This is a genomic window from Bradyrhizobium manausense (assembly GCF_018130615.1).
Classification (GTDB): domain Bacteria; phylum Pseudomonadota; class Alphaproteobacteria; order Rhizobiales; family Xanthobacteraceae; genus Bradyrhizobium; species Bradyrhizobium manausense_A.
Map to the genome: position 1 here is coordinate 53,196 of NZ_JAFCKB010000015.1, position 57,671 is coordinate 110,866.

General features: G+C 64.0%; 46 protein-coding genes (2 of these 46 cut by a window edge). 17 read left to right on the plus strand and 29 right to left on the minus strand.

Features of this window, described 5'->3' with window-relative positions; translation table 11 throughout:
* Positions 1-413 carry the 5' end (the start) of an energy-dependent translational throttle protein EttA gene (gene ettA, locus JQ587_RS25010; protein ID WP_212298991.1) on the minus strand. 1,237 nt of this gene lie to the left of the window's left edge, so 413 of the gene's 1,650 nt are visible here — the first part of the coding sequence; the start codon lies at positions 411-413; its stop codon lies beyond the left edge, outside the window.
* Positions 414-645: 232 nt separating this feature from the next.
* On the opposite strand from ettA, the gene JQ587_RS25015 reads away from it, so the two are divergent.
* The gene (locus JQ587_RS25015; protein WP_212298992.1) at positions 646-861 is read left to right on the plus strand and encodes a hypothetical protein; all 216 of its coding nucleotides are present in this window, start codon (positions 646-648) and stop codon (positions 859-861) included.
* A 134-nt stretch (positions 862-995) separates the two neighbouring features.
* Positions 996-1,958, plus strand: coding sequence for a D-2-hydroxyacid dehydrogenase family protein (locus JQ587_RS25020; protein ID WP_212427044.1), 963 nt, complete (start codon positions 996-998; stop codon positions 1,956-1,958).
* Between the two features lie 57 nt (positions 1,959-2,015).
* Here the strand turns inward: JQ587_RS25020 and JQ587_RS25025 are convergent, their stop codons facing one another.
* Positions 2,016-3,206 carry a L,D-transpeptidase gene (locus tag JQ587_RS25025; RefSeq protein WP_212427045.1) on the minus strand — a complete coding sequence of 397 codons (1,191 nt, stop codon included), beginning with the start codon at positions 3,204-3,206 and terminating at the stop codon, positions 2,016-2,018.
* A 367-nt stretch (positions 3,207-3,573) separates the two neighbouring features.
* Between JQ587_RS25025 and JQ587_RS25030 the strand changes: the two genes are divergently transcribed.
* Positions 3,574-4,317 carry a hypothetical protein gene (locus JQ587_RS25030; protein WP_212427046.1) on the plus strand — a complete coding sequence of 248 codons (744 nt, stop codon included), beginning with the start codon at positions 3,574-3,576 and terminating at the stop codon, positions 4,315-4,317.
* Positions 4,318-4,504: 187 nt separating this feature from the next.
* Here the strand turns inward: JQ587_RS25030 and sseA are convergent, their stop codons facing one another.
* The 3 genes from sseA to JQ587_RS25045 form a co-directional block, all read right to left on the minus strand.
* On the minus strand, positions 4,505-5,359 hold the full coding sequence (gene sseA, locus JQ587_RS25035) for a 3-mercaptopyruvate sulfurtransferase (protein WP_212427047.1): 855 nt from the start codon (positions 5,357-5,359) through the stop codon (positions 4,505-4,507).
* Between the two features lie 143 nt (positions 5,360-5,502).
* Entirely contained in the window at positions 5,503-5,916 is a 414-nt protein-coding gene (locus tag JQ587_RS25040; RefSeq protein WP_212427048.1) for a rhodanese-like domain-containing protein, read from the minus strand.
* Positions 5,917-6,018: 102 nt separating this feature from the next.
* Positions 6,019-7,194: a vWA domain-containing protein gene (locus JQ587_RS25045; protein WP_212427049.1), complete on the minus strand. Its 1,176-nt coding sequence runs from the start codon at positions 7,192-7,194 to the stop codon at positions 6,019-6,021.
* Between the two features lie 123 nt (positions 7,195-7,317).
* On the opposite strand from JQ587_RS25045, the gene JQ587_RS25050 reads away from it, so the two are divergent.
* Positions 7,318-7,563 carry a GlsB/YeaQ/YmgE family stress response membrane protein gene (locus JQ587_RS25050; RefSeq protein WP_212298997.1) on the plus strand — a complete coding sequence of 82 codons (246 nt, stop codon included), beginning with the start codon at positions 7,318-7,320 and terminating at the stop codon, positions 7,561-7,563.
* A gap of 105 nt (positions 7,564-7,668) precedes the next feature.
* On the plus strand, positions 7,669-8,511 hold the full coding sequence (locus JQ587_RS25055; RefSeq protein WP_128950190.1) for an AAA family ATPase: 843 nt from the start codon (positions 7,669-7,671) through the stop codon (positions 8,509-8,511).
* Between the two features lie 407 nt (positions 8,512-8,918).
* Here JQ587_RS25055 and JQ587_RS25060 read toward each other — a convergent pair whose 3' ends face one another.
* The 5 genes from JQ587_RS25060 to JQ587_RS25080 all read right to left on the minus strand — a co-directional run bounded on the left by JQ587_RS25060 (position 8,919) and on the right by JQ587_RS25080 (position 13,903).
* Positions 8,919-10,565 carry a GMC family oxidoreductase gene (locus JQ587_RS25060; protein WP_212427050.1) on the minus strand — a complete coding sequence of 549 codons (1,647 nt, stop codon included), beginning with the start codon at positions 10,563-10,565 and terminating at the stop codon, positions 8,919-8,921.
* Between the two features lie 16 nt (positions 10,566-10,581).
* Positions 10,582-11,175 (minus strand): GNAT family N-acetyltransferase, encoded by a 594-nt coding sequence (locus JQ587_RS25065; protein WP_212298999.1) that lies wholly within the window; start codon positions 11,173-11,175, stop codon positions 10,582-10,584.
* A 158-nt stretch (positions 11,176-11,333) separates the two neighbouring features.
* A complete protein-coding gene (locus JQ587_RS25070; RefSeq protein ID WP_212427051.1) occupies positions 11,334-12,272 on the minus strand; it encodes an SMP-30/gluconolactonase/LRE family protein in 939 nt (312 codons plus the stop codon).
* Between the two features lie 244 nt (positions 12,273-12,516).
* Positions 12,517-13,362 (minus strand): AraC family transcriptional regulator, encoded by an 846-nt coding sequence (locus JQ587_RS25075; RefSeq protein ID WP_212427052.1) that lies wholly within the window; start codon positions 13,360-13,362, stop codon positions 12,517-12,519.
* 193 nt (positions 13,363-13,555) lie between these two features.
* On the minus strand, positions 13,556-13,903 hold the full coding sequence (locus tag JQ587_RS25080; RefSeq protein ID WP_249154510.1) for a coiled-coil domain-containing protein: 348 nt from the start codon (positions 13,901-13,903) through the stop codon (positions 13,556-13,558).
* Between the two features lie 183 nt (positions 13,904-14,086).
* Here JQ587_RS25080 and JQ587_RS25085 point away from each other — a divergent pair, with 183 nt between their 5' ends.
* Positions 14,087-14,311 (plus strand): hypothetical protein, encoded by a 225-nt coding sequence (locus tag JQ587_RS25085; protein WP_212427053.1) that lies wholly within the window; start codon positions 14,087-14,089, stop codon positions 14,309-14,311.
* 280 nt (positions 14,312-14,591) lie between these two features.
* Here the strand turns inward: JQ587_RS25085 and JQ587_RS25090 are convergent, their stop codons facing one another.
* On the minus strand, positions 14,592-15,248 hold the full coding sequence (locus JQ587_RS25090; RefSeq protein ID WP_212299004.1) for a glutathione S-transferase family protein: 657 nt from the start codon (positions 15,246-15,248) through the stop codon (positions 14,592-14,594).
* A gap of 122 nt (positions 15,249-15,370) precedes the next feature.
* Between JQ587_RS25090 and JQ587_RS25095 the strand changes: the two genes are divergently transcribed.
* A complete protein-coding gene (locus tag JQ587_RS25095) occupies positions 15,371-16,594 on the plus strand; it encodes a polyhydroxyalkanoate depolymerase (RefSeq protein WP_212427054.1) in 1,224 nt (407 codons plus the stop codon).
* 3 nt (positions 16,595-16,597) lie between these two features.
* Here the strand turns inward: JQ587_RS25095 and JQ587_RS25100 are convergent, their stop codons facing one another.
* The 8 genes from JQ587_RS25100 to JQ587_RS25135 form a co-directional block, all read right to left on the minus strand.
* A complete protein-coding gene (locus JQ587_RS25100) occupies positions 16,598-19,972 on the minus strand; it encodes an adenylate/guanylate cyclase domain-containing protein (protein WP_212427055.1) in 3,375 nt (1,124 codons plus the stop codon).
* 284 nt (positions 19,973-20,256) lie between these two features.
* Entirely contained in the window at positions 20,257-20,772 is a 516-nt protein-coding gene (locus JQ587_RS25105; protein WP_212427056.1) for a hypothetical protein, read from the minus strand.
* Between the two features lie 332 nt (positions 20,773-21,104).
* Positions 21,105-22,973, minus strand: a complete 1,869-nt coding sequence (locus tag JQ587_RS25110) for an ABC transporter ATP-binding protein (protein WP_212427057.1) — start codon at positions 22,971-22,973, stop codon at positions 21,105-21,107.
* Positions 22,974-23,156: 183 nt separating this feature from the next.
* Entirely contained in the window at positions 23,157-24,083 is a 927-nt protein-coding gene (locus JQ587_RS25115; protein WP_212427058.1) for a 2-hydroxyacid dehydrogenase, read from the minus strand.
* An 8-nt stretch (positions 24,084-24,091) separates the two neighbouring features.
* Entirely contained in the window at positions 24,092-25,420 is a 1,329-nt protein-coding gene (locus JQ587_RS25120; RefSeq protein WP_212427059.1) for an NAD(P)/FAD-dependent oxidoreductase, read from the minus strand.
* Between the two features lie 34 nt (positions 25,421-25,454).
* Entirely contained in the window at positions 25,455-26,330 is an 876-nt protein-coding gene (locus JQ587_RS25125) for an ABC transporter permease (protein WP_212427060.1), read from the minus strand.
* A gap of 3 nt (positions 26,331-26,333) precedes the next feature.
* Positions 26,334-27,284: an ABC transporter permease gene (locus JQ587_RS25130; protein WP_212427061.1), complete on the minus strand. Its 951-nt coding sequence runs from the start codon at positions 27,282-27,284 to the stop codon at positions 26,334-26,336.
* A gap of 27 nt (positions 27,285-27,311) precedes the next feature.
* Positions 27,312-29,003: a peptide ABC transporter substrate-binding protein gene (locus JQ587_RS25135; protein ID WP_212427062.1), complete on the minus strand. Its 1,692-nt coding sequence runs from the start codon at positions 29,001-29,003 to the stop codon at positions 27,312-27,314.
* Between the two features lie 218 nt (positions 29,004-29,221).
* Here JQ587_RS25135 and JQ587_RS25140 point away from each other — a divergent pair, with 218 nt between their 5' ends.
* Entirely contained in the window at positions 29,222-29,854 is a 633-nt protein-coding gene (locus tag JQ587_RS25140; RefSeq protein WP_212299014.1) for a helix-turn-helix domain-containing protein, read from the plus strand.
* A gap of 150 nt (positions 29,855-30,004) precedes the next feature.
* Positions 30,005-31,861 carry an ATP-binding protein gene (locus JQ587_RS25145; protein WP_212427063.1) on the plus strand — a complete coding sequence of 619 codons (1,857 nt, stop codon included), beginning with the start codon at positions 30,005-30,007 and terminating at the stop codon, positions 31,859-31,861.
* A gap of 110 nt (positions 31,862-31,971) precedes the next feature.
* On the opposite strand, the gene JQ587_RS25150 is transcribed toward JQ587_RS25145, so the two are convergent.
* Positions 31,972-32,997, minus strand: a complete 1,026-nt coding sequence (locus JQ587_RS25150) for an AraC family transcriptional regulator (RefSeq protein ID WP_212427064.1) — start codon at positions 32,995-32,997, stop codon at positions 31,972-31,974.
* Positions 32,998-33,180: 183 nt separating this feature from the next.
* On the opposite strand from JQ587_RS25150, the gene JQ587_RS25155 reads away from it, so the two are divergent.
* The 3 genes from JQ587_RS25155 to JQ587_RS25165 all read left to right on the plus strand — a co-directional run bounded on the left by JQ587_RS25155 (position 33,181) and on the right by JQ587_RS25165 (position 36,388).
* Positions 33,181-33,630 carry a cupin domain-containing protein gene (locus JQ587_RS25155; RefSeq protein WP_212427065.1) on the plus strand — a complete coding sequence of 150 codons (450 nt, stop codon included), beginning with the start codon at positions 33,181-33,183 and terminating at the stop codon, positions 33,628-33,630.
* A gap of 104 nt (positions 33,631-33,734) precedes the next feature.
* Entirely contained in the window at positions 33,735-35,225 is a 1,491-nt protein-coding gene (locus JQ587_RS25160) for a flavin-containing monooxygenase (RefSeq protein WP_212427066.1), read from the plus strand.
* 89 nt (positions 35,226-35,314) lie between these two features.
* A complete protein-coding gene (locus JQ587_RS25165) occupies positions 35,315-36,388 on the plus strand; it encodes a hypothetical protein (RefSeq protein ID WP_212427067.1) in 1,074 nt (357 codons plus the stop codon).
* On the opposite strand, the gene JQ587_RS25170 is transcribed toward JQ587_RS25165, so the two are convergent.
* The 4 genes from JQ587_RS25170 to JQ587_RS25185 form a co-directional block, all read right to left on the minus strand.
* Positions 36,385-37,728, minus strand: a complete 1,344-nt coding sequence (locus tag JQ587_RS25170; protein WP_212427068.1) for a cytochrome-c peroxidase — start codon at positions 37,726-37,728, stop codon at positions 36,385-36,387. The two genes, JQ587_RS25165 and JQ587_RS25170, sit on opposite strands and share 4 nt — an antisense overlap.
* Before the next feature lie 17 nt (positions 37,729-37,745).
* The gene (locus JQ587_RS25175; protein ID WP_212427069.1) at positions 37,746-39,455 is read right to left on the minus strand and encodes a phospholipase C; all 1,710 of its coding nucleotides are present in this window, start codon (positions 39,453-39,455) and stop codon (positions 37,746-37,748) included.
* Between the two features lie 259 nt (positions 39,456-39,714).
* Complete coding sequence (locus JQ587_RS25180) at positions 39,715-40,926, minus strand: alpha/beta hydrolase family protein (RefSeq protein WP_249154511.1); 1,212 nt, start codon at positions 40,924-40,926, stop codon at positions 39,715-39,717.
* 82 nt (positions 40,927-41,008) lie between these two features.
* On the minus strand, positions 41,009-41,800 hold the full coding sequence (locus JQ587_RS25185) for a transporter substrate-binding domain-containing protein (protein WP_212427071.1): 792 nt from the start codon (positions 41,798-41,800) through the stop codon (positions 41,009-41,011).
* A 258-nt stretch (positions 41,801-42,058) separates the two neighbouring features.
* On the opposite strand from JQ587_RS25185, the gene JQ587_RS25190 reads away from it, so the two are divergent.
* A complete protein-coding gene (locus tag JQ587_RS25190; protein WP_212299024.1) occupies positions 42,059-43,252 on the plus strand; it encodes an efflux RND transporter periplasmic adaptor subunit in 1,194 nt (397 codons plus the stop codon).
* A 10-nt stretch (positions 43,253-43,262) separates the two neighbouring features.
* Entirely contained in the window at positions 43,263-46,418 is a 3,156-nt protein-coding gene (locus JQ587_RS25195; protein WP_212427072.1) for an efflux RND transporter permease subunit, read from the plus strand.
* Positions 46,419-46,556: 138 nt separating this feature from the next.
* Here JQ587_RS25195 and JQ587_RS25200 read toward each other — a convergent pair whose 3' ends face one another.
* From JQ587_RS25200 to JQ587_RS25210, 3 genes are all read right to left on the minus strand, one after another.
* Positions 46,557-48,824 carry a cation:proton antiporter domain-containing protein gene (locus JQ587_RS25200; RefSeq protein WP_212427073.1) on the minus strand — a complete coding sequence of 756 codons (2,268 nt, stop codon included), beginning with the start codon at positions 48,822-48,824 and terminating at the stop codon, positions 46,557-46,559.
* Positions 48,825-49,344: 520 nt separating this feature from the next.
* Positions 49,345-49,830, minus strand: coding sequence for a hypothetical protein (locus JQ587_RS25205; protein WP_212299027.1), 486 nt, complete (start codon positions 49,828-49,830; stop codon positions 49,345-49,347).
* A gap of 274 nt (positions 49,831-50,104) precedes the next feature.
* Positions 50,105-51,799, minus strand: coding sequence for a methyl-accepting chemotaxis protein (locus JQ587_RS25210; protein ID WP_212299028.1), 1,695 nt, complete (start codon positions 51,797-51,799; stop codon positions 50,105-50,107).
* 395 nt (positions 51,800-52,194) lie between these two features.
* Here JQ587_RS25210 and JQ587_RS25215 point away from each other — a divergent pair, with 395 nt between their 5' ends.
* A complete protein-coding gene (locus JQ587_RS25215) occupies positions 52,195-53,049 on the plus strand; it encodes an SDR family NAD(P)-dependent oxidoreductase (RefSeq protein WP_249154512.1) in 855 nt (284 codons plus the stop codon).
* A 131-nt stretch (positions 53,050-53,180) separates the two neighbouring features.
* Here JQ587_RS25215 and JQ587_RS25220 read toward each other — a convergent pair whose 3' ends face one another.
* Positions 53,181-54,500: a dicarboxylate/amino acid:cation symporter gene (locus tag JQ587_RS25220; RefSeq protein WP_212427126.1), complete on the minus strand. Its 1,320-nt coding sequence runs from the start codon at positions 54,498-54,500 to the stop codon at positions 53,181-53,183.
* A 98-nt stretch (positions 54,501-54,598) separates the two neighbouring features.
* Entirely contained in the window at positions 54,599-56,032 is a 1,434-nt protein-coding gene (aspA, locus tag JQ587_RS25225) for an aspartate ammonia-lyase (RefSeq protein ID WP_349629532.1), read from the minus strand.
* 240 nt (positions 56,033-56,272) lie between these two features.
* Here aspA and JQ587_RS25230 point away from each other — a divergent pair, with 240 nt between their 5' ends.
* On the plus strand, positions 56,273-57,157 hold the full coding sequence (locus JQ587_RS25230) for a LysR family transcriptional regulator (protein ID WP_212299031.1): 885 nt from the start codon (positions 56,273-56,275) through the stop codon (positions 57,155-57,157).
* 79 nt (positions 57,158-57,236) lie between these two features.
* Positions 57,237-57,671 carry the 5' portion of a cysteate racemase gene (gene cuyB / locus JQ587_RS25235; protein ID WP_212427075.1) on the plus strand. 279 nt of this gene lie beyond the right edge of the window, so the window shows 435 of its 714 coding nt (coding positions 1-435); its start codon is at positions 57,237-57,239; its stop codon lies beyond the right edge, outside the window.

The window sequence follows — 57,671 nt, forward strand, 5'->3', positions numbered from 1 at the left end:
ACCTTGCTGTCGAGATCCCAGAGGCCCTGGGCCTCGATCTCGTCCTGCAGCTTGGTCATCTCGTCGGCGGTCTCGTCAGAATAGTTGACCGCTAGCTCGTTGTAGCGGTCGAGGATCGCCTTCTGCTTGGCGACGCCCTGCATGACGTTCTCGCGGACCGAAAGCGCAGCATCCAGCTGCGGCTCCTGCTCGAGATAGCCGACGCGGGCGCCCTCAGCGACCCAGGCCTCGCCCGTGTATTCCTTGTCCAGGCCCGCCATGATCTTGAGCAGGGTCGACTTACCGGAGCCGTTGACGCCGAGAACGCCGATCTTGGCGTCCGGGTAAAAGCTGAGGCGGATGTTGTCGAGCACCTTGCGGGTCGGGTAGCTCTTGGTCAGGCCGTCCATGAAGTAGACAAATTGGCGCGCCATCGGTCCCGTGAAACCTTCAATTTGAGGAGATTTGCTTGCCGCCGATGTAGCGATCCCGCCTCCAAAGGGCAATGTTTTCCCTCCGTTCACCACGGATGAATACTGGTCGGACACCATCCGGACCCTGTTCCGGACAATTGAAACCATCTTTTAATAAATCAGGCCAAAGCTCGGTTTCGCGCGGAAACAGCGCCACCCGCTCAGAATGATCGGGAGCACAGCGAGGCCCATCATGGCTCTGATCGAGACCACCTCTCACCCCGTTCCGGCAGAAGCCGGCCGCGCCTCCGCGCTCGTCTCGGAACTCAAGGGCTTCTGGAAGCGCTTCTTCACCACCGCCTTCAATCCCTACCGGCCCGAACTTCACTACATGCGCGGCCCCGGCCCGGCCTGGCGCGCCAAACATGGCATGGATGCACCGATCCGGCTGAAGCCCCGCGACCTCTGAACTGCCCTTCCCTATCGGACTTTTGAAGACCCAGACTGCTTGCGCGCTGGCGCGATTGCGCGCAACCATGGCCCGGTTCCGACGATGGCGCCCTTTCGTCTGGCGCCCTCACCTCTCGCCATGGATGAACGCTGATGACGCGGCTGCGCTGTGCAATTCTCGACGACTATTTCAACCTCGCCCTCGACGTCGCCGATTGGCCGAGACTGTCCGACCGTGTCGATCCCACCGTGTTCAGCCACCCCTTCGCCTCCGAGCAGGCCGCGGCCAGCGCGCTGGCCGATTTCGACGTCATCTGCGCGATGCGCGAGCGCACGGCGTTTCCCAAGAGCCTGTTCGACAAGCTGCCCAAGCTGAAGCTGCTGCTGACCTCCGGCATGCGCAACGCCGCGATCGACATGGAGGCGGCGAAGGCGAAGGGCGTCGCCCTCGGCGGCACGCAATATTCGCGTGACCCGACTGCACCGCTCACCATGGGCCTGATCCTGGAGCTGACCCGCGGCATCGGCCGCGAGAATGCGCGCATGCATGCCGGCGAGCCCTGGCAGACCTTTGCTGGCGTCGAGATCGAAGGCCTGACCCTCGGCATCGTTGGGCTCGGCAAGCTCGGCACCAAGATGGCCGGCATCGCGAAGGCCTTCGGCATGAACGTGATCGCCTGGAGCCCGAACCTGACGCCGGAGAAATGCGCAGGCGCCGGCGTCGGCTATGCCACCAAGGAGGAACTGTTCGCCAAGGCGGATATCGTCACCATCCATGTGGTGCTGAGCGAGCGCTCGCGCGGCCTGGTCGGCCGCGATGATCTCGCGCGGATGAAGCCGACCGCCTTCCTCGTCAACACCGCGCGCGGACCGATCGTGGACGAGCAGGCGCTGCTGGAGGCCCTGCAGCAGCGGAAGATCGCGGGCGCCGGCATCGACGTGTTCTCGGTCGAGCCGCTGCAGATCGACCATCCCTTCCGCAAGCTCGACAATCTCGTGCTGACGCCGCACCTCGGCTATGCGACCGAGGACGGCTTGCGCATCCATTACGGCCAGATGGTCGAGGCGATCGATGCCTTCACAAGAGGCAACGAGCTGCCGCGGAAGCTCGCCTGAAACGACGAAGGGCGTGCCGACGGCACGCCCTTCTCAATGCGACTTGTCTCTCGGCGCTTAGCGCACGGTGACCGGCGCAGGCAGCGGCGGCACCACCGTCGGCTGCGTGCCCGGGACCGGACCGGCCTGGGCGGCCATCGGCGCCGGACCTGCAGCACCTGGCGCGGGCGCGGCCGATGCGGTCGCGGTGCTCGACGGCGGATTGCCCGGCATCACGACAACGCGGGTGCCGACCTTCGTGCGCTGGAACAGATCCGAGACGTCCTCGTTCAGCATGCCGATACAGCCGGAGGAGACGAACTTGCCGATCGTCGAGGGCTGGTTGGTGCCGTGGATGCGATAGACGGTCGAGCCAAGATACATCGCCGCCGCGCCGAGCGGATTGCCCGGGCCGCCGGCCATGAAGCGCGGCAGATAGGGCTGGCGCTCGATCATTTCCGCCGGCGGATGCCAATCCGGCCATTCGGCCTTGCGGGTGATCTTCTGCACGCCGGTCCAGGTGAACCCGTCGCGGCCGACGCGGACGCCGTAGCGGATCGCGCGGCCATTGCCCAGGACGTAATACAGGTAAGTGTTCGGGGTATCGACGATGATCGTCCCGGCCGGCTCCTTGGTCGCCAGCGACACCTCCTGGCGGCGCAGGTTCGGCGGCAACTGCGCCGGTGCCGCGTCAGGCTGCTCCTCCGGCGGCAACGAGGCGACCGACATCGGCCGGCCATCGGCACCTGCGGCGGGCGGTTGCGAGACCGCTCCGGTCGCGGCCGGGCCACCGACGCCTTCCGGCGGCCGCATGCCGTCGCTGGCGGGCGCCTGGCCCGGACGGTCAGCATAAATTACTGCGGGCGGACCGGCGGGGCGGCCGTAACGGGGATCATCGGGCGACATCACCGGACCCTGCGGCGGGGCGGCCGAATAGACCGGCGGAGCGCCAGCAGGACGGCCATAACGCGGATCATCCGGCGACATCACCGGCCCCTGCGGCGGGGCAGCCGAATAGACCGGCGGGCCGGCCGGGCGGCCATAGCGCGGATCGTCGGCCGGACCAGGCGGCGGCAGCGACGCCTGCGGCGCCGCGTCGTCTTCATCGTCCAGCGAGTCGAAATTCGGGGTGCGGTCGCCGGGCCGGTATTCGGCGGGGGCCCCGTAGCTTGGTGCCTGCTGAATCGGATAGCTCTGGGCGTGTGCGAGCGAGGTTCCCGCCGCAGCGACTGTTGCGGCAGCGCATATCGTCAGAAAATGTTTGATCATCATCGCTCTTGTATAGACCCCCGGCCCCGTCCGAGCCGTTAACGGCCAGATGACCGAAGATCGCGGCACATTCAAGACATAACCGGCTGATTTGTGCCTGACACAGCGATTTGTGATGCAATCGCACATAGTTGCCCCGTTGCATCACGGGGCCGAAATCGTATCAGGCCGTAGATTGCCGGAGTCTTCCACCCCGATTTTTACGGAACGCCGCGGAGGCGTTGCGATATGGTCGAATCAGCCTGATTCGCCGTCGCTTTGAGCTCGAATCCCGCGTGGCGAACACGGCAAGCAGTACCGTCACCGCGTTCAGATGGCTCATGGGCCCCGGCCATACGCCGCCGGGGCGGAAATTCGTAACCCGTCGATGCTCCCCGGCCTTCGCTTCCTGCTTGCCGCGATCCTGCTGTCTACCTCCATCCTGGTGTTCGGCTTGGGAGCCGCCTCGCTGCTGCGGGCGAGCCACGAGCAGTATGTCAGCAACCCGTCCTGGCGAAATGGTCCCCAGGAGCAGGTGTTCGCCCAAGCCCCCGAGCCGGCCCAGCCGGTGCTCGCCGCGCTGCGCATCGAGCCGGCCGCCGATGAGGTGGTGCCGGCAATGCAGGACCAGATTCCGAGCATCGCCCTGCCCGCGGTCGAGATCGGTCCCGAGCAGATGGCCGCAGTGACGCTCAAGGCCGACGTCCAGCCCACACCTCAAATCGTTGCCGCCGCGCCGGCTGCAGAGGCTGCCGCCGAACCACCAGCCCCCGAGCCGGCCAGCGTCCAGGTTGCGGCGTCCGCGCCGACCGACACACTCACCCCGGCCGACACGACGGTTGCCATCGCCACGGCGACACCCGCACCGGCAGCGACCGAAGTGCCGCGCACCGCGACGCCGGCACTGGCATCGCGCGTGAGCGACATTGCCGCGGCCAGGGTGGCTGCGTTGAACGACCTCGCCCCCGCGAAGACCAAAGCTAACGGCGCGACACCCGACGGCAAGCCACGCGCGCACAAGAAGAAGCGCCACCGCATCGTGCGGCGCCCGCCGCCTCAGCAGCTCCAGCAATCGTATGATCCGTTCGGCCAGCAGCAGACGCTCGCCACGACTGCGACGCGTACGCGCTGACCTTCCTTAACCTCGCCCCGCTTGCTTGCGGGGAGAGGTCGGAATTCGCGCTGAAAGCGCGGATTCCGGGTGAGGGGGTACAGGCCCCTCGATGATCTCACCTGTGGAGAGAGGCCCCCACCCCGGCCCTCTCCCCGCAACAGCGGAACGAGGGAGCGCACCGTCGGCGCGGTTAGTCTCGAATGATTTACGCCGGCCCCGTCGCGATCGGCGGGCCCTTTTCCTGGCCCCATTCCGACCATGAGCCGTCATAGAGCGCGGTGTCGGTGACGCCCAGGCGATAGAGCGCGAGCGTCAGCACACCGGCCGAGACGCCGGAGCCGCAGCTGGTCACGATCGGCGCATCGAGCTTGACGCCGGCGTTCGTGAAGGCCGCACGGAGATCGTCGAGCGGCTTCATCGTGCCGGTCGCGGCATCGAACAGCTGGCTATAAGGCACGTTGCGCGCCCCGGGGATGTGACCGGAGCGGATGCCCGCGCGCGGCTCTGGTGCGCGACCTTCGAAACGGTCGGCAGCGCGGGCGTCGATCACCTGCTCCGCGCGGCTTTCGACGTTGGCGACGAGCTGCTGCATGCTGCGCACGCGCTTCGGATCGTAGCTCGCCTTGAAGGTCGCAGGCTTCGGCTTCACCTCGCCGCTCTCCACGGGGCGCCCCTCGGCGCGCCACTTCTTCAGGCCGCCATTGAGGATGCGCACATTGCTATGGCCGAAGGCCAGGAACATCCACCACGCGCGCGGCGCTGCGACCCAGCCGCCGGCATCATAGAACACGACCGTGTCGGTGTTGGAGATGCCGAGATGACCGACATCGCGGCCGAATTGCTCGGCGCTCGGATACATGTGCGGTAGCGGGTTGGAATGGTCCGACACCGCATCGACGTCGAAGAACGCAGCGCCCGGCAGATGCGCGGCGAGATAGTCATCCTTCGGCAGCGGCAGCACGCCAGGGAGATTGAAGCTGGCGTCGAGCACCTTGACGTTGGCGTCGTTGATGTGGGCGGCGAGCCATTCGGTGGAGACGAGGGGGTCGGTGGCGGTCATTGCAAGGTCTTTCTTGTCATTCCGGGGCGTGCGCAGCACGAACTTTGATGCTCAATTGCGCATCAGAGAATCCATCGTGCGGCAGAGTCAACGGATGAATGGATCCCGGGCTCGCGCTTCGCGCGCCCCGGGATGACGAGAGGTTACCCCTTCTTCTTCGGCTCCCACGGCTCCGTCGGACCGCCGGCATCGCGCCAAGCGGCGTAACCGCCGGCGATGTGGGCAACGGGCTTGAGGCCCATGTCCTTTGCGGTCTTGGCCGCGAGCGCGGAGCGCAGGCCGCCGGCGCAGTGGAAGACGAATTTCTTGTCCTCCTGGAAGATCGGCTTGGCGTAGGGGCTTTGCGGATCGATCCAGAATTCGAGCATGCCGCGCGTGCAGGAGAACGCGCCGGGGATGCGGCCGTCGCGCTCGATCTCGCGGGGATCGCGGATGTCGACGATGACGACGTCGCCGTTCTTGGAGATCTCGATGGCGTCCTTGGCGGAGAGTGTCTCGATCTCGGCATTCGCCTCGTCGATCAGCGCCTTGATGCCGCGGGTGATGTTTTGGGGCATGGGTCTTCCCTTCTCTTTCGTCATTCCGGGGCGGTCCGCAGGACCGAACCCGGAACCTCGAGATTCCGGGTTCGCGCTGCGCGCGCCCCGGAATGACAGCAATCAGTGCGTCAATTCCTTCATCGCACCTTCCAGCCCCTCGATCGTGATCGGGTACATGCGGTTGGCGAAGATGCGTTTGATGATGGTGGTCGATTCCGAATAGTCCCAGTGCTTCTGCGCAACCGGATTGAGCCACACCGTGTGCGGATAGGTGCGGATGATGCGGTCGAGCCAGACCGAGCCGGGCTCCTCGTTGACGTGCTCGACCGAGCCGCCGGGCACCATGATCTCGTAAGGCGACATCGAGGCGTCGCCGACGAACACGACCTTGTAGTCGTGCGGATATTTATGCAGCACGTCCCAGGTCGGCGTGCGATCGGTAAAGCGGCGCTTGTTCTGCTTCCACACGCCCTCATAGAGGCAGTTGTGGAAGTAGAAATACTCCATGTGCTTGAACTCGCTCTTTGCCGCCGAGAACAGCTCCTCGACCTGCTCGATATGCGAATCCATGGAGCCGCCGATGTCGAAGAACACCAGCAGCTTCACCGCATTGCGCCGCTCGGGTCGCATGTGAACGTCGAGATAGCCGTGATTGGCGGTCTCGCGAATCGTGGTGTCGAGATCGAGCTCATCCGGCGCGCCCGTGCGCGCGAATTTGCGCAGGCGGCGCAGCGCCACCTTGATGTTGCGGATGCCGAGCTCGACATTGCCGTCGAGGTCCTTGAACTCGCGCTTGTCCCACACCTTCACGGCGCGGTTGTTGCGGTTCTTCTCCTGGCCGATGCGGACGCCCTCGGGATTGTAGCCGTACGCGCCGAACGGCGAAGTGCCGGCAGTGCCGATCCATTTCGAGCCGCCCTGGTGGCGGCCCTTCTGCTCCTCGAGGCGCTTCTTCAGCGTCTCCATGAGCTTGTCCCAGCCCATGGACTCGATCTGCTTCTTCTCTTCCTCGCTGAGGTATTTTTCGGCGAGCTTCTTCAGCCACTCCTCGGGGATCTCCGCCTTCTCCATGGCGTCGAGCAGGCTTTCCAGCCCCTTGAACACCGTGCCAAAGACGCGGTCGAACTTGTCGAGGTTGCGCTCGTCCTTCACGAGGGAGGCGCGGGAGAGATAGTAGAAATTCTCGACCGAATAGTCCGACAGATCAGCGTCGAGCGCCTCCATCAGCGTGAGGTATTCGCGCAGCGTCACGGGGACCTGCGCATCGCGCAGAGACGTAAAGAATTGCAGGAACATGGGTGACAGATTGCCCGTCGGATGGCGAACGTCAAGGGGCGGAGACCGGCGCTCCGCGCTGGACCGGCAGGCTTTTTGCTCTAGAATTGGGGGCCTCAAGGGGTTGTTTTGGGGACGTTTGCAATGGGAATTATCGCAGCACTGATCATCGGCGCGGTCGCCGGCTGGCTGGCCGGCAAGATTGTCCACGGGGCGGGATTTGGGCTGATCGGCAACATCGTCGTTGGCATCATCGGTGCGCTGGTGGCGGGCTGGGTGCTGCCTCAGCTCGGCATCGCGCTCGCCACGGGTACGCTGGGCTCCATCATTGACGCCACGGTTGGCGCAGTGATTGTGCTCGTCATCCTTTCGCTGATAAAACGGGTCTGAAAGCCTGACCGAACCAGGAACGGCCGCCATGAGCGGCCGTTCCCATGTCGTGACCACGGCAATGCAATTGGCAATTGCTGGGACGACGACCAACAAGGACGCGCAATGAAATTTACCGGCACCAAGGACTATGTTGCGACCGAAGATCTCAAGGTCGCTGTCAATGCCTCGATCGTGCTGGAGCGCCCGCTGCTCATCAAGGGGGAGCCCGGCACCGGCAAGACGGTGCTGGCGGAGGAAGTGGCGAAGGCGCTGAACGCGCCGCTTTTGACCTGGCACATCAAGTCCACCACCAAGGCGCAGCAGGGCCTCTACGAATACGACGCAGTGTCGCGCTTGCGCGACAGCCAGCTCGGCGATGCGCGCGTGTCGGACATCAAGAACTACATCAAGCGCGGCAAGCTGTGGGAGGCCTTCACGGCCGAGCAGCGCCCGGTGCTGCTCATCGACGAGATCGACAAGGCCGACATCGAATTCCCCAACGATCTCCTGCTCGAGCTCGACCGCATGGAATTCCATGTCTACGAGACCGGCGAGACGATCAAGGCGAAGCAGCGCCCGATCATGATGATCACCTCCAACAACGAGAAGGAGCTGCCTGACGCCTTCCTGCGCCGCTGCTTCTTCCACTACATCAAGTTTCCCGACGCCGATACCATGGGCCGCATCGTCGACGTCCACTTCCCCGGCATCAAGAAGCGCCTCGTCGAAGAAGCGCTGCGCATCTTCTTCGAGGTGCGCGAGGTGCCTGGCCTGAAGAAGAAGCCGTCGACGTCGGAGCTGCTCGACTGGCTCAAGCTGCTGCTCAACGAGGACATGAGCGTCGAGCAACTGCGCGAGCGCGACCCGCGCAAGCTGATCCCGCCGCTGCACGGTGCGCTGCTGAAGAACGAGCAGGACGTGCACCTGTTCGAGCGGCTGGCGTTTCTGAGCCGACGGGAAGTTTGAGAGGCATTACTCGTCCCGTCATCCTGAGGTGCGATTGGCGCGATGCACAGCATCGCGCCGGGAGCCTCGAAGGATGAACGGCCGAGATGCAGCCGGGCCGTCGCCCTTCGAGGGCCGCTGAAGAAGCGGCCACCTCAGGCTGACGGTGAGAGGTTTGAGAACGCCGCTCTCTCCATTCGTCATTGCGAGCGCAGCGAAACAATCCACAATCCATCCCCGGTAAGGCTCTGGATTGTTTCGCTGCGCTCGCAATGACGGAACAAGCGGCATCGCCGTCATCTTCCCACTCGCATCCGAAACTGCAGCTATAGGGTAGGTTAGCGTCAGCGTAACCCACCTTTTGTGTTTCCGCGGCGGAAGAAGTGGTGGGTTACGCTTCGCTACCCCCTCCTACGCAGCCGCGCTTCTCATGCCACCGCCGCATCCGGAATGCGCGCGGCTTCCATTGGCGCCTTGCCACGGATGAGGTCGGACGCGCGGTCCGCGATCATCATGGTCGACGCATTCAAATTCGCCGAGATCATCCGCGGCATGACCGAGGCGTCGATGACGCGGAGGCCTTCGAGGCCGTGGACGCGGAGCTGGTCGTCGACCACGGCCCACGTGCTATCCGCCGGGCCCATGCGGCAGGTGCAGCCGGGATGGAAGGTGGTGGTACCGCGTTCCGTGGCGGCGGCGAGGAATTCGTCGTCGGTGTTGATGTTGGGGCCCGGGAAATCCTCGTAGGCATAATAGGGCGACAGCGGCGCGGACCTCAGCAGGTTGCGCGCGAGCTTCATGCCACCGACGATGACGCGGCGGTCGAGCTCGGCATCGAGATAATTGGTCTGGATGATCGGTGGCGCAAAGGGATCATTGGAGCGGATGCGGACATAGCCGCGGCTTTCCGGGCGCTGCTGCCAGGATGCGACCGTCATGCCGGGCTCGTCCTCGAGCTGGCCCTGCACGCCCTCCTTGTAGGATGCGGGCGTGAAGGTGAGCTGCAGGTCAGACGAGTCGGCGCTCTCGCCGGAATGCCAGAAGCAATAGACCATGGTCGGCGACAGCGAGAGCAGGCCGCGGCGCGCGGTCGCCCATTTCAGCGCCTCGATCCACAGCGAGAAGCCGCGGCGAAGCTCGTTGATGGTCTTGATGTCCTTGACGCGCGCCACTGTTCGCGGCGCGTAATGATCTTGCAGACCCTCGCCGACCGGCAGCGCGTGGCGCACGGCGATGCCGTGAGCGCCGAGCAGTTCGGGCGAGCCGACGCCGGAGAGCTGGAGCAGCTGCGGCGAATTGTAGGTACCGCCGGAGAGGATCACTTCCTTGTTGGCGCGCACTTCGATCGGCGTGCCGCCACGGCCGCCTTTGCTATAGCGCACGCCGACGGCGCGCTTGCCCTCGAAGATGATCTCGGTCGCGTGCGCATGCGTGTGCACATGCACGTTGGGCCGCTTCATCGCCGGCTTGAGGAACGCGGTCGAACCGGAGACGCGCAGGCCCTTGTCGATGGTGCGCTGGCAGTAGGAGACGCCTTCCTGCTTGGCGCCGTTGTAATCGGGATTACGGGGGATGCCGAGCGAGACCGCGCCTTCCATGAAGGCTTCGCAGAGCGGATCGCGCCACTCCATCGTGGTAACGGTGAGCTTGCCGTCGCGCCCGCGAAAAGTGTTGTCACCCTCGCCGACCCGCTTCTCCAGCCGCTTGAAATAGGGCAGCACGTCGGCATAGCCCCAGCCGCGATTGCCCATCTGCGCCCAGGTGTCGAAATCCATGCGCTGGCCGCGGTTGTAGATGTGGCCGTTGATCGAAGACGAGCCGCCGAGCGTCTTGCCGCGCGGCGCGTAGATGCTGCGGCCGCCGGTGTAGGGCCCGACCTCCTGCTGGTAGGCCCAGTTAATGCTCTTCATGTGGAAGGTCTTGATGAAACCCGCCGGCAGATGGATGTAGGGGTGCCAATCGTTCGGACCTGCCTCCAGCACGCAGACGCTCGTGTTGGGATCTTCGCTGAGCCGGCTGGTGAGGACGCAACCGGCGGAGCCCGCGCCGATGATCACATAGTCAAATCTATCCATGGTGCCCCGGCCGCCTCTAGCGCGGCTTGTCGTTGAGTTGATATTCGAGATGCGACTTCACCGTCGGCCATTCTGCCGCGGTGATGCTGTACACGACCGTGTCGCGCAGCGTGCCGTTCGGCGCGACCTGATGGCTGCGCAAAATGCCGTCCTGCTTGGCGCCGAGGCGCTCGATGGCGCGGCGGCTCTGGTGGTTGAAGAAATGCGTGCGGAATTCCACCGCAATGCAGTTCAGCGTCTCGAAGGCGTGCCGAAGCAGGAGTAGCTTGCACTGCGTGTTGAGCGGGCCGCGCTGCGCGCTCTTGCCATACCAGGTCGAGCCGATCTCGACGCGGCGGTTGGTGGCATCGATATTCATGTAGGTCGTCATGCCGACGATGTTGCCGCCTGCGTCGAACACGGTGAACGGCAGCATCGAGCCCGCGGCTTGCAGCCCCAGGCGACGGTCGATCTCCTTGCCCATGTTCTCCGGCAGCGGGATCGCGGTGTACCAGAGCTTTGAGAGCTCGCCGTCCTTCACGGCTTCCGTCAGCCCCCCAAGATGCTCTTTGGACAGCGGTTCGAGACGGGCGTGCTGTCCGCGCAGGGTGATGGGATCAGGCCAGGGCATTGTTTACTCCATTATGATTTCCGTCGTTCCGGGGCGCGACCACGTCGCGAGCCCGGAATCCATAACCACCGTTCGGGGTTATGGATTCCGGCCTGCGCGCTAGCGCACGCATCCCGGAATGACGACGGAATGTATTGGCACGCCTCGTCCAGATACATTCACTTGTTCAGAAAATTCAACGGCAAACCGCCACGCGGCCAGTCCATGGCGACGAGCTCGCCCTTGCCTGACAGCGTGATGTAGGCGGTCTTCAGCTCGGGGCCGCCGAAGGCGATGTTGGTGGTGACGCGGTCGCCGGTCGGGACCTGCTCGACCAGGGTCCCGTCGGGCGCAATCACCGAGATGCAGCCGGAAACAAGCGTGGCGACGCAGATATTCCCGCTCGCCTCCACGGCGAGCGAGTCGAACATCTGGTAGCCGCCGAGGCCGCAGATCGGCTTGCCCCGCTCGCCGCGATAGATCGCGTCGCGCGGCTTTAGCGTGCCGGGTGCGGAGAGCTCGTAGGCCCAGAGCCGGCCCGTCGGCGTCTCCGCGATGTAGACAGTGTTCTCGTCCGGCGAGAGCCCGATGCCGTTGGCCGGCAGCACGCCGTGCACGACCTCGACGATCTCCGTCATGCCGGGCTTGAGATAGTACATGCCGCCGACATCCATCTCGCGCGCTCGGCGCTTGCCGAGATCGGAGAACCACAGACCGCCGTGCTTGTCGAAGACCAGATCGTTCGGGCCGCGCAGATCGTGCTCCCCGCATTTGGTCACGACGGTCTCGATCTTGCCGGATTGCAGGTCGACGCGCTGGATCGAGCCACCGAGATAATCCTCGGGCTGCGGACCCGGCATGATCATGTTGCGGGTCGGGATCCAGGAGAAGCCGCCATTGTTGCAGATGTAGATCTTGCCGTCGGGGCCAAGCGCCGCGCCATTCGGGCCGCCGGGCACTTTCGCGACGATCTCCTTACGGCCATCGGGATAAACGCGGGTCAGGCGCTGTCCGCGGATTTCCACCAGCACCACCGAACCGTCCGGCATCACGACCGGCCCTTCAGGAAATTCGAGGTCGGTGGCGAGAACGCGGACGTTGGGTGTGGCAGTGGACATTTGGGGCCCTCCCGGCTTGCTTGTTATGGCTTGCGCGGGATGTCCGGCACGGGCCCCGCTGGCAAGTTTTGCCAGCGGTTATGACAAAGTCGATCTCCCTTGCCAAGCAAGCGGGATGGTATGCCTGCGTTGCAGCGCAAAGTGCGATGAGGGTCATCGCGCCTTGCATTGTCGATTGAGCATGATCTTTTCGGAAAACCGCTTCGCACTTTGCGCGAACGCGGCCCTTCGGGTCCGGATCATGCTACTCCCTGACCGGTATCCAAATCTCGAAGCCGCCGTTGCCGGCCACGGGATCGAACTTCTCGTCATAGTGCTCGAAGTTCGGCGCGTCCGCGGCCTTGAGGCCCGACGCCGGCAGCCATTGATTCCAGATCGCGTTGACGGTGCGACGGACCGAGGCGACGTGGTCGGTGTGGGTGAACACCGCGTAGCGCTGCTCGGGGATGCGGATGCGGCCGAAGCGGCGCGGCAAGTCAGAGAAGTCCGCGACCTCGACGCCGGCGATGTAGTCGAAATTGCCGGCATCATCGCCGTTGCAGCAAACGCCATAGGCGACTTGATCTTTCCCTTGGCCGACGCGCGCCGGAATATCGGCGACCTCCTGGTGGAAGCGCTGCCACAGTCCCGGAATGGCCGCGCCGTTGTCGCAGGCGATGCGCTCGGCAAGACCGGCGATGAGAAAGGCCTTGGCTGTTTCGAAACGCGGAGCTTTGAGGTTGTCTGATATGGTGGAGTCCATGAGGATCGGCTCCTGAAGCTTGAGGTGACCGGTACAAGTCGCGGCCCGGACCGCTTCGGGCGTGGTGCCAAAGTGATCGCGGAACGCGCGGGTGAATGCTTCGTGCGAGCCATAATCCGCCTCCAGCGCCAGCGACAGAATGTCCGGCGCGCCCTGGGCAAGGCTGCGCGCGGCTTCACTCAGCCGCCGTGCGCGCACGTAACGCATCACCGGATAACCGGTGGCTGCGGCAAACGCCCGCACCATGTGGAACCGCGACACGCCGGCGATCGCAGCGATCTCGTCGAGCGTCATCGGCTCGGCCAGATGGCTTTCGATGTACCAGAGCGCGCGCTGGGCTGGGTTCATGGGTTACGGCCTTCGTTCGAAGCGTGGCCATGGTGCGCCGTCACCGCGCGTCTCGCTTGATCGGGATTGCTGTCGGGCCGCAGCGCTGGAATCGTAGGACGGACAATGGCGCGTTTGCGCCGTGCCCGCGATTTCTCGTTCGTCGTGGAATGGCGGGCACGTCGCTTGCGCTCCTTTGCCCACCCAACAGCACCTATTTCGTATCCTTCGGCGGCGGCGCGTCCTGCTTCTTCTTCAGATCGTCGGCCTGTTTTGCCTGCGCGGCCTGGAGATCGCCGACGGTCTTCTGGAGGCCTACGAGTGTCACCTTCAGCACATCGATCTGTCGGTTGGCGGCATCCAGCTTCTGCTGATGATCGAGATTGAGCTTGGTGATGGTCTTCTGGAGGAAATCGACATTGCTCTGCAGACAGCTGGTGCGCCGCTCCATGGTCTTCTCAACCGTGCAGATCTCGATGCCGGGGACGTCCTGCGCCGAAGCCGGTGTGTGCGCGACGAACGGTAACACGACGAAACAAACCACAACGATCCGGCGCGGCATTCGGGTTCCTCATCAAATTGATCACGGCAATGTGCGCCGATTGCGCGCAGCCGACAAAGGCTACCACACTCGCACCGCATTCTCGCGTTGAGCTTGGCGTGTTCCCTCGGACAGGGAGCAGTAAACCGCACGTGGAAGAAGTGGGCGTTCTTGCCGCGGCTTTGATTAGGGGAGATTTTTGGAATGGCAACGCGCGACAGACGTCTGGCCGAATTCGATGGCGCTGGCGAACCGCCACCCGGCCTGGCGGTCGAGGTCTTATGCGAAGATCATAGCGGAACGTATCAATTGCCGTTCGCCTGCCGCTATGTTGAGGGACGCTGGCAGAACCATGAGGCCGGCATCGCGGTGGAAGCCACCGTCATCGGCTGGCGCGTGCCGCGCGTGAAGCATTCCGGCGCGGCCTGACAGCGCTTCTGTCTCAAAATGCAACGGCGGCCGCGCTCCGCCTTAACGAACGGAACGCGGCCTGAACGAATCACGGCCGAATCAGCCGCTTGGCGTCGTACGCGGCTGTTCACGGCTAGATGTGGCCAGGGCACCGCCGGCACGCACAAGATATACGCAACGCGACTGCGGCCGAACACCGGTGACCGACGCCAAAGGTTAATGATAGCAAGGGCATAGAGGCCGGCGAGGACGTCGGCCATCGCCGCTCCGGAAACAGGCAGGGCCATGATCCGTCTGCCTAATATTCGACCTCGAGTTCCTCGATTTCGGCCGGCTCTTCCCTCGCCGCCGCGATCCACTCCTTCATCTCGTCCATCGCCATGATGGTGTCGGCATAGGCCTTCAGCCGCGGCTCGAGCTTGACGTCATAGGTGACGAAGCGCGTCACCACGGGGGCGTACATCGCGTCGGCCATGGTGCGCGTCTCGCCGAACAGGAACGGGCCACCCGATTTCGCCAAGCAGTCGCGCCAGATGAACCAGACGCGGTCGATGTCGGCCTGGGCGCGCGACCAGATCTTGAAGCCGGGGAAGTGCCCCTTCAGGTTGACCGGCAGCGAGGCGCGCAGCGTGGTGAAGCCGGAATGGATCTCGCCTGAGATCGAGCGGCAATGCGCGCGCTGGACCCGATCGGCCGGCAAAAGGCCAGCGTCCGGCATCACCTCGTTGAGATATTCAGCAATGGCGAGCGTGTCCCAGACCGTAGCGCCGTCATGCCGCAAGCAGGGCACCAGGATCGAGGACGACAGCAGCAGGATTTCGGCGCGCGCGGAGGCGTCGTCCGGCGCCGTGACGATCTCTTCGAAATCGAGCCCGGAAAATTTCGTCAGCAGCCAGCCACGCAGCGACCAGGACGAGTAGTTCTTGCTGCTGATGGTCAGTGTCGCCTTCGCCATAGGGCTCTTCCCTCACGTTTCCGTCCACACGAGCAGCAAGCGACGTGCCAATTGTGAGGGCGGCCCAGCTCCCGTCTGGCTCCGATATTGCATAGCCGCGGGGGATGGATGGGCGCTTCAGTATGATGTCGATGTATTATCAGGCCTTTCAGAACCAGATGGACCTGACGGCGCCGTGGCGGGCGGGAGCCTCGTCCGCGCTCAAATTCCTCAATCTGGTGCCGCAGGGGATGTCGGACCAGGTCGTCGGCCGGCTCTCGGCGGCGCTGGAGCTGATCTCGCGCTCCACCCTCACCTATGACCGCCCGGCCTATGGCATCGACAGCGTGATGGTGGGCAATCGCGAGGTCGGCGTCACCGAGGAGATCGCCTACGCGACGCCGTTCGGTTCGCTGCTGCATTTCAGGAAGCATGGCGTGACCGAGCAGCCACGCATGCTGCTGGTGGCGCCGATGTCCGGGCATTTCGCCACGCTGCTGCGCGGCACCGTGAAAACGCTGCTGCAGGACCACGACGTCTACATCACCGACTGGCATAACCCGCGCGACATTCCGCGCAGCAAAGGCCGCTTCGGGCTCGACGACTACACCGAGCACCTGATCGACTTCCTCGGCCAGCTCGGCCCGCGCCCGCACATGGTCGCGATCTGCCAGCCCTCGGTTTCGGCGCTCGCAGCCGCCGCGATCATGTGCGAGGGCAACCATCCCTCGCGGCCCGCGACGCTGACGCTGATGGCGGGGCCGATCGACACGCGCATCCAGCCGACCAAGGTCAATGACTTCGCCAAGAGCAAGCCGATCGAATGGTTCGAACGGAACCTGATCAACTATGTGCCGGTGCAGTGCCGCGGCGCGCTCCGGAAAGTTTATCCCGGCTTCGTGCAGCTCACCGCCTTCGTCTCGATGAACCTCGAGCGCCACATCAAGCAGCACATGGATCTCGCCAACCACATCGCCAAGGGCGAGAAGGAGAAGGCGGCGAGCATCAAGACCTTCTACGACGAATATTTCGCGGTGATGGACCTGCCGGCCGAGTTTTACATCGAGACCGTGCGCGACGTGTTTCAGGAGCATCTCCTGCCGCAGGGCAAGCTGATGCATCGCGGCCGCCCCGTGGACACCAAGGCCGTCAGCCGGATGGGCCTGATGACGGTCGAGGGCGAGAAGGACGACATCTGCTCGATCGGCCAGACGCTCGCCGCCCAAGACCTCTGCACCGGCGTACGCGCCTATCGCCGCGTGCATCACATGCAGGCCGGCGTCGGCCATTACGGCGTATTCTCCGGCAAGCGCTGGAACAACGAGATCTATCCGCTGCTGCGGGACTTCGTGCACGTCAATTCGTAACCGTCATTCCCTGCCGTCAAGACGACCTGCCAGGGAAACGGCGCACGCCTCATGCTCTTGCGCGAGCAGCTCTTTCGCTTCCACCAATTCAGGAAGGTTGCGCTCCGCCTCGAATTCAGCGAGCACCGGCGCGAGCACCTCGGATACCGCACCTGCTCGGCCATTTGTCTTGTGCAGGCGGGCAAGTCCAAGCGCGCTGCGCAGCTCGAAGGTCTTCGTCTGCTGGCGTCGCGCGATTTCCAGCGCTCGCTTGAGAGCGACTTCGGCACTGGATTCGTCCGAACAATCATGACGCCATAGCAGCTTTCCGCGGACACGATGCAGCTCGGCATCAAGCCAATGCTGGCCGGACTGTCCGGTCCGGACGATGAGTTCGTTCAGGATGTCGAGCCCTGTTTCGACATGGCCCATCTCCGCATTCGCTACGGCGACGTGCAGCCCCCAGAACGGTTCGCAGAGGTAGCAATCGTTCTCGTGCAGCAAGGTCCAGCCGTGACACATGTCCGCCAGTCCGGCGATTCGGTCGCCGGCACGCCACTTGGCCAGTCCATTCAGGTAGGTGCCCGCGGCCACATACAGCGGCATCGTATGATCGCGCGCGAGACCGAGCGCCAGGATCGTCTCTGTTTGCTGCAACATGCCCCCGCATACGCCGTCGAACACAGCGCGGTGAACCAGCGCATTGGCCTGGGAAAGCGCCCGCTTTTCTCCCGACGCACTCACCGCTTCGGCGGCGAGCTTGCGCGCGCGCGCAGTGAGACCGAGCGGCCAGAGCACGAGGGCAAGGAATCTCATGATCACGAACGGCAGATCCAGCGCCGAAGCCCTGAATGTCGTGGGATCCGGTTCGGCACCATAGATGGCCAGCGCCTGCTCAAGATGCGTTCGCGCATTCACGTATGCGCCCCCGAACCAGCAGGTGACGCCGTCCGTCCAATGGGCAACCACGGCCGCCACCGGCGAGTCCGGTCGCCGGTCGGCAGCGCTCCTGATGGTATCCACCAGCTCCCGCATTGGCGCGAATTCGCCGTGTGTCAGGCAGGCATTGAAGAGACCCGAATGAACCGGCGCAAGTTCAACGGGATCATCGATATCGGCTGCGAGCTGGCGCGCACGCGTCCATGCCGCAATCGTTTCCGGAGCACTGTGCCCGAGGCTGCCCCTGAGCGCGCGGCCATATGAGATTTGAAGATGCAGCCTGCTCATCATCCTGCGGGGCGCGTCAGGCAGTTCGTCACCGATCGCAACCGCCTTGCCGAGATGCGCGACCGCTTCGGCATAGGCAGAGCGCTTCAGCGCCTGCTGGCCCGCCTTGCGCCACCAATCGAGCGCGACCTCGCTCAACCCAGCTTCAGTGAAGTGACGCGCCAGAACTTCCGGCTCGATCTCGGCCACGACTGGAAACTTCTCGCGCAGGACCTCACCGATTCTCGTGTGAAGCAGCTGCCGTTTGCTCTTGAGCAGACTCTCGTAGGCCGCTTCCTGAACGAGGGCGTGCTTGAAACTATAGCTTGCCTCGGGCGGAGCCCCGCGGCGAAGCAGCAGCTCGGCCTCTTCAAGTTGCTCAAGCGCAGCACTCAGCGTCAGATCATCGCGTCCCGCCACGTCCTTCAGCAACGCGTATGAGAAGTCGCGGCCGATGGCGGCGCCGATCTGCGCCACCTCCTTGACTGGAGCGAGCCGGTCGAGCCGCGCCATCAGCGAATCTTGTAGCGTCGCGGGAATAGCGAGCGGCGGGAGCGGACTGTTCAGCCGATAGCGCCCGGCGTCTTCGACAAGCAGGCCGGATTCCAGCACCATCTTGGTCAGTTCCTCGACGAATAGCGGGACGCCATCCGTCCTGTCGATGATCTGCTTCATCATCTCGCGTGGCAGCTGGCGGCCGACAACCACCTGTTCCACCAGCGCGCGAGTGTCCTGCCGATCGAGCCGGTCGAGCCGCAACAGGCTGACGTTGGCAAGGCCCGACCAGGAAGGCTCGAACTCCGGCCGGGACGTCATGAGCACGAGGATCGGCAGTGCCCTGATCCGATCGACCGCGAGATCAAACAGCTCGAGGGTCGTGGCATCGGCCCAATGCAAATCCTCGCAAATGATCAGGAGAGGCTGGCCTCGCGCCAACCCCTCAAGCTGATCGAGAAGGGCGGCGAATGTCTGTCGCCGCTGCTGCGCCGGACTCAAGCCAAGGGGCGGGCAACGGTCGCCGGTTGGAATCGAAAGCAGAGCCGCAATGAGCGGCGTCGCCCGGGCGACCTGCTGGGTTCCAAGCGCCAGCATTGCCTCGAGCTTGTCGAGCCTTTGTTCTGGCGTGTCGTGCGAGCGAATTCCGGCCGCGCGCTCGAGCTGCGCGACAAAGGGATGAAGCGCGCTGTTTGTATGATAAGGCGAACACTGATATCGCACCCGACGGTGCGTCCCCAACGAAGGACTTTCGGACAGCGTTGCAGCGATGCGCGACTTGCCGATGCCGGCCTCGCCGGAGATCAATACGATCTGGCCATGGCCCTGCCATGCCTCCCGCTGGCGCGAGAGAATGAATTCGATCTCATCCTTGCGGCCGACAAAGCCAATCGAGTGTGCGGCACGGACCGCCTCGAAGCGGCTCTCGGATGCGGTCGCTCCCTCCACCGCCCACACTGCGATGGGTTCGCCGATCCCCTTCACTTCGCGGCGGCCGAGATTGCGAAAAGTGAAGAGATCCCCCAGCAGGCGGCGAGTCGATGACGCAACGACGACCACGCCGGGTTCCGCGAGACTCTGAAGCCGGGCTGCGAGATTTGGCGTATCGCCGATGGTCGCGTGCTCCTCCGACGCGTCTCCACTGATGAGGTCGCCCACCACCACGAGCCCGGTCGCAACTGCAATCCGCAGCTCCACCCGCTCGCCGGCACCCGTTTCGAGCTGGCGAATAGCGGAGATGATGTCGAGGCCCGCGCGCACCGCGCGCTCCGCATCATCCTCGTGAGCGCGCGGATAGCCGAAATAGACGAGTATTCCGTCACCGACAAATCTGGCTATGCTGCCGTCATATGCGGCAATGACCCGCGCGCATGCGGCGCGGTAGATCCGGATCACTTCCCACATATCCTCGGGATCGAGGCGCGCCGAGAGCACGGTCGAGCCGACCAGATCGCAAAACATGACGGTGAGGTGGCGCCGCTCGGCGTCGTGAGGACGGGCCGGCGATGCGATCAATGCGGCCGGATCGAGGTCGGCAATGGCTCTGAGCATTTTGCGGCGATGACCTAGCAGGACTCCGAGCTTGTCGAAGTCCTCGTCCATCAGCTCGGGGAGGACGCCAACGTCGATCCCATTCTGGACAAAACGCTCCGCGTATTGCCCAAGCCCCAGCTTCTCGAGCCACTCCGCAATCTGCATGGCTCACCCATCTTATGGCTGGCGGTTAGCAGAGTCTTGGACCGCGGCCGCGCCGGGACAATATCCCAACGTCACCATGATGGCACGTCTTGTTTGTTAGGTTACTCGTTACCGATGACGCTTCGGTCGGGACACGACCCGATGCGAACGGCTGTGCTACCAAACATCGCTGGCACGCAGCGTTGGACGGCAGAGGTTGCGATGAGTCGTCACGACTCAATCCATATCTGAAGCCGACCGACACTGCGCTTTGTGCTCGCATACATTGCCAAGGGAACGTTTCCTCATTGCTCGTTAATCGGCGCTTCGTGACTGCGAGCGATCGTACCCGCCGCGACCTGAAGCGAAGAACCAACCGCCCAGCAGCCGGCAACAAAGCCTATCAGGGCGTTGGACAGATTTTGATCAAGGACAAGAATGCTGACGGACAGGGTTGCAGCAATCGCCGCGCCGAACGTTCCGGCCGCACTCATGATTTCAGCCGGCTCGGAACCATTCCATTCTTCCGAAATGCTCGATTTCGGGCGCCGTGCGAGATTGCCGGACAAGTCAATTCCGACATAATAGCTGAGAGCTCCGTAGAACATCGTTGCCGGCACGATCCAGCCGCTTTCAAACAGTCCGCCTTTCTGACGCAACAGGGTCGCACCCACATAGAGGCCGCAAGAGGCTCCAACGGCTGCCAGCCCAATTCTTTCAAGGACATGGGCCGATTTGATCAGACTGGAACGGGCGATCCCAAGACCGCTGACGTACCTTGTGAGGGAAAATGCGCTCGAAATTGCACTGCTGATCTTCATTGGGGGCTCCTTCTGAGTCATTGGCAGCCTGCTGGCCGACCCCGAATAGAGGCTGCCGGGACGCGGTTCTCGATGCCCTTGATTTTTTGATTTCAGAAAGATCTGAGCTGAGTGATGGGGCTGACTTGCTCGGGAAGGCGAGAGCCTATCCAGGGCTGCGAGCATGCCGCTGCGCAGGTTCTGCAACTCACCCGTGTCTGTCAGCTGGCTCCGGGTGCGGCAATTTCTTACGCGAGTGGTAGTTCAAAACGCGAGGAATGGACTATGAAGCGGTTCACAGATCGCTGTTCTCTGTCGCTCCATCCGGTCACAAGGACGTGTGAAGCTCGCAGTCAGTCCGACCACTCCTCGCCCCAGACCTGCACGACGTGGCCGGGCGAGACTTCGCGATATTGCCGGACGGGCGGCTGGTAGTCCGGCGCGCGCACCGGGCTCCTGATCTCGTCGTTGGCAATGCCGCGCCTGGCGCCGCGACGTGCGGGGTCGGGCACCGGCACTGCCGCCATCAGCTTCTTCGTGTAGGGATGCTGCGGGTTACCGAAGACGGACGCGCGCGGGCCGATCTCGACGATCTCGCCGAGATACATCACCGCGACGCGGTGGCTCATGCGTTCGACCACCGCGATGTCGTGGGAGATGAAGAGATAGGCAAGACCCATGCTGGCCTGAAGATCGAGCATCAGATTGACGACCTGCGCCTTGACCGAGACGTCGAGCGCGGAGACCGCCTCATCCGCGACGATCAGTTTTGGCCCGAGCGCGAGCGCGCGCGCAATGCAGATGCGCTGACGCTGGCCGCCAGAGAACTCGTGCGGAAAGCGCGCAGCCATATCGGCTGTGAGGCCGACGCGCACGAGCAGATCGGCGACCTTGTCACGCGCCTGCGACGCCGTGGCGAGCCCGTTGGCGAGCAAGGGCGCGGCAATCGCCGTTCCCACCGACATGCGCGGATTGAGACTTGCGAACGGATCCTGAAACACGATCTGCATGTGCTTGCGAAAGTCGCGCAAGGTGCGGCCATTCATGGCCAGCACGTCCTGGCCGTCGATCAGGACGGTGCCGGCGTCGGGCTCGGTCAGCTTGAGGATCGACCGGCCCGTCGTCGACTTGCCGCAGCCGGATTCGCCGACCAGCGCCAGCGTCTCGCCGGCGCGCAAGGTGAAGGAGATGTTCTCGACCGCATGCACGCGGCCCGAGACTTTCCCGAACAGGCCCGAGCGGATCGGAAAGCGCGTGGTGAGGCCCGCCACTTCGAGCAGCGGACGCTCGGCAGTCGAGACCGTGTCGGGCGTCTCGGTCGGCTCGTCCGAGCTGCCCGTCACCTTGTCGACGATGGGAAACCGCATCGGCCGCGTGCGTCCGTCCATCGAACCGAGGCGCGGCACGGCGGCGAGCAGCGCGCGCGTGTAGGGATGCGCGGGCGCGGCGAAGATGCGCGACGTGGCGTCGGTCTCCACCGTCTGCCCGCCATACATCACCACCGTGCGGTCGGCGATCTCGGCAACGACGCCCATGTCGTGGGTGATGAAGAGGATCGACATCCCCTCCTCCTGCTGAAGCTCCTTCAAGAGCTCCAGGATCTGGGCCTGGATGGTGACGTCGAGTGCGGTGGTCGGCTCGTCCGCGATCAGCAGCTTCGGCTTGCAGGCGAGCGCCATCGCGATCATCACGCGCTGGCGCATGCCGCCGGAGAAACGATGCGGATGCTCGTGGAAGCGTGATTTCGCCGCGGGGATGCGGACGCGACCGAGCAGGCGGATCGTCTCCGCCTCCGCCGCCGCGTGCGACAGGCCGCGATGTTGGATCAGCGCCTCTGCGATCTGGAAGCCGATGGTGAGCACCGGATTGAGGCTCGTCATCGGCTCCTGGAAGATCATGGCGACGTCGTTGCCGCGGATATCCTTCATGCCCGCTTCGGGCAGCGTCAAAAGATCGCGGCCGGCAAGCGTGACGCGGCCCTCGATGCGGCCGCTCTCCTTCGGAATCAGCCGCATGATCGAAAGCGCGGTGACGCTCTTGCCCGAACCGGACTCGCCGACGATCGCCACGGTTTCGCGCGGTGCGATATCGAAGGAGACATTGCGGACAACAGGGATCCATTGCCCCTCGCGCAGGAAGGACGTGGTGAGGCCGGCAACCGACAGCACCGGCGCCTGCGCTTCGGCCGCGATTGGGTCAGGTCTGGTTGCGCCGATGCTCATGCGAAGCCGCCGATGGCTGCCGCGAGGAAGATGCGTCCCCTCCCCCGCCTGCGCGGAAGGGTTGGGGAGAGCATGTCTCGGCAACGAAGGTTCCCCCAGGGGAAAGAACCCTCATCTCTCCCGCAAGCGGGAGAGGTGCACCGAGTTCGTTGTTGCGCCGGTGTTCCCATCACCATCCGCCCCTCAATAACCACGGCTGCGGTCGACCAGTCCCGGCAGCTGCTCGCCACGGCGGTGACGCGAGATGACATCGAGCACGAAATCGACGGCCGTATCCGGCGTGGTCATGCTGGCATTGTGCGGCGTCAGCAGGATGCGCGGGTGGCTCCAGAACGGATGCCCCGCCGGCAGCGGCTCGGGATCGGTGACGTCGAGCACCGCACCCGACAGTGCGCCGCTGTCGAGCGCGGCAAGAAAGTCGACCTCGATGAGATGCGGGCCGCGTCCGACATTGACGAGCCCCGCCCCGCGCGGCAGCCGCGCGAACAGATCGGCGTTGAGGATGCCGCGCGTCTCGACCGTCAGGGGCAGCAGACAGACGAGAATGTCGGCCTGCGCGAGGAAATCTGGCAAGGTGTCCGCACCGGCGTAACAGGTCACGCCTTCTATCTCGCGCGGTGAGCGGTTCCACCCCGACAACGGAAAGCCGAATGCCCTCAGGCTTTCGAGCACGGCCTGACCGAGCTGGCCGAGCCCCATCACGCCAACGCGCCGGCGCCTGGCCGGCGTGAACCGGATCTCGCGCCAGACCTGCTCCTTCTGCTGATTGATGAAGTGCAGGAGATCGCGATGCAGGCCGAGCACGGCCATGGTGACGTATTCGACCATGGTCTCGGCAATGCCGGGCTCCAGCATGCGGACCAGCGGAATATGTGCCGGAACTTTGGTGGTATCGAACTGATCGACGCCGGCGCCGACCGAGAAGACCAGCTCGAGATTTGGAAACGTTGTCGCGATGTCATCCGGCGGCACCCAGGCCACGAGATAGCGCACCGCGGCGGGATCACCGATGTCGGGCCAAAGCCGGAACGGCATATCGGGCGCGCGCTCGGCGAAGAAGGTCGCCCATTCCGCGCCGCGCACCATGTTGGCCTTGTAGAGAACCGTCATGCGGCCTCTCAGAACGGGCTGACCGGCGCGAGACGCCGGCCGTCGATCATGCGCTTGTGGCTGTAGGCGGCGGGATCGACCAGCGGCGTCGCGCCGGTAACGATGTCGGCGGCGAGCTTGCCGGCGGCGGGGCCGATGCCAAAACCGTGACCGGAAAAGCCGGTCGCGAGGAAGAAGCCGGGCAACGCGTCGACCGTCGAGATCACGGGAATCGTATCCGCCGTGCAATCGATCGTGCCGCCCCAGGCCTCCGCGATCTCGATGTCCTTCAGCTCCGGGTTCGCCTTGATCAAGGAGGCGAGCGCCGCATTGACCAGCGACATGTCCGGCTCGGGGTCGCGTACGCGCTCGGTCTCGAACGGCGACGGCTTGTCAAAGCTCCAGCTGGTGCCGCGCATGATCTGGTCGAAGAACGACTTGCCGAACGAGAGCTTCAGACCGTTCTTGCGATGCTGATAGGTCGGCCAGAAGGTGCGCGCATAACGAAACAGATCGGGCGACAGCTCCACCGTGCCGCGATTGCGCAGCGCCAGCGTAAAGCCGCCATCGAGGCGGCGGCGGATGCAGTAGAGGTCGGTGCCGAGCGCGCCGGATGTGATCTCCGGTGCCGGCGTGGTTCGGCATGCGGTCGCATTGACGAGCCCGATCGGCAGTTCGATGCCGTGACGGCGGCAGAACAGCGACGACCACGCGCCGCCCGACAGCAGCACGGCCTGTGTGCGAATGGTGCCCTTCTCGGTGACGACGGCGCTTACCTTTCCGCGCTGGGTCTCCAGTCCGCGTGCGGCGCAGCCCTGATGAATGGTGACGCCGTGCTTTCGTGCGGCCGTCGCGAGCGCGGGCACGGCCATCGACGGCTCGGCACGGCCATCGCTCGGCGTGTGCAGGCCACCGACCCATTTGTCGGTATTCCCCGGCATGCGCTCGGCGACCTCGGCCGGCGTCAGCACGGTCGAATGGACCTGCATCTCGCGCGCGACCGCCGCCCAGCGCTCCCAGCTCGCGAGCTCGTCCTTGTTCTTGGTCAGAAACAGCACGCCGGTGCGGCGGAATCCGGCATCGACCCCGGCGTCGTTCTGCATGTCCTCCCACAGCCGCAGCGCTTCGCGCGCGAGCGGAATCTCCTCGCGGGCGCGGCCTTGCTGTCGGCACCAGCCCCAATTGCGGCTCGACTGCTCGCCGCCGACATGGCCCTTCTCGACCAGCGCGACGGAGAGACCTTTCTTCGCCAGATGATAGGCCGCGGAGACGCCGATAACGCCGCCGCCGATGACGACGACATCCGCCTGCGCCGGCAGGCGTTCGTCGCTGTTTATACGGTTGAGCGGCGGGGACATGATGCACTCCTGGAGATCAGTTCGAGTCTTTTCGTCATGAGATGTTCATTCGCGGATCGAGGGCGTCGCGCAGGCCGTCGCCGAGGAAGTTGAAGCTGGTCACCGCAAGCGTGATAGCAACGCCCGGCACGATCGCGAGCCACGGCGCGCTGGTGAGATAGATCTGCGCGTTGTTGAGCATGTTGCCCCAGCTCGCGGCCGGCGGCTGGATGCCGTTGCCGAGATAGCTGATATAGGACTCCAGCAGGATCGCATTCGCAACGTTCAGCGTCGCCGACACCACGATCGGCGCGATCGCGTTGGGCACGAGCTCGCGAAACATGATCCGCAGATTAGACGAACCGAAGGCGAGCGCTGCCACCGCGAATTCGCGCTCGCGCAGCGAACGCACCTGGGCTTCGACGACACGGGCCACGCCCATCCAGGCGGTGGCCGCGATCAACACCGTGGTGGTCACGAGACCCGGCTCGGTGAGCGCTGCAAGCGCAAGCAGGAGGAAGATGCTCGGAAAACACAGCACGGCGTCGACCAGGCGCATCAAGACCGCACCGACCACACCACCATAGAAGCCGGCGAAAGCGCCGACCACGACGCCGACCGCCATCGCGATCCCCATCGCGACGATGCCGATCGAGAGCGACACCCGCCCCCCCATCATCAGCCGTGCCAGCACGTCGCGGCCGAGTTCGTCGGTGCCGAGAATATGCGCGCCCGAGAGCGGCGGCGCGAACCGCTTCATGATGTCGATATAGGTGTCGTCGAACGGCAGCAGATAAGGACCGAGCGCCGAGCCGAGAAGAAGAATGATAATGATTACCGCGCCGGCAAGCGCGAGCCGATGCCGGCAGAACCGTCGCCACGCGGTTTGGCCGGGTTCGGATTGAGCGGTGGAGAGAGCCACAGTCGCCATCGCCTAGCCCACCCGGATGCGCGGGTCGACGACGGCGTAGAGGATGTCGGCAATCAGCGAGCCGATCAGCACCATGATCGCCGAGAACATCAGGATGCCCATCACCACGGGATAGTCGCGATAGCCGATCGAATCCAGGAACAGGCGCCCCATGCCGGGCCAGGTGAACACGGTCTCGGCCACCAGCGCGCCACCGAGCAGCGTCGGAAACTGCAGGCCCGCCACCGTGATCATCGGCAGCAGCGCGTTGCGCAGCGCGTGGACCGTGAGGATACGCCATTCCGGCAGGCCCTTGGCGCGCGCTGTGCGGATGTAGTCCTGGTTGATGACCTCGAGCATGGAGGAGCGCATGAAGCGGCCCCACATCGCGGTTTCGACCAGCGCCAGCACCATGGCGGGCGCGATCAGATGATGCAGCAGGTCGAGAAAGGAGCCGTCGCCGACGGTTTCGCGGTTGCCGGCCGGCAGCCAGCCGAGCGTCACCGAGAATACATAGATAGTGATGAGGCCGAACCAGAAGGTCGGGATCGACAGCGCGATCATGGCGCCGACGGTGGCGAGCGAATCGAACAGCGAGTATCGCCGGAGTGCGCCCAAGATGCCGATCCAGCAGCCGAGCAGCACGGCGACGATGGTCGCGGTCGTCATCAGTTCCAGCGTCGCGCCGAGATGCGAGGAGATCACCGACAGGACCGCTTCCCCGTCGCGATAGGACCTGCCCCAATCGCCTTTCAACATGCGGCCGAACCAGTCGAGATACTGGATCGGCAACGGGCGATCGAGCCCTAGTTGTTTGGTGACGCGGTCGAGATCCTCCTGCGTCATCTGTGCGGACGCCGCGAACTGCGACAGCGGCCCGCCGGGCGCCAGATGCAGGATGGCGAAGCCAATTGCGGAGACGATCACCAGCAGCATGACCGCCTGCGCGAGGCGATTGAGGACGTAACGGGCCATCTCAGGCGATCCCGCGAACGGAGCGCATCAAGCCCAGTACCACTCGCGGACGTTCCAGCAATTGCTGGAGGTGTTGATGTTGGGACTGAAGCCCTGCAACCCCTCCTTCACGCCCTCGGCGATGAAGGCCTGGAACAGCGGCAGGATCGCAAGATCGTTGCGGATCAGCTTTTGTAGATCGCCATAGGTGGTCCTGCGCTGCGCGAGATCGAATTGCTTGGCGCCTTCTGCAAGCAGCCGATCGGCCTCCGCGCTCTGGTACTGATAGGTGTTGTAACCGCGACCGCCCTTGGCAGGAATTGCACCGGAGCCGAACCGCGGCGTCACGTCGGGATCGCTGCCCAGCATGAAGTTCACGCCCACGATCACCGAATTGAACTTCGACTGCTGCCAGTAATCGCCCCAGATCACGGCGGCCGGCATGTTGTTGACGCGCATCGCCGCGCCGATCGCGCGCCAGTCCTGGATCAGCAGTTGCTGGGTCTGCTCGCGCACCGCATTGCCCGACGTGGTCGAATTGGTGAACTCGAGCTTGACGCCGCCCTTCTCGCGCACGCCGCCGGAGCCCCGCACCCAGCCGGCCGCATCGAGCAGTGCATTGGCCTTGGCCGGATCGTATTTGTGTTGCGGGAGGCCCTGCTGGAACGACCACGCCTGTTGCGGTACGAAGCTTTCGGTTTGTAACGGCAGGCCGTAGTTCAGCGCATCGATGATCGCCTGCTTGTTGATGGCGAGATAGAGCGCCTCGCGCACCGCGCGGTCGGCGAAGGGGCCGAACTCCAGATTGGGCGCGATATGCTCCACCGACGACGTCGACGAGACGAAGATCTTGCGCCCCTTCAGCGCCTTCGCCTCCTGCACGAAGTTCGGCAGGATGCCCTGCGTTCCGGTGTAGTCGACCTGACCGGTGCGGAACTGGGTGTAGAGAACGGTGAGATCGGGAATGTATTTGAAGACCAGGCGTTCGAGGTAAGGGCCCTTGCCGTGATAGCCGGCATAGGCATTGAACTGAATGTGGTCGCCGGGCACGCGCTCGCCCCAGCGGAACGGCCCGGTGCCGACGGGCGCATTGTGGAACGGCGAGGCGTTGGGGTCGGACACTTTCTCCAGAATGTGCTTCGGCACGATGAAGGTGAGCGACAGGATCGACATATAGGGCGAATAGGGCGCTTCCATTCGCCAGTGGATCTCGTCGGGCGCGACGATCGTGATGTCCTTGACCAGGCTGTGGCCGACGCGGCTGCGCACACGGAAATCGGGATTGTTGATCAGGTCCAGCGAGAACTTGACGTCCTCGGCGGTGAAGGCCGTGCCGTCGTGCCACTTCACGTCGCTGCGCAGCTTGATCTTCCAGGTCAGGCCGTCGGCCGACAGGCCGCCATTCTCGATCGTAGGCACTTCACGGGCGAGATCGGGCACGAACTTGCCCTCGGGATCGATGAACCAGAGCGGCGAGAACACCTGCCACCAGACGCCCTGATCGACCTCGATGCCGGGCATCAGCGGATGAAAAACGGTCGGCTCCTGCGACAGCGCCGCGATCACCTGCCCGCGCGGCTTGTTCGGCGGATTGCTCGGGCGCTCGGTCTGCGCAAGGGCGCTACCTGAGAGCGTCCATCCCGCCGCGGCCCCTGCGCCGAGCTGAAAGAATTGCCGGCGATTTGGAATGCCGAGATGATGCAGTCCGCCAACGCCGAACTTGCCGGTGCTGTCTGTCATGACCCGTCTCCGTTCCCGCACACGGCACCGTCCCCCGCATCCCCGAACCCCGGCAAAGGGACAGGAGTGGGCTTTAGTGCTTCTAAATTTTTCAGCCAAAATTTCATCATGACTAAATACAGCTGTCAATCGCATTGCTAGTATGCGTGACCTTTTCACTCCGACTGACGCTGCGGACCGATGCGGTCCGCGGCCGAAATGATGCATGGGAGAGCGACATGGATGGTCGCGGCGACACTGAAAGTCCGAAAGACGTCCCGGCGATCGAGACCGACGATGCGATCGACCAGCGCCTCGGCGAGACCGTGCGGCTCCTACGCCAGCGCGCCGGCCTCTCGATCCAGGACGTCGCCAACAAGACCGGCCTCTCCAACGGCATGATCAGCCAGCTCGAACGCGCGCGCGCGATGCCGTCGGTCCGCACGCTGCGCCTGCTCAGCATCGCGCTCGAGGTACCTATCTCCTATTTCTTCGAGACCAGCGATCCCGCCGAAATGCAGCGCTACATCGTGCGCAAGAACAACCGCCGCCTGCTGCGCCTCACCGCCAGCGGCGTCGTCAAGGAAGCGCTGACGCCGGAAGGCAAGGGACAGCTCGAGCTCTACGAGCTCACCCTCAATCCCGGCGCCTCCTCGGGCACCGACTTCCTGCAGCACAACGGCGAGAAGGCCGGCTACATCCTCTCCGGCAGCCTGCGGCTGTGGCTCGACAACCAGGCTCACGTGCTGGAAGCGGGCGACAGTTTTCGCTTCCCGAGCATCGTGCCGCATATGTTCGACAACCCGACCCAGCAGGCCGCGCGCGTGATCTGGGTCACAACGCTGCGCCAGACCGATTCGCCCGCAAGTTGAGGCACGCGGCCTCCCCGCCTCGATACCGCCGGAAATTGCACTCGACGCCGCCGCGGGGAGTCTGTAGCTCACAGGGAGCCGGACTCATTTGACCGGGCGGACTTGGCGGTTGCCTTGGGGATCCGCAGCTGACGTCGGCGGTGTGAGACCATGAAACTCAGGGGGCTTCTGACACTCGCGATGACCACGCAAGTCGTCGTGACCGTCGCGGCTCTCCTCGTCTCCTATGCCGTGACCGGGCCCGGGTTCGGCATTGCCCAGATTGTTGCCCTGCTCGCAAGTGCCTCCGTTGCCGTACTGCTCGCACGGCTCTGCGCAGCCAGGATTGCGGGATTACAGGAGAAACACATCGCCGCGCAGCAGGCGCAGGCGCGTGCGGACAGTGCGCAGATGACTCAAGCGGTCATCAAGGCTGCGCTCGACGCCTTCATTCAGACCGACGACAGCGGAATTGTCCTGGCGTGGAGTTTCCAGGCCGAGGCGCTGACCGGATGGTCGCGGCCGGAAGCGATCGGCGCCGACGTCGTCGAGCTGCTCGTCGCCGAGCCGCTGCGCGCCGGCTTCCGGCAACGCATGATGCGGCTGTTGCCCGAATTGTCCGACGCGCCGATCGGCATCCGCTTCGAGGTAAGCCTCGTGCACCGGAACGGCGACGAGATCCTGACCGAGGCATCGAGCACGGCTCTGCGCGTCGGCGACCGCACCATCATCAACAATTTCGTCAAGGACGTGACGCAAAAGCGCGCCTCCGAGGAACAGTTGATCCAGTCCCAGAAGATGGAGGCGGTCGGCCAGCTCACCGGCGGCATCGCGCACGAATTCAACAACATGCTCACGGTGATCACGGGCACGATCGAGATCCTCGCTGACGCCGTGAAGGACAGCCCGCCGCTCGCCACCATCACCAAGCTGATCAGCGAGGCAGCCGATCGCGGCGCAGCGCTGACTTCGAGCCTGTTGTCCTTTGCACGCAAGCAGGCGCTGCGGCCGGCCGAGATCGACGTCAACGACCTGCTCGAGGAGCTTTCAAAGCTGCTGCTCGCGACCTTCGACAAGAAGATCGAGATCGTGCGGAAGCTCAACGGCAACATCTGGCTGGCCTTCGCCGACCGCGGGCAGCTCTCCTCGGCGCTGCTCAATCTCGCGATCAACGCCCGCGACGCGATGCCGGATGGCGGCAAGCTCACGCCGACGACGCGCAACGTGGTGTTCGGCGTGCGCGAGGCCGTCGCCGTCGGCGCCGGTTATGCCGGCGACTATGTCGAGATCGAGGTCGCAGACACCGGCACCGGCATTCCACAAGCGATCGTCGAACGCATCTTCGATCCGTTCTTCTCGACCAAGGAGGTCGGCAAGGGCACCGGTCTCGGGCTCAGCATGGTCTTCGGTTTCGTCAAGCAATCCGGCGGCGGCATCAAGGTCAGTTCCGAAGAAGGCCACGGTACGATCTTCACGATCTATCTGCCGAAGGCCGAATCCAGCGCGCTTCGTCCCGCCAGCTATGACGCGCGCAAGATCGTGGGCGGGACGGAGACTATTCTCTGCGTCGAGGACGACCGCGACGTCCGCCAATACGTCACCGTCCAGCTCAAGAGCCTCGGCTATAAGGTCGTCCCCGCCGCCAACGCGAACGAGGCCCTCGCGATTGCAGCCGACGGCACGCCGTTCGACCTGCTGTTCACCGACATCGTGATGACCGGCGGCATCAACGGGCGCGAGCTCGCCGACCAGATGGTGACCGCGCGGCCCTCGCTTCGGGTGCTGTTCACGTCGGGCTACGCCCACGATTCCCAACACGCACCGGGAGGCGCCACCAGGGGAGCGCCGCTTTTGACGAAACCCTACCGCAAGGCCGAGCTCGCGCGCATGCTGCGCCGCTCGCTAGACACCGCCGTCGACGCCGCGGGCGACGCGATCCCGACGCCCTATTCGGTGCAGGCAGACGTCGAGGGTTTTCTGCGCAGACAGGCCGCCGAAGACATCGGCTCGACGCGGTCGCAAGAGTAGCTCTCTCGTCTAGAGCCTTCCCGTTCCGATGGAATCGCAACGGGGCTCGAGATTCTTGTTTTGACGCGTTTTCTTGACGCGAACCGGTATCCACTTCGCTCGAAAACGCTCTAGCTCATCCGCCGCCGCAGCGTCGCCGACGGGGTCTCGCCGAATTTTTCGCGATAGGCGCCGGCCATGCGGCCGAGATGGGTAAAGCCGAGGTCGAAGGCGATGTCGGTGATCGAGACTTCGGGTGACGCCTGCGCGAGCCGGGCATGGAGACCTGCGAGGCGCATATCAAGCAGCATCTCCGAGATCGACAGCCCGAAATGACGGCGGAAGCCGAGCTGGAGCGCGCGGATGCCGATCCCCGCCGCGCAGGCGAGCTGCGCGAGGTCAAGCGGCTCACCGGCATTGTCGGCAAGATGGTCCCGCGCGGCGCGGAGTGCGTGCGGCAAACGCTCGGCCTGCCCCGAGAAAGTCCTGATCGCACCCGACAGGTCATGCCGCTGGCCGTTGAGGAGATGATCGAGCAGCAGCTCCCGCCAATCGGCCATCGCAACCGGTGAAGGCCGGCCGGACGGCCCGAGACGTTCGGCGAGCCTCATCAGTTCGGCAAGACTGGTCCGCAAGGCCCGCCCCGACGATGTCTCCAAGTCGATCACGGGATCGAACTCGACCGCGCCGGCCGCCCGGCCCGACAGCGCCGCAGCGCGCTGCTCGACCATGCGGCGGTCGAGCAGCAGGATCGCTTGCGCGCAGTCGTTCCACATCATCCGGGTCGGGATGGTCGGCGACAGCAGCGAGGCCGTTCGGTCCGGGGCAGCCTCGAACTCGCGTGCGCCGGCCCGAATGCGAGCCGCACCGGTGAGTGGAATTTGGACCAGGAAGAAGCGATCGAGGCAGCCGGGATCGATGCTGACCGATCCACCGTAAGCGACGTAGTTGATGGAAAAGCCGTCGAATGCCGCGCAATTGTGTCGGGCCGAGAAGCCCGCCGACCGCGCCTGCACCGGCGCCAGCTCATGCGGACAGAAGATGCGCCCGATCTGCTCGGCCGCTTCGTCGACATCATCGGTGCTGACGCGAGCAAACCCCGCAAGCCGTTCGGCTGCGGGAGCCCTTTCGTTCATTTCCAGCACGGCTGCGGACATTGTCGACCACGCTTCGCGTCACGGAATTATTTTAAGCCTATAATAGTTCCCGTGGCACGAAAAGGGCCGCCTGCGCAAATCGTCGTGCTGCACGGCAACAACCACGTCCGGATTCGTTTAGCGGATAGACAGGCCGCCGGTCACTGGCGGAAGCTCCCTCGCCGGATTCATGAGGAGGCGAGCATGACTGCACTCGAAAAGGGCATTACCGCGAACGGTACGGGCTATGGCGGCAAGAGCTGGAATATCCTTGGTCAGGTCTATTTTCCCAAGGCCATTACCGATTCCACCTTCGCGTTCGAGACCAACAGCGATCCCGGCCAGTTCGTGCCGGTGCATATCCATCCGACCCAGGACGAGTTCATCCTGGTGCAGGAAGGCACGCTCGACCTCAAGCTCGATGGCCAATGGGTCAAGGCCCGTGCCGGAGATCTCGTGCGCATGCCGCGCGGCATCCCGCATGGCTATTTCAACAAGTCCGACAAGCCGTGCCGCGCGCTGTTCTGGGTCTCGCCGATGCAGAAGCTGGAGGCGCTGTTCAACCAGCTCCACAATCTGACCGACCCGGCCGAGGTCGTGCGCATCTCGGCGCTGCACGAGGTCGACTTCCTGCCGCCCGAGGCCAACGAGTAGGCGCAGCCTCCTCGTCACTTTCATCTGCTTGCAGCTCCGCCGGCCGCGCCTTGCAGCCGAACGAGGCCGCTTGCGCGCGAAACACAATGATTGCGAGCCATCCCATGGTCAGCTCCAAGCATGTCTGCGTCATCGGCGCCGGCGTTTCCGGCCTTGCCACCGCAAAGGCGTTCTCCGCCCGCGGCCACCGCGTCACCGTCGTCGAGCGCAGCGCCGATCTCGGTGGCGTCTGGGAGCCGGCACGCTCCTATCCCGACGTGCAGACCCAGAGCCCGAAAGATCTCTACCGCTACACCGATCGCGCCATGCCGGAGTCCTATCCGGAATGGCCGACCGGCCCGCAGGTTCATGCCTATCTCGCCGACTACGCAAAGAGCTTCGGTCTCGACCGCATGCTGCGCCTCAACACCAAGGTCGACGGCATGGCGGGGCGCGCCGACGGCAGACCGGGTTGGACGCTCGCGCTATCAGGCAAGGACGGCACGACAACGAACGACGATTTCGATTTCGTCGCGATCTGCACCGGGCAGTTCAACGAGCCGCGCGAGCTGCATTGCTCGGGCGAAGACGGTTTCCTGGCGCAGGGCGGGCAGGTCAAGCATTCGTCGAAATACGGCGATCCCGCGCTTGCGAAAGGACGCCGCGTCGTCGTGCTCGGCGGGTCGAAGTCCGCGACCGACATCGCCGTGAATGCGGTGAAATCGGGCGCGCGCGAGGTCACCATCGTGATGCGGGAACCGGTTTGGCGGATTCCGTATTTCATCGGCGGGCTCGTGAACTTCAAGCGCATCCTCTACATCCGCGCGCAGGAGGAGATGTTCCCGGGCTGGGGCATCAGCGCTATGTCACGACTGGCGTATCGCATGACCGCACCTCTCGTTTGGGCCAATTGGCGCGGGCTGGAGAGCCTGCTGAAGGCGCAGCTCAAGCTCAACGCGTGCAAGATGGTGCCGAAGGAGCGGATCGAGGACGGCGTCAACTGCTCGGTGCCGATCGCAACGCCCGGCTTCTACCCGATGGTCGCCGACGGCCGCATCAAGGCCGTGTTCGGTACTTTCGATCATTATGTAGGTGACACCATCGTGATGAGCGGCGGCCAGCGCATTGGCGCCGACGTCGCGGTGCTCGCGATCGGCTACAAGCTCGGCGTCCCCTTCCTGCCGGAGGCCTATCAGTCAAAGCTGGTCGATGCGGACGGACAATATCGGCTCTATCGCCTGATCGCGAACCCCGACTTGCCCGACCTCGGCTTCGTCGGCTTCAACTCGTCGTTCTGCACCGTGCTCTGCGCCGACCTCGCCGCGAACTGGCTGGTGCGCTACGCCGACGGGCAGCTCGCGAACCAGCCGACGGCGCAGCAGATGCGAGACAACATCGAGATGATGCTGCACTTCAAGCGCGTCGAACGCCCGGCCGCCGGCGTCTATGGCGGCTTGTGCGTCGCGCCCTATCACTACCGCCATTTCGACGAGCTGATGGCCGACATCGGCGCGAAGACCCGAAAGCGCGGCGGGCTCGCCGGACATTTCCAGCCGCCGAATGCGGATGATTACGCAAAGTTCCTGACCTCGGCGCCGGAGTATCGGGCGGCGTGATGAGATCCGACGATTTGCAACTCGCCAGGCCGCGGGTTTGATGTTTACGATCCCATGATCGACGAATCTCCTGGACATGGGAACCCGCCATGGGACGACGAAGTCACGCCGCCGCCGCCATGGCGGTGCTTGGGCTGATTCTCACAACGCCCTCCGCGAGCCAGGCGCAACCGCTGACGCCAGCCCAATCGGACGCGCAAGCCGCCTACGATCGCGCGCTTGGTGATTTCAAGTCGATCCTGGCCGAGCGGCGCCGCCAGATCGAGGCGAAGCAGCCGCTGCCCAACCTGCCGGGCCAGGCGCTCTATCTCGCGCGCGTCGCGGTGATCAGCACCTACAAGGATCTCACCGACGCAATGCCGTCGCGCATCGGCAAGCCGAACAAGTTCGGGATTCCCCCCGCCTATTTCGATGCCGCCATCGAGCCGTTGGTCGACGAATATGCAGACATCTTCGAGATCATGGAGGCGCCGCCCGCGAGCGCACAAGATTCGGCAACACCGTTCAAGGACGTCGTTGATCTCGGCACCGCGATTGCCCGCGCGAAAGGGCTTGGACCGGCTGACGCTGCCGCCGCGGGCCGCATCAGTCTCGGACTGTTCTATGCTGAGACGAACGGCAAGCAGAATGTCCGCAATGGGCGCTCGAACACCTATATGGGCAGTCTCCAGACCGGCCCGTCCGAGGACCGCAACGGCCAGCGCAAATGGGAGGCCATCAAAGGTACGATCGCGGCTGCAGATCCCGCATTGAACGCGCGCGACGACAAGGAAGAGGCGCGGTCCCGCGGCACCGATCGCCGCTTCAATCACTGGACTAATGTGCGCGACGGCCTCATGAACGCGCATGCTGAACTATTTGCCGAGATTCCGGTAATCGTGAAGACGCTGCCCGATCCGATCGACCAGATGAAGCTGTTTGAGCTGATTCAGATCATCCCGACGCCGACGCGGTCCGCGCTGAGATCGGGCGACCTCTTGAACTATCGGGTGTCCAGCCCCACCATCATGAAGCACTTGCGCAACAACAGCATCTTTGCCTTCGGCAAAACCGACCGCGCGCGAAGCTCGGCGAGCTTCCGGGAGATTCTCGGCGCAATGTGGCTGTTCAAACGGAAGTTCGAGAAGGCGATGGTGAAATACGCTGAATTCAAGCCGCGCTAGTTCTCCACCTTGTATCCGTCCGTCAGCGTTTTCAGGAAGGCGATGACATCGGCCTCGTCCTGCTCCGTCATCGCCGGCTTGTCGCCGGGGTGACGATCGAAGGGCGGATCGGTGACGTCGACATTGGTGTGATAGTTTTGCGGCAGGTCATTGTATTTCTGCACCGTGCCGTCGGCCGCGTGCGGAAACACTTTCTCAGGATTGGTATCGCGGAAATTGTAGAAATCCAGCACCTGTTCGAGGGTTGTGAAGACGCTGTTGTGGAAGAAGGCGCGACGCGTCGCCGTGTTGCGCAGCGTCGGCGTCAGGAACATGCCGCAATATTGCGTCTGCTCGGCAATGTCGGCGCGATGCGGTCCGCAGACGCCGAGATCGAAATAGTTGGGATCGCGGTTGCCGGCGAGCGCGGCGTTCCGCGGCGCGCCGAGCGCTTCATACTGGTGATCGGTAAATATCGGTGGCAAGCCGTCGCGCGTCGGCGCAGAGGTATGACAACCGGCGCAGTTCGCCTTGTCGGGATCGTTGAACAATTGCAGGCCGCGCAATTCGCTCTCGGACAGTCGTACCTTGCCCTCAAGCCAGTAATCGTACTTGCTGGTGTAGGGATGGAAGCTCGGCTCTTCAACCTGGTAGCGCGCAACGGCGAACATCGCTTCCGCGATCAGGAGGCGTTGATTCCTCAGCACGCCGGCGCCGAACAGCTCGACGAAGCGCTGGGCGTAAGGTGCGCGGCGAAGCTTGTCGGCGACGATTTCCGCACTGCCGCCGTCCATCTCGTTGGGATCGAGCAGCGGAAACAGCGCCTGGTCCTGAAGCGTATCGGCTCGGCCATCCCAAAAGAGGCCTCCCTGCGGCACGATGTTCGCCGACGCGCCGGTACCGCCCGCGGTCTTGGTTGTACGCACAGCCTGCTGGCCGAGTGCGGCCATCTGCGCGAGGTCGACGATGTTGTCGTCGTCGCCCTTGTCGGGGCCGATACTGAAATTCGGCTGGCGCTCCAGATAGGTCAGCGACGGAACGGCGCGCGCGCCTTGTCGCAACAAGTCGGCGCCGCCCAGCATCACCGGTCCGTCGTTGGGTGGGCCGTAAGCGTGATCCGGGCTGTGGCAGGATGCGCAAGAGAGCGAACCGGACGATGACAGCGACGCATCGTAGAAGATGTCCTTGCCTAGCAACGCCATCGCAGAAAGCGGCGCGACGGGCGGACGCATGAGATGAACAGGATTAGGGTTGATGCCCGCGAGGTTCACCTCTGCAAGTCCTTGCGTCCCGGCCGCAAAGACGGCGCCGGCCAGAGCGAGCAGGCCGGCGCCGAGGAGCCACAAAGTGCGGCTGTTCATTGTGACGTCCCGTTGGACTAGTGGTGGTGATGTTCGTCCGGCGGGCTGAGGATGACCGTGCCAGCGGTCGGATCGAGGAACAGCGCGTCAGTGCGGAAGTCATGGCTGTGATCGTGCTCGAAGTCGAACAGATCCATGATCGATCCGGTGGTGGCATCGAACGAACCGCTGTCCAGACGCTTGCCCTTCAGCCAGTTGTCTTCGATGAACCGCACTACCGAAGCCTGCGAAATGGCGGTGTGGCTGACGAAGTTGGTCTTGGCGTAGGGCGAGATCACGATGAAAGGCACGCGGGTGGCGGGGCCGCAACGGCCGTTCACCGGCTTGCCGCCGACGCCGGGCAGTTGAGGCTGCTTGGCAACACCGAGGCCGCACTGGCCGGCACCGTTGACCTGGTCGGCAGTCGGGTCGTAGGAGGCGCTGCTGGGCTTGGCGTACGCGTGGTCATACCAACCGTCGGAATCGTCGTAGGTGATGATGACGGCCGTCTCGCGCCATTCGGGCTGCTTCTGGAGGAAGTTGATCAGCTCGACCGTTCCCTGCTGCTCATCAAGAGGATCGGAATAGCCGGCGTGGCCATCCTGATAGGCCGGCAGCTTGACGTAGGATACCGCCGGGAAATTGCCGGCCTTCACAGCTGCGTAGAGGTCCTCGAGGTCGTAGCCGTGATTGGCGGGATCGAGGGTCTTGCCGTCCTTCTGGTAGGTGTGGCCAATCGCGTGGACCGAGCTCGGCCGCAGATGGTTCCAGTTCGCGGTCGACTTGTAGTACTGGAACCAAGCGTGATGCGGAACGTAGTCCGCCTTGGAGGCGCCAACCACGGTTGAGAACGTGCTGCGTGCACAGCCGGTCGTGCCATTCGCGTTGGTCACGGAAAGATCGAAGCCGCCCATGAAAGAGCCCCAGCTGATGCCGGCATCGTTGAGCAGGTCACCGATGTTCTTGCCGGTCATCGTGACCTGCGTCGTGTAGCCCGGGGTGCTGCAAGGATCATAGGCGGGACCGGGATCGCCGATCACCGTGAGGCCCCCCTGGCCGTCCGGGATGATCTGCGTCGCAGCATTGCCGAGCACCGCCACCGCGCCATTGGTCTGGCCCGAAATCACATTCAGCGCGCCGACCGTCGACGGACCATAGGTGTCGGTGTAGGCGTTGTCGTTCATCGAGAAGTGCTGCGCGTAAGTCCAAAGCGCGGTGACGGTGTTGCCGTCAAAATAGCCCATGACCTGGCCGGTCGTTCCGAACGCGCCGACGCCGCCGGATGTGCCGCGCCCCGTATATTTCGGGAATAGATCGGCCTTGCCGTTGTCATAGGCTTGCTGCTCCGCCGTATAGGCGTGATTCTGCGACTGCGTGTTGGCCTGGGTGCGATCGAGACGGAACGGGTCCGTTGCTCCGGCGCCGTTGGCCGGATTGGTGTTCGGGTTGTTCACCAGCAGGTTGGCATTGGCGAGATTGTTGACCTTCGGCGTATGCGGCTTCGGCACGAACGGGATCGAGCCCGAGGGATTGCTGGCATTCGGATAGGTCGCGAAATAATGGTCGAACGACCGATTCTCGTTGAAGATGATCACGAGATGCTTGATCGGCGTTTCGGTATGCATGTGATGCGCATGATGATCACGATCATGGTCACGATCGAAATCTTCGGCAAACACCGGAATGCTGCACGCAAGCGTCGTCGCGGCCGCGAAAATCGCAGCCGTCGTCAAAAATTTGGTTTTCATCTTTGTTTGCCCCGAAGGAGTGATCCGGCGACCGTAGCGATCACGAGTGACAGAGCTGTGTCAGTTTGACGCAAGAGACATCTTGCGCAGTTGTTGGGACAAAATTATTCACAGGCGCGCTTCAGCGAAGCCGCCTCGATCGCGAGCTGGCGTGGCGATGCCATTTATTTCGCGGCCGTTCCGGTTGCTTTTGGCTCAAGGCGAAGGCCTCCAACCAGAAGGCGGCCCCGACAGGAAGGACGCCGTCGCCGGCGAATGCTCATCGATCGAGCGAGGTGAGGTACTGATCGGCGATCGCGCGCCACCGCTCGGGATAGAGCCGCAGCAAATGGCCGTCGCCGGGAACGCCGTGCAGCAGCTCGAACCGCGCGTTTCCGCCTGCGGCCGCGAATGCGTGCTGATATTCGCGGACCAGGTCTTCCTTGTAGAGGCGGTCGTTGTCGGCATAGAGCCAGAGCTGCTTGACCTTGTCGCCCGCGCCGCGGCCGGCATTGGCATAATAGGGCGTGGTCACCGGTCCGTATGGGTACCAGCCGCCGCTAAAATTCACGACGCCCATCACCTCGCCGGGCATGAGACCGGCATAGTGCATGGCGAGGAAGCCGCCGCGCGACTGGCCAGCGAGCAGCACCTTGCCCGGCTTGACGCCGGGCAGCGTGCGACCGTAGGCGATCGCGGATTCGAGATCCTCGACGGCCTCGGCGACACCGGCCGAAACATCGATCAGGCTGCCGTCGTGATCGCGTCCGAAGGTTTCCTCGCCGTTGATCCCCTCGGAGCTGCCGCGTCCGCGACGCATCAGCGCCAGCACCGCAAATCCGTTGTCGCGCAGCCAATGCGCCTCGGTCGAGAACGACCAGGACCTGAGCTGAATGCGGCCGATGTCGGAGCCGTGGGTGAAGATCGCGAGCGGCGCTGACCCCTGCCCTGACGGCGGATAGAACGTGCCCTCGAGCGTGATCGGCCGGGTGCCATCAGGCGTGCGAACCGTGAGGTGCGGAATCCGGACACGCTCGCCGGGCCATGGCCAGTCGATCGGCCGCTCGCCTGCGGCGAGGCGTGCCGGATCGGCGCGGACCAGCGCGCCTGAGGTGACGACACCATTCTTGAGCGTTGCCGTCATGTACAACCGGTCCGGGCCATCGAACGCATAACGGAAGATGCGAAACCCCGTCATGGTCAGCACACCATCGACGACCGTCGCCTGGTCCCGCCACCATTCCCGATTCATTCCGTTGAAGGCCGAGTCCGATCGGGCGAAGACGAGATCGGCATGCCCGTCAGCCCGAACGCGCTCGACAACGAGGATGTGCCGATCATCCTGCCAGGTCCCGATCCACGCGCCCTGGAAGCGCGCGATCTCGGGCGGCACGCCGGATGCCGGCGGCTCCATGTCGAACTGCGGCGGCAACGGCACGATGGTCTCGGGATCGACCGTCAGTGGTTGGGCCTGGGCGCTCTGCATCATCATGACCAGTAACAATGTAGCGGTTGCAATCCAACGTCCAAGCATGTGCGCCCAGTCAAAATCCAATGTGGCCGGATGGGTAAACCTATTCGGTGCGGATCGGCGCGTCCTGCAGGCCGTTATTGTCGTAGGCCTTGCGCAAGGTACCGTTTGTCACTGCCTCGGTCATGAATTTGGTGGCGAACGCCAGAGCCTGGCTGTGGCCGAGCGGGACCGCAACGGCCGTCACCGTCTTCTTGAACGTCTCGTCCAGCACCTTTGTCCCCGGAATCTTCTGCGCCATCTTGTTGAGCTGGTCGCGCGACAGCGCGAAGGCGTCGATCTCGCCGCTCTTGAGAAGGCCGAAGATCTCGTCATAGGTCTGATAGCCCGTGACCTTCGCGTTCTTCAGATGCGCAACGGCGCCGCGCATCGTGGTCGTGGCGTTGACGGCAGCGACCTTGATACCAGGCTGGTCGAGCGTGGCGAAATTGGTGACGACCGAACCGGCCTTGACGATATAGGTGGCGTCCGCGACCTCATAGATCGGGCCGAACATCATCTTGGTCTCGCGCTCGGGGTCTTTCGGCAACCAGGTGACGTCCCAAGCGCCTTTGCCCGCCGCGTCGGTGATCTGCCCGGAATTCTGGTACACGACGTAGTCGACGGGCACGCCAAGTTGCGCGGCCATATCCTTGCCGAGATCGACGGGGACGCCGGCATAGCCCGCCTCAGTCTTGGTCGACCAGAACGCGCCGCCCGCCGGGCTGATCGCGATCGCAACCCGCAGCTTGCCGGTCGGTGCGATCGCGTCTTTCAAGCCATCAGCTAGCGCGGGCATGGCGACCACAGCGGCGAGAACGAGGCCTGTACAGGCCGACCAGAACGGCGTTGGCATGTCATTGTCTCCTCGCGCCTCTTTTCGTGTAGTCCGCCTGCCTCGGTCCGTCCACCCGCCTCGCATCGCGCGCGCGGCCTTTGACACAATTCTGGTCGATCATGCGCTCGGTGAAAAGCGATTTGTCGCGACAAAACTGTCAAAGGCCACGCCGCTGTTTGCAGTGCAAGGGCCGTGACTGCCATGGCTATGGTGTTCCACGGCCGGTCATTTGTTGATAGCCTGCCGCACCGACAGACAATCATCGGGGGCCACCGAATGACCTCAGCAAATCCCGCCCGTCCCGCACAAGGCAATGAAGCGTGGAGGCATATCGGGCGGGCCCTGGCCGCTTCGGCGGCCGTGGTGGCGCTCGCGGCCTGCGAGGACAAGAATACGTTCGTCGCGCCGCCGCCGCCGAAGGTGGACGTCGCAACGCCGGTGCAGCGTCCGGTCACGCGCTATGTCGAGGCCACCGGAAACACCGCGCCGATCAAGAGCGTCGATCTCGTCGCTCGCGTACAGGGATTTCTGCAAACGATCGACTACGCCGATGGCACGTTCGTCAAGCAAGGCACCCAGCTGTTCACGATCGAGCCCGAGACCTACAAGCTCAAGCTCGACCAGGCGCAGGCGGCCGAGACCGGAGCGCAAGCCTCGCTCAAGCAGGCGGAGGCCGACTACAAGCGGCAAGTCGATCTGGTGCAGCGGCAGGCGGTCTCGCAGTCGACCCTGGACACCTCGACATCGACCCGCGACAACGCCCAGGCCAACCTCCAGCAGGCCCAGGTCAACACCAAGCTCGCCGAGGTGAACTATGGCTACACCAAGGTGACCGCGCCGTTCGACGGCATCGTCAGCGCGCACATGGTCTCGGTCGGCGAGCTCGTCGGCGTCTCCTCCCCGACCCAGCTCGCGACCATCGTCGCGATGGATCCGATCTATGTAAACTTCACCGTCAACGAGCAGGACGTGCTGCGCATCCGCGCCGAAGCCGCGCGCCGCGGGCTGACCGCCTCCGACCTCAAGCAATTCCCGATCGAAATCGGCCTGCAGACCGAGACCGGCTATCCGCACGAAGGCAAGCTCGACTACGTCGCGCCGACCCTCAATTCATCGACGGGGACGCTTGCGGTGCGCGGTCTCGTGCCCAACGACAAGCGGGTGCTGTTGCCCGGCTATTTCGTCCGCGTCCGCGTGCCCTTCACCCAGGAGAAGGACGCCCTGCTCGTCCCCGACACCGCGCTCGGCAGCGACCAGGGCGGACGCTATCTGCTGGTCGCCAACAAGGACAACGTCGTCGAGCAGCGCAAGGTGCAGATAGGTCCCACCGACAACGGCCTACGCGTGATCGAAGGCGGCCTGAAGCCCGATGACCGCGTTGTCACGTCGGGACTGCTGCGCGTGATTCCGGGTCAGAAGATCGACCCGCAGCAGACCAAGATCGAGCAGCCGCAGGCCGCGAGCAAGTGAGGCGGCGGTCATGATCTCAAAATTCTTCATCGAGCGGCCGGTCCTCTCGAACGTCATCGCGCTCCTGATGATCCTGATCGGCGGCGTCGCGCTGTTCAATCTCGCGGTCGCGCAATATCCCGATGTGGTGCCGCCGACGGTACAGGTGACGACGCGCTATCCCGGCGCCAGCGCCAAGACCGTGATCGACACCGTGGCGCTGCCGATCGAGCAGCAGGTCAACGGCGTCGAGGACATGCTCTACATGCAGTCCTACAGCGGCTCCGACGGTACCTATACGCTGACGGTGACCTTCAAGATCGGCACCGACCTCAACTTCGCGCAGGTGCTGGTGCAGAACCGCGTCTCCAGCGCGCTGTCGCAGCTGCCGTCCGCCGTGCAGAACCAGGGCGTCACCGTGCAGAAGCGATCGACCTCGATCCTGCTGTTCGTGACGCTAACCTCGCCGGACAAGACCTTCGACAGCCTCTACTTGAGCAACTACGCCACCATCAACATCCGCGACGAACTCTCGCGCCTGCCCGGCGTCGGCAACGTCACGGTGTTCGGGGCCGGCCAGTACTCGATGCGGGTCTGGCTCGATCCCAACAAGCTCCAGGTCCGCGGCCTTGTGCCGCAAGACGTCATCAACGCGATCCAGCAGCAGAGCCAGCAGGTTTCGGCCGGACAGGTCGGCGCGCCGCCGACGCCGCCGGGCCAGGCGTTCCAGTACACGCTCAACGTCAATGGCCGGCTCGACGACACCAGCCAGTTCGAGAACATCATCGTCAAGACAGGCACCAGCGGCGACGTCACGCGCGTGCGCGACGTCGGTTCGGTCGAGCTCGGCGCGCAGACCTACAGCCAGATCTTCTCGCTGAACAAGCAGCCGGCCACCGGAATCGGCGTGTTCCAGTCGCCCGGCGCCAACGCCCTCGAGGTGGAACAGGCCGTCGAGAAGAAGATGGTGGAGCTCGCCAAGCGCTTTCCGGAAGGCATCAAGTACGACACGCCGTTCGACACCACCAAATTCGTGAACGCCTCGGTGCACGAGGTCTACATGACCCTGATCGAGGCCGGCCTGCTGGTGCTGGTCGTGATCCTGGTGTTCCTGCAGGACTGGCGCGCGATGCTGGTGCCGGCGACCACGGTGCCCGTCACCATCATCGGCGCCTTCGCGGCGATGGCGGCGCTCGGCTTCACCATCAACATGTCGACGCTGTTTGCGATCGTGCTCGCGATCGGCATCGTCGTCGACGACGCCATCGTCGTGGTGGAAGGTGCAGCCCACAATATCGAGAAGGGCATGAACGGCCACGACGCCGCGATAAGCGCCATGGACCAGCTGTTCGCGCCGATCGTCGGCATCACGCTGGTGCTGATCTCGGTGTTCTTGCCGGCCTCGTTCCTCGCCGGCCTCACCGGGCGGATCTATTCGCAATTCGCACTGGTGATCGCGGCGACCGCGCTGCTGTCCGCCATCAACGCGGCGACGCTGAAGCCGACCCAATGCGCGCTGTGGCTGCGACCGACCGTGCCGCCGGAGCAGCGCAATTTCTTCTACCGCGGCTTCAACGCTGTCTATAACCGGGTCGAGCGCGGCTACACGCGGCTGATCACGTTCCTGGTGAAGCACGCGACGATCTCGGTCGCGTTCGCGCTTGTCGTGATCGGGCTCAGCGGCTACGGCCTGTCGCGGGTGCCGACCGGCTTCCTGCCGATCGAGGATCAGGGCTATCTGATCGCCGCCGTGCAACTGCCCGACGGCGCCTCGCTCGAGCGGACCCAGAAGGTGCTCGACAAGGCCGCCGACATCATCAAGCAGACGCCGGGCGTCCAGCAGGTCATCACCATCGCCGGAATCTCCGCGCTCGACAACAGCGCGAGCCTCGCCAATGCCGGCGTCGCCTACATCATCCTGAAGGACTGGGATGCGCGCGGCAAAGGCGAGGATCTGCGCTCGCTGGTCTACGGGCTCAACGACAAGGTCGCTGATATCATGGAGGCGCGCACGCTGGTGCTGCCGCCGCCGCCGATTCAGGGCATCGGCAATGCCGCCGGCTTCTCGATGCAGGTCGAGCTCCGCGATGGCAACAGCGATTTCGCCAAGCTGCAGGCGATCACGGGGGCGATGGTCAGCAACGGCCAGAGCCAGAGCGCGCTGCAGCGCGTGCAGTCCTCGTTCCGCTCGTCGGTGCCGCAATTCAACGTCGAGATCGACCGCATCAAGACCCAGACCCTGCATGTGACGACCGACCAGGTGTTCGCGGCGCTGTCGACCTATCTCGGCTCGTCCTACGTCAACCAGTTCAACAAATTCGGTCGCGTGTTCCAGGTCTATACGCAGGCCGATCCTGCCTTCCGCGTCACCGAGCGCGACATCGCCAACATGATGGTGCGCAACTCGAACGGCGACATGATCCCGATCGGCACCGTCGCCACCATCACGCCGGCCACCGGCCCCTCGCTGATCAGCCTCTACAACCTCTATCCCTCCTCGACCGTCATCGGCCTGCCGGCGCAGGGCTACTCTTCCGGCCAATCGCTGAAGCTGATGGAGGATATCGCGGACAAGACGCTGCCGCCGGGCACCGGCTATGAGTGGACTGCGATGTCGTACCAGGAGAAGGCGGTTTCGAATCAGATCTACTGGGTATTCGGCCTCGCCATGCTGCTGGTCTATCTCGTGCTCGCCGGTCAGTACGAAAGCTGGTACGCGCCGATCTCGGTGATCCTGGCCGTGCCGCTGTCGCTGCTCGGGCCGATGCTGATCCTCTCCGGCCTCAAGATCGACAACAACCTCTACTGCCAGATCGGCCTGATCCTCCTGATCGCGCTGTCGGCCAAGAACGCGATCCTGATCGTCGAGGTCGGGCTCGAGCTGCACGGCCGCGACGGCAAGCCGGTCATTGAATCCGCGATCGAGGCGGCGCGCGCCCGCTTCCGCCCGATCCTGATGACCTCGTTCGCCTTCATCCTCGGCGTGGTGCCGCTGGTGATCGCGACCGGCGCCGGCGCCAGCGCGCGCAAGTCGATCGGCATCACCGTGTTCTCGGGCATGCTGGCCTCGACCTGCCTCGCGGTGCTGTTCGTGCCGGCCTTCTTCGTGGTGGTGCAGCGCTTCGAGAACTGGCGCGCGTCGAAGAAGACGCCGAAGACGAAAGCGGCCGTGGAGGTGAAATCTTGAAACAACCCCATGCACAGTAGGGATGGGGTTGATAAATCTCGCGAAAGTTCGACTATACCGAAATTACTTGCTCCGTCGGGCAAAACACCGGCATAATGGCATCATTGGTGGCATGCGTGAGGCGCCGCGCCCTCTCCCCTAACCCTTCTCGCTTGGCGCCTGCCGCGCCTCACCGCTCGACACCAGCAGCACCGACACCTTCGATTGCCGCAGCACGGCGTCAGCCACGCCGCCGAAGGAGAGATGATCGGCCTGGATGCGATCGACGCCCAAGACGACGAGATCGACATCCGTAGTGTCGATCTCGCGCAGGATCGCAGCTTCCGGCGCCCGGTTCACGCGCAGGGTCGTGGTGATGTCGACATCGTAGCGGGCGGCGAGGTCGCTGGCGTCCTTGAGGATACCGGCCTCCTGGCTGAGCCCGCGCGAGGCGCCGCGCTGGGCGCCCTTGTCCCGCGTCGTCGCCACATAGATCACGCGCAGCGAGCCTGATCCGGCCTGTGTCAGCGCGACCGCGACCTCGGCGCCGCGCTTGGAAACGCTGCTGCCGGAGACGGGAACGAGGATGTTGAGCCCTTCCGGCATCGGCTGCTTCAGATGCTTGCCCTTGGCCGCCACGATCGCGAGCGGCCCTTCGAACGTCGCAGCAATGTCCTCGATCTTCCGATCGAACCGATCCTTGGTCGCAGCAACCCCGTCGACACCGACGACGAGGAGATCAAAGCCCTTGCGCGCCTCCTCAATGATGGTCTCGCCGAGCTCGGCGCGCCTGGCACGGGTGACGACATCGACGCTGCCGGCATCGCCGTCTCCGTTGGCCGATACCGTTTCGGCCGCCTTCTTCACCACGGCTTCGTGGCTCTCCGTCTCGTCGCGGCTCTGCTCCTGCTCCATGGCGCGGTTGCCGATATGCAGCACGGTGACGGGAAAGCCGCGCATGCCGGCGATCAGGCCTGCGATGTGCGCGGCGAAGGTGGCGTTGACGCTCTCGTCGACTGCGAGCAAGGGACGTTCGAGATTGGCGACGAAGCCGCGCTTCTCGAATTCTTCCCGGTCCAGCCGCTCCTTCTCGTCCTTGTTCATCGGCAGCCTGGCCAGCGCCGCGCGCAGCATCGGCGGCATCGCCATCGTGGTCACGATTGCCATGGTCACGATCATCGTGAACAGGTTCTGGCTGAGCACGCCGATGGAGAGGCCGATGGTGGCGATGATGACCTCGGTCGAGCCGCGCGCATTCATGCCGCTCGCCAGTGCCAGCGACTCCCGCGTGCTCAAGCCGCCCACGGTGCCACCGACGAAGGCGCCGCCGAACTTGCCGGCGCTGGCGATCACGACCAGGAGGCCGGTGAGCATGAGAAGCCTGGGATCGCGCAGCACCGACAGATCGGCGCTGAGGCCGGCGAGCCCGAAGAACACCGGCATGAAGAAGCTCGAGATCAGGCCGCGCAGGCGCTCGTCGATCTGCCGCGTCAGGATCGGCGACTCCCCGACCAGAATGCCCGCGACGAAGGCGCCGAGCACGGTGTGGACACCGATCGCATGCGTGATCAGCGCCATCACGCCCATCAACAGCAGGATCACGGTGATGACCGCCGCGGTGCTGACAAGGTTGTCGTTGGCCCAGCGGATGAGCTGAAACACCAGCCGGCGGCCGATGGTGAAGCTGATCACGAGGAAGGCAAGCGTGCCCAGCACGGCCTGCGCGACGGACGCGACATCTAGCGCTCCTTGCGACGCCAGGCTGAAGATGACGGCGATGATGATCCAGCCGATGGTGTCGTCGATCACGGCCGTCGCGACGATGATCTGGCCGACATTGCGGCGCATGAAATTCATCTCGCGCACCACCACGGCGACGATCTTCACCGAGGAGATCGACAGCGCCGTGCCCATGAACAGCGACGCGACGAGCCGCTGCTCCGGCTTCGGCAGCAGCGCATCGGGGAGGAATTCGCCGAGCGCAAAGCCGCAGGCGAAGGGCACCAGGATGCCGGCAACCGAAATCGCGATCGCGGCCTTGCCGACCTTCCTCACCAGCTTGAGGTCGGTCTCCATGCCCGTGAGCAGGAGCAGCAGCAGGATGCCGAACTGGGCGATGCCGTCGATCATCGCCTTCTGCTCGGGTGTCTTGGGGAAGATCGCGGCTTGCGCCTCCGGCCAGATCCAGCCGAACAGCGACGGCCCGAGGATGATTCCGGCGAGCAGTTCGCCGATCACCGAGGGCTGGCCGATCCGTTGCATGATCTCGCCGAGCCCGCGGCCGACCGCGATCAGCAGCACGATCTGCGCCACCAGCAGGAATTCGGATGGGCCAGCCGATTTGCCGCCCTCGGCGCCGGCCGCAATGGTGGTGAGGACAAGCACCGCGGGGACAAGGCCGACCGGTCGGAGCAGGCTCCACTGCATGCAGGTGTCTTCCCCCGTTTGCCGCCCGGCAAAGTGCCGGGCCACAGGGGTTAGAACCCGCGGGAGGCGGGGCGGGTTCCCGATGGTCGCGTCAGGGCCATTTCATATGGACTTCACGAGGTTTGTCCGCGAGCTGGCGCCGCCTCTCCCGCCTGCAGGAGAGGCCGGCGCGCTCGCAGAGCGCGGCGGGTGCGGGCTCGCACCACGCAGGGATCTCCTCCGCTATCCCTAGCAATCCCGACGCGGAGACCCCCACCGCAACAAACCCTGACCGCGTCATTTGCATCGGCCAGTCGCAACTTGCATCGAAGCGCGATGACCATGTCAGCTGCAACGAAAGCGGCGGCTGCGCCTCGCGCGACGAACAGGAACGAGGGCGCGCGGACTCATGAATTTTGACTCACGTCCGCTTCGCTCCGATAGCGACCACCCTTGCCGGCCCAGCAAATGACGCGAAGGACCAAGAATTGGCATTTTAGATCGAGAGGCCGCCAACCGAGGCAGCCTCCCCAACGTCCGCTCAATTGTCCGTTAGATTTCCCACGATGACGCAGTTTGCGCTGACCGAAAATAAGTTGTTCGATACTGTGCCGATCTCGATCGAGGGGTACCGGCCGGGTCCCATCTTGTAGTAAATCTGGTTCGTGACGATGGAGTAGTATTTTCCGGTGTTGAGTGTTTCCGAGGTCGCGCTGCCCTTGATGGAATAAATCCTACCAAGGTCGTTCTGTCCGGGAGTTGTCCCGACAAACAGGTCCATAGAATTTATTATTTGGCCGTTGGTCACGTAGACGTCGCACGAGACATTGGTGACGTTAAGGAACTTGTTGGTCGGCGCCTGAGCGAAAGTCAAAACGAGGGTGTTACCGCTGATGAAGGACGAAGCGCGGTCCTCGTAGAAGGTTCCTGAAACTATCGGCTTGTTGTTTTGCGAATGGACTGGCGAGACGAAACCAAAGGTCAGCAGAAGCAAGGTGGCGGATAAAATAAAGCGAGCGAAATGCATTTTGGTCTCCACATTTTTGAGTAGAGCCCGCATTTCACGACAATCCGGCAGATGCGTCAATTGGACACAGGCCGCCCGTAACCCTGCATTGCACCACTCGAAAACTCAACTGGGGCCACGAAGTTGAATAGGCCAGCGCGTAGTAGAGCGAAGCGACCCCCCCCCCAAAAACCTCGCCGCTTGATCCGGTCGCACCAACGATTTGCTCAGGCGCCGCCCGTGAGGCGATGGGTTTCGCAAGAGCTCAACCCATCCTACAAGGTTGGCGAGAGCTTTACGCCGCCGACTGCAGGGCCTGAAGCCTCCGGACGAATCCCAACGCCGCTTCGTTCAAATCGCCAAATCTGCTGCGCAGCGCCTCCGCGCGCGTGCCTGCGCCCTGGGCAATCGACTGCCCCATGACGGCCTTCGAACAGACATCCTCGACCGACTTCTGGAGATGCTCGGCCCCTTCGGCGGCGCTCCGAGCCGCGCGATTGATGTCGCTCGTGGCGCCGCTCTGCTCCTGAACCTCCCTGGCAATCGTCGCGCTCTGCTCTCTGATGTCCCTGATGACGTCGACGATCGCAGCGATTTCACTTGCCGCCGCCTGCGTCGCCGACTGGATGCCGAGCACCTGCGAGGAGATGTCCTCAGTCGCTCTCGCGGTCTGCGTTGCAAGCGTCTTGACCTCCGCCGCCACCACCGCAAAGCCGCGGCCGGCCTCGCCCGCCCGCGCCGCCTCGATGGTCGCATTCAGCGCCAGCAGATTGGTCTGGCCGGCGATATCGCTGATCAATTCCACGACGCTTCCTATCTTTGTCGCCGCCTGCACCATGCTCTCGACCATCAATCCGGCCTGGGTCGCGCGGCCGCTGGCGATATCCGCCACCTGGCTTGCTTCCTGGGCCCGCCCGTTGATGTTGCGGGTGGAGGCATCGAGCTGCTCGACCCCTGCGGCCATGGTCTGCACGCTGCCGGCGATGTCCTCTGCGGACGCCGACGCCGTGCGGCTGCACGACAAATTGTCTGCGTTGAACCGCTCCAATTCCTGGATCGCATCGGCGATCTGTCGGGCCGCCTCAACGACCTCATCCACCGAGCCGACGACCGACTCCTCGAAAGATGAGGTGGCGCGCGAGAGAACGTCCTTCAGCTCGCTTTCTGCCTGCATCTTGAGCTTCGCCTGCGACGCCTGAAGCGACAACCGGTCGGCCGAATGGTCACGCAAGACGGCGACCGCCGCGGCCATGGCCCCGATCTCGTCGCGCCGATCCAGCCCCGGAATGTTGCCTTCGATCTCACCCGACACGATCTGGCGCAGACGCTCCTCGAGACGCCGCAGCGGCCGGGAGATCGTACCAGCGATCAGAACCGCAAACGCAACGCTCATGAGCACGACGAGCAAGGCAAGACCACCGAGCCGCAGAGCTGCCGCCTTGAACGACTCGTCGAGATCGTCGACGTACATGCCACTGATGACCATCAATTTGAGGTCCGGAAGCGCCCTGACGAAGGCCCTTTTGCGCAGCGGCTCCGGTTGGCCGCTGCGGGGAAAGTAGTAAGTGACGGTCCCGGCACCGGCGCCATGCGCGAGGTCGACGATTTCGCGCCGGAACAAGTGCCCATTGACATCGCCCTTGTCGATCAGGTTCTTCCCGACGTTCTCGGGGGTGCCGCCATCGGCGAGATTGAGCCCGTCCCAATCGTAGACGAAGAAATAGTTGTTGCCGTCATATCGCGATTTCGCGACGATCTCCCTGATCCTCGCAACCATCTCGTCGCGGCTCATGCGGCCCGACAACACCTCTTGCTGAAAGGCTGCGATCTGCGATGCGACCACATCCACGGCGCCGCGCAGCGCCCGTGTCCTCTCAGCCTCCATCTGGTCGCGCAGCTGGACCAGGGACACGCCAACGAGAACCATCATCGCCAGAACACTGCCAAGCGTGAGCATGCCCAGCCGCCACGCGATCTTGGTCTTCTTCATGCGAAATCCCTTGCCCTTGCAATGAATGCTGAAGCTTGCAGCCGAAAGCTTGACGAGGACTTTCACTGACAGCGTCGAACGCGATGCCATCGGCAAAATGTTATGCGAAATTTGCATCGGCCAGTCGCATCTTGCATCGAAGCGAGATGGTCATGCCGGCCGGAACGAAGGGCCGCGACAACGGTCCGAGCGACAAATGGGAAATGGGACGCGCGCTCATGAATTGACCAATTCCGCCGCGCTTCCGAGAGCGACCACCCTTGTCGGCCCAGCAAATGACGCGAAGGGCCAGACGCGAACATCCGGCAGGCTTCCAAATCGCTCGAAAGTGCGGTCATATGCCGTCCGGGACAACTTGACGTTTTGGTGCAAGAGGCTCGGCTTGCCGGAGGAGAATGCGCGTGAAAGAACTCGCTGGAAAGACTGCGTTCGTGACCGGTGCAGCGTCAGGCATTGGCCTGGGGATCGCGACCGCTTTCGCCCAGGCCGGCGCGAAAGTGATGCTTTGCGATATTGAAGAAGAGGCTCTGTCCGCGGCGCTCAAGCAACTCAGGCTTACCAACGTCGATGTCGAGGGCGTGAGAGCCGACGTCTCACTCAAGGCCGAACTCGTGGCAGCCGCCGAAGCCACGACCGCCCGCTACGGCAAGGTGCACATCCTCGTCAACAATGCGGGCGTCGGCGGCGGCGGGCCCTATGGCACCTGGACCGAAGCGTCGTGGAATTGGACCCTGGGCGTCAACCTGATGGCGACTATTTGGGGGATCGAGATCTTCGGGCCGTTGATCGAGCAGCATGGCGAGGGTGGACATATCGTCTCCACGGCCTCGATCGCCGGCCTCATTTCAGGGGGGAGCACTGCATACAATGTTTCAAAGTATGGCGTTGTCGCGCTGTCCGAGGGCTTGCGGCAGGAACTCGCGCCCCGCGGGATCGGGGTGTCGGTGCTGTGCCCCGGGTTCATCCGCACGCACATCATGAACTCAAGCCGCAACCTCCCCAAACGCTTCGAGGGGGAGGTCCGTGCCCCGCCGACGTCGGGCCCGATTGCCGAGCGGATCAATCTCATCCGCGAACGCGTCACTCAGGGCATCGATCCCCTCTATGTCGGTGAACTCGTCCGCGAAGGCGTCGAAAACGACTGGCCTTATATCTTCACCGACCTCGAATTTGAGCCGATCGTCGAAGCGCGCTTTGCCGCAATCAAGCAAGGTTTTGACCATATCCGCGGGCGCAACCCGAAACGTTGAGCGCGCAGCCTTCCACCAGCCTGATGGTGCTCTCATCTGGCCGTGCAATATGAGCTCAAAGGCCCCGGGACATCTCCCGGGGCCTTTGGATCACGCGTGTTATTTTCTCGAGAAGGGGCGGACCAACCGGCTCATCCGCCCGCCGCGCCGGCGACGGCGACGGCCGGCACCGCGGTCTCGGGCGATCCCTCTTCGGCCAATCCTCGCTTGTCTTCCCACTTCGCCACGGTAGCCGTGGCAATGCCGTTGCCGATGACGTTGGTCATGGTCCGCCCCATGTCCAGGAACTGGTCGATGCCCATGATGAGAAGCATGCCGCCCACCGGCAGGTTGAACATCGGCAGGGTCGCGGCAACGACCACGAGCCCGGCGCGCGGCACGCCGGCGATGCCCTTGCTGGTGACCATCATCACCAGCAGCATGACGAGCTGCTGCGTGAAGCTGAGCTCGATGCCGTAGGCCTGGGCGATGAACAAAGCGGCAAAGGCCTGGTACATCATCGAGCCGTCCAGGTTGAACGAGTAACCCAGAGGCAGCACGAAGCCCGAGATGCGCTCGCTGACGCCGAACTTCGTCAATTGCTCGATCATCTTGGGGTACGCGGCTTCGCTGCTCGCCGTCGAGAACGCGAGCAGCATCGGCTGGCGCAGCAGGCCGATGAGATGAAGAACGGGCCGCCCGAGGGCCACCAGCCCCACGAGAACGAGGACAGTCCAAAGCACCGCGAGGCTGAAATAGAAGGTCGCGATGAACTTGCCGTAGGTCAGGAGAACGCCAAGTCCCTGCGTGGTAATCACCGCCGCAATCGCCGCGAACACGCCGAGCGGCGCGAACTTCATCACGAAATTCGTGATTTGCAGCATGATATGCACCAGCTCATCGATGGACGCCGCGATGGTCCTGGCATGGCTCGTCTTCAGCCTGCTGAGCGCGAGCCCGAAGAACACGGCGAAGACCAGGATCTGCAAGATCTCGTTCGTCGACATGGCCTGGGCGATGCTGGTTGGAAACACGTGGGTGATGAAGTCCTTCAGATTGAAGCCGGCGGTCTGCAAGGTGTTGGTGGCATCCGCACTGGGAAGCGGCAGCTGCAAACCGTGACCCGGCGCGAACAGGTTCGCAAAGATCATGCCGAGGCCGAGAGACACGAGTGAGGCCGAGACGAACCAGCCCATGGCCCTGGCGGCAATGCGGCCGACCGCGCCGCCTTCGGAGCCGAGGCTGGTGATCCCTGAGACGATCGTGGCGAAGACGAGCGGCGCGATGATCATCTTGATCATGCGCAGGAACACGTCGGTGACGATCGAGAAATAGCCGGAAATGGTCTTCGCGGTCTCCGGCGTCGGTGCCAGCTCATGACAGGCGTAGCCCGCCAGGATACCGAGCAGAAGGCTGACGACGAGAGCATTGGTGAGGCGGTTGGACCGCGCAGGTGAATTGTCGGCATTCATTGTCATTTCTCTATTTCCTCCCTTGGGCGCGCAGGTTCACGACAACTGGGCCACGCCCCGCGGCGCAATCGGCGGGTGGCGCAGTTTTGCTGATCGCTTCAGCAGATCGGCTGTGGCTGGCGGCCGTCATGATCCACGGCGGCAAGGCTTTGCGGCTGCGTCAGCATTTCGGGCTTCAGGATCGCCGCAAGCGTGGCTTCGGTGAGCAGCCCCCGCTCGCGCACGAGCTCGGCAACGCCGCGACCGGATGCATGCGCCTCCACGGCGACGGCCGTCGCGGCGGCGTAACCGATATAGGGATTGAGCGCCGTCACGAGGCCGATCGAGTTCTCGACATCGGCCCGAAGGCGCTCACGATTGGCCGTAATGCCCGCGACGCAGCTCCGCTCCAACGTCAGGCATGCCTGCGCGAGATGGCTGATGCTCTTGAACAGGCTGTGCGCGATGATCGGCTCGAACGCATTGAGCTGCAATTGGCCGGCTTCGGCGGCCATCGTCACCGTGATGTCGTTGCCGATCACCTCGAAGGCGACCTGGTTCACGACCTCGGGGATCACCGGGTTGACCTTGCCGGGCATGATCGAGGAGCCGGCCTGGACGGCCGGAAGGTTGATCTCGCCGAACCCGGCCCGCGGTCCGCTCGAGAGCAGCCGCAGGTCGTTGCAGATCTTTGAGATCTTGACCGCGACGCGCTTCAGCACGCCCGAGATCTGAACGAACGCGCCGCAATCCTGCGTCGCCTCGACCAGGTCCGGGGCGGTCACCAGCGGCAAGCCGGTGATCGCATTCAGATAGCGGCAGACGAGGCGCGCATAATCCGGATGCGCGTTGATGCCGGTGCCGATGGCGGTCGCGCCCATGTTGATCTCGTGAATCAGCAGCCCTGCTTCGCGCAGGCGGTCCTGATCCTCGCCGATCATCACGGCATAGGTGTTGAACTCCTGCCCCAGCGTCATCGGCACCGCGTCCTGCAGCTGGGTACGGCCCATTTTCAGGACGTCCTTGAATTCCTCGGCCTTGCGCGCAAAAGCGAGCCGCAGGACATCCATCGCCATGACGAGATTTTGAAGGCCATGAGACGTCGCGATCTTCAACGCCGTGGGGTACACGTCATTGGTGCTTTGGCTCATGTTGACGTGCTCGTTCGGGTGGAGCGAGGCGTACTCGCCCCTGACATGGCCGAGAAGCTCCAGCGCCCGGTTTGCGATCACCTCATTGGCGTTCATGTTGGTGGAGGTGCCGGCGCCGCCCTGGATGACGTCCACCACGAACTGATCGTGAAGCCGGCCGGCGCGCAATTCCTCGCAGGCCGCCACGATCGCCCGCCCGCGCCGCTGATCGAGAAGACCGAGCTCCATGTTGGACAGGGCGGCCGCCTGCTTGATGGCAGCGAGCGCGCCGATCAACTCGGGATAGGCTGAAATCGCGATCCCGCTGATCGGGAAGTTTTCGACGGCGCGCAGCGTATGGACCCCGTAATAGGCCTCGAGGGACACTTCGCGCTCGCCAAGCAGATCATGTTCCGTCCGCACGTCATCTCCCGCTGGTCGGCTCCGTTGTTCGGAGACAGTGTTGCCGGTCGAGAGCCTCGCGCCGATGCGTTTGAGGCTTCCCGCCGCAAGGGGATGCATGCGCTCGGAGATGGAGGGCCGTCCAATGTTATGCCGGCAAGCTCTATTCCGATTTTGCATAGATTTCGCTGGGATAAGCGGGCATCTTCCCGGGGCGAACCCTCCAATCTGGGGGCGCAGGCGAAGACCGGAGCGGACACGATGGAGTTGAAATGGCTGGAAGATTTTCTCAGCCTCGCGCGAACCCGCAGCTTCTCACGCGCCGCGGACGAGCGGCACGTGACGCAATCTGCGTTCAGCCGCAGAATCCAGGCGCTGGAGCTTTGGCTCGGCGTGTCCCTCGTTGACCGCAGCAACTATCCGACCACGCTGACCGCCGAAGGGCGCGAATTCCTGGAGACTGCGGAGGAGACGGTTCGCATGCTCCATGCAAGCCGTCTCGCGCTTCAGGCCAGCAAGCGGCCGAGCACGCAGATCGTCTCGATCGCGGCCCTGCATACCCTGTCGCTGCATTTTTTCCCGCGGTGGTTCCGGACCATCGAGAAGGACGTCGGACCCATCGGCAGCCGGTTGCTGCCCGACGATTTTCACAGCTGCCTGCAGGCGCTCGTCGAAGGGAGCTACGACTTCCTGCTCACCTTCCATCACGCCAACGTGGCGATCCTGCTCGAGCCCGAGCTTTATCCGCATATCGTCGTCGGCATGGACAGTTTCGTCGCCGTCCGCAGCACAAATTTGGCGACGAACGATGCGGCTTCCCTGCCCCTGCTCAGCTACGCCGCGAACTCGTTCCTGGGGCGGGTCGCCACCTTCGCGCAGGCCCAGGCCGGCTCGCCGCCCGCGCACGTGACCCACACCAACGAGAACGCCATGGCCGAGGGGCTCAAGTTCATGGCGCTGGAGGGCTACGGCCTGGCGTGGCTGCCGCGCAGCCTCGTTGCCCGGGAATTGGACGAGGGCAGCCTCACCATGGTCGGACCGGAGATTCCGCTGGAAGTCCGGCTCTATCGAAGTGCGCGGCGAACCCGGCCCATCGTGGAAAAGGTCTGGAACGCCGCTCAATCGGCCGCCCCCAAAACTATGTAGAAGTCGCATATGCCGTTCTGAACAGGCATTGGATTTGCCTGAAGCGACCGTGCATCGTGGCTGCGACAAGGAGACAACGATGCTTGGCATTCTGGGCGGCATGGGCCCGATGGCGACCGTGGATTTCATGGGCAAGGTGATCCGGAACACCCCGGCATCGTGCGACCAGGACCACATCCAGATGGTCGTGTGCTCGGCGACTGATGTGCCCGATCGCACGGCCGCCATTCTCGGCCAGGGCTCTGATCCCTTCCCCGCCATGCTGAATGCCCTGCGCCGGCTCGAGCTGTCGGGCGCGACCCGGTTCGCGATCCCTTGCAACACGGCGCACCATTGGCACGGTGCGCTCCAGGCCAAGACGTCAGTGCCGATCATCCACATCGTCGACGCCGTCGCCGACGCGCTTGCGGAGCAGCGGATGAGCCCAGCCATCGGCCTGCTTGCGACGGACGGCACGGTCCGCGCCGGAATCTACCAGCAGCGTCTTGCCGAACGGGGCTATGCGTGCGTGGTG

Bases quoted from the DNA above. Each gene is read 5' to 3' on its own strand.
- JQ587_RS25090 (WP_212299004.1), bottom strand. From the start codon at position 15,248: ATGGCGAAGGCGACACTGACCATCAGCAGCAAGAACTACTCGTCCTGG.
- JQ587_RS25100 (WP_212427055.1), bottom strand. From the start codon at position 19,972: ATGCAGATTGCGGAGTGGCTCGAGAAGCTGGGGCTTGGGCAATACGCG.
- JQ587_RS25170 (WP_212427068.1), bottom strand. From the start codon at position 37,728: ATGAACAGCCGCACTTTGTGGCTCCTCGGCGCCGGCCTGCTCGCTCTG.
- sseA (WP_212427047.1), bottom strand. From the start codon at position 5,359: ATGACCGCCACCGACCCCCTCGTCTCCACCGAATGGCTCGCCGCCCAC.
- JQ587_RS25220 (WP_212427126.1), bottom strand. From the start codon at position 54,500: ATGAATGCCGACAATTCACCTGCGCGGTCCAACCGCCTCACCAATGCT.
- JQ587_RS25030 (WP_212427046.1), top strand. From the start codon at position 3,574: ATGCTCCCCGGCCTTCGCTTCCTGCTTGCCGCGATCCTGCTGTCTACC.
- JQ587_RS25155 (WP_212427065.1), top strand. From the start codon at position 33,181: ATGACTGCACTCGAAAAGGGCATTACCGCGAACGGTACGGGCTATGGC.
- JQ587_RS25175 (WP_212427069.1), bottom strand. From the start codon at position 39,455: ATGAAAACCAAATTTTTGACGACGGCTGCGATTTTCGCGGCCGCGACG.
- JQ587_RS25110 (WP_212427057.1), bottom strand. From the start codon at position 22,973: ATGAGCATCGGCGCAACCAGACCTGACCCAATCGCGGCCGAAGCGCAG.
- JQ587_RS25080 (WP_249154510.1), bottom strand. From the start codon at position 13,903: ATGCCGCGCCGGATCGTTGTGGTTTGTTTCGTCGTGTTACCGTTCGTC.
- JQ587_RS25195 (WP_212427072.1), top strand. From the start codon at position 43,263: ATGATCTCAAAATTCTTCATCGAGCGGCCGGTCCTCTCGAACGTCATC.
- JQ587_RS25115 (WP_212427058.1), bottom strand. From the start codon at position 24,083: ATGACGGTTCTCTACAAGGCCAACATGGTGCGCGGCGCGGAATGGGCG.
- JQ587_RS25025 (WP_212427045.1), bottom strand. From the start codon at position 3,206: ATGATCAAACATTTTCTGACGATATGCGCTGCCGCAACAGTCGCTGCG.
- JQ587_RS25015 (WP_212298992.1), top strand. From the start codon at position 646: ATGGCTCTGATCGAGACCACCTCTCACCCCGTTCCGGCAGAAGCCGGC.
- JQ587_RS25020 (WP_212427044.1), top strand. From the start codon at position 996: ATGACGCGGCTGCGCTGTGCAATTCTCGACGACTATTTCAACCTCGCC.
- JQ587_RS25070 (WP_212427051.1), bottom strand. From the start codon at position 12,272: ATGTCCACTGCCACACCCAACGTCCGCGTTCTCGCCACCGACCTCGAA.
- JQ587_RS25065 (WP_212298999.1), bottom strand. From the start codon at position 11,175: ATGCCCTGGCCTGATCCCATCACCCTGCGCGGACAGCACGCCCGTCTC.
- JQ587_RS25075 (WP_212427052.1), bottom strand. From the start codon at position 13,362: ATGAACCCAGCCCAGCGCGCGCTCTGGTACATCGAAAGCCATCTGGCC.
- JQ587_RS25145 (WP_212427063.1), top strand. From the start codon at position 30,005: ATGAAACTCAGGGGGCTTCTGACACTCGCGATGACCACGCAAGTCGTC.
- JQ587_RS25180 (WP_249154511.1), bottom strand. From the start codon at position 40,926: ATGATGATGCAGAGCGCCCAGGCCCAACCACTGACGGTCGATCCCGAG.
- JQ587_RS25215 (WP_249154512.1), top strand. From the start codon at position 52,195: ATGCGCGTGAAAGAACTCGCTGGAAAGACTGCGTTCGTGACCGGTGCA.
- JQ587_RS25165 (WP_212427067.1), top strand. From the start codon at position 35,315: ATGGGACGACGAAGTCACGCCGCCGCCGCCATGGCGGTGCTTGGGCTG.
- JQ587_RS25045 (WP_212427049.1), bottom strand. From the start codon at position 7,194: ATGTTCCTGCAATTCTTTACGTCTCTGCGCGATGCGCAGGTCCCCGTG.
- JQ587_RS25060 (WP_212427050.1), bottom strand. From the start codon at position 10,565: ATGGATAGATTTGACTATGTGATCATCGGCGCGGGCTCCGCCGGTTGC.
- JQ587_RS25055 (WP_128950190.1), top strand. From the start codon at position 7,669: ATGAAATTTACCGGCACCAAGGACTATGTTGCGACCGAAGATCTCAAG.
- JQ587_RS25040 (WP_212427048.1), bottom strand. From the start codon at position 5,916: ATGCCCCAAAACATCACCCGCGGCATCAAGGCGCTGATCGACGAGGCG.
- JQ587_RS25140 (WP_212299014.1), top strand. From the start codon at position 29,222: ATGGATGGTCGCGGCGACACTGAAAGTCCGAAAGACGTCCCGGCGATC.
- JQ587_RS25135 (WP_212427062.1), bottom strand. From the start codon at position 29,003: ATGACAGACAGCACCGGCAAGTTCGGCGTTGGCGGACTGCATCATCTC.
- JQ587_RS25200 (WP_212427073.1), bottom strand. From the start codon at position 48,824: ATGCAGTGGAGCCTGCTCCGACCGGTCGGCCTTGTCCCCGCGGTGCTT.
- JQ587_RS25105 (WP_212427056.1), bottom strand. From the start codon at position 20,772: ATGAAGATCAGCAGTGCAATTTCGAGCGCATTTTCCCTCACAAGGTAC.
- JQ587_RS25185 (WP_212427071.1), bottom strand. From the start codon at position 41,800: ATGCCAACGCCGTTCTGGTCGGCCTGTACAGGCCTCGTTCTCGCCGCT.
- JQ587_RS25210 (WP_212299028.1), bottom strand. From the start codon at position 51,799: ATGAAGAAGACCAAGATCGCGTGGCGGCTGGGCATGCTCACGCTTGGC.
- JQ587_RS25085 (WP_212427053.1), top strand. From the start codon at position 14,087: ATGGCAACGCGCGACAGACGTCTGGCCGAATTCGATGGCGCTGGCGAA.
- JQ587_RS25160 (WP_212427066.1), top strand. From the start codon at position 33,735: ATGGTCAGCTCCAAGCATGTCTGCGTCATCGGCGCCGGCGTTTCCGGC.
- JQ587_RS25150 (WP_212427064.1), bottom strand. From the start codon at position 32,997: ATGTCCGCAGCCGTGCTGGAAATGAACGAAAGGGCTCCCGCAGCCGAA.
- JQ587_RS25125 (WP_212427060.1), bottom strand. From the start codon at position 26,330: ATGGCGACTGTGGCTCTCTCCACCGCTCAATCCGAACCCGGCCAAACC.
- JQ587_RS25130 (WP_212427061.1), bottom strand. From the start codon at position 27,284: ATGGCCCGTTACGTCCTCAATCGCCTCGCGCAGGCGGTCATGCTGCTG.
- JQ587_RS25050 (WP_212298997.1), top strand. From the start codon at position 7,318: ATGGGAATTATCGCAGCACTGATCATCGGCGCGGTCGCCGGCTGGCTG.
- JQ587_RS25230 (WP_212299031.1), top strand. From the start codon at position 56,273: ATGGAGTTGAAATGGCTGGAAGATTTTCTCAGCCTCGCGCGAACCCGC.
- JQ587_RS25095 (WP_212427054.1), top strand. From the start codon at position 15,371: ATGATGTCGATGTATTATCAGGCCTTTCAGAACCAGATGGACCTGACG.
- JQ587_RS25190 (WP_212299024.1), top strand. From the start codon at position 42,059: ATGACCTCAGCAAATCCCGCCCGTCCCGCACAAGGCAATGAAGCGTGG.
- JQ587_RS25205 (WP_212299027.1), bottom strand. From the start codon at position 49,830: ATGCATTTCGCTCGCTTTATTTTATCCGCCACCTTGCTTCTGCTGACC.
- JQ587_RS25120 (WP_212427059.1), bottom strand. From the start codon at position 25,420: ATGTCCCCGCCGCTCAACCGTATAAACAGCGACGAACGCCTGCCGGCG.